Origin of the sequence: Bradyrhizobium sp. 172 (genome assembly GCF_023101065.1) — a bacterium.
GTDB classification, from domain to species: Bacteria; Pseudomonadota; Alphaproteobacteria; order Rhizobiales; family Xanthobacteraceae; genus Bradyrhizobium; species Bradyrhizobium canariense_D.
Genome location: NZ_CP064701.1, coordinates 2,949,034 through 3,004,331 on the forward strand (window position 1 = coordinate 2,949,034; position 55,298 = coordinate 3,004,331).

General features: G+C 64.1%; 55 protein-coding genes (2 of these 55 only partly in view). 26 read left to right on the top strand and 29 right to left on the bottom strand.

From position 1 onward, the window contains the following. A protein-coding gene (gene alaS / locus IVB07_RS13990) for an alanine--tRNA ligase (RefSeq protein ID WP_247297250.1) crosses the window boundary here: on the top strand, window positions 1-534 show its final stretch. Its footprint begins 2,160 nt before the window's first position; only the last 534 of its 2,694 coding nucleotides appear in the window; the start codon falls outside the window, past its left edge; it ends in the stop codon at window positions 532-534. 4 nt (window positions 535-538) lie between these two features. Next, complete coding sequence (locus tag IVB07_RS13995; protein WP_247361856.1) at window positions 539-1,765, top strand: cyclic nucleotide-gated ion channel; 1,227 nt, start codon at window positions 539-541, stop codon at window positions 1,763-1,765. A 4-nt stretch (window positions 1,766-1,769) separates the two neighbouring features. Here IVB07_RS13995 and IVB07_RS14000 read toward each other — a convergent pair whose 3' ends face one another. Further along, complete coding sequence (locus IVB07_RS14000; protein ID WP_247337317.1) at window positions 1,770-2,264, bottom strand: DUF3455 domain-containing protein; 495 nt, start codon at window positions 2,262-2,264, stop codon at window positions 1,770-1,772. 99 nt (window positions 2,265-2,363) lie between these two features. Further along, window positions 2,364-3,578, bottom strand: a complete 1,215-nt coding sequence (locus tag IVB07_RS14005) for an NADP-dependent isocitrate dehydrogenase (RefSeq protein ID WP_018456365.1) — start codon at window positions 3,576-3,578, stop codon at window positions 2,364-2,366. A gap of 357 nt (window positions 3,579-3,935) precedes the next feature. On the opposite strand from IVB07_RS14005, the gene IVB07_RS14010 reads away from it, so the two are divergent. After that, on the top strand, window positions 3,936-5,135 hold the full coding sequence (locus tag IVB07_RS14010; protein ID WP_247297255.1) for a TrmJ/YjtD family RNA methyltransferase: 1,200 nt from the start codon (window positions 3,936-3,938) through the stop codon (window positions 5,133-5,135). 60 nt (window positions 5,136-5,195) lie between these two features. On the opposite strand, the gene IVB07_RS14015 is transcribed toward IVB07_RS14010, so the two are convergent. The 5 genes from IVB07_RS14015 to mddA form a co-directional block, all read right to left on the bottom strand. Next, window positions 5,196-6,899: an amidohydrolase gene (locus IVB07_RS14015; RefSeq protein ID WP_247361859.1), complete on the bottom strand. Its 1,704-nt coding sequence runs from the start codon at window positions 6,897-6,899 to the stop codon at window positions 5,196-5,198. A 171-nt stretch (window positions 6,900-7,070) separates the two neighbouring features. Continuing rightward, window positions 7,071-7,820: a hypothetical protein gene (locus tag IVB07_RS14020; RefSeq protein WP_247297259.1), complete on the bottom strand. Its 750-nt coding sequence runs from the start codon at window positions 7,818-7,820 to the stop codon at window positions 7,071-7,073. Window positions 7,821-7,848: 28 nt separating this feature from the next. Next, on the bottom strand, window positions 7,849-8,826 hold the full coding sequence (locus IVB07_RS14025) for an NADPH:quinone oxidoreductase family protein (protein WP_247361862.1): 978 nt from the start codon (window positions 8,824-8,826) through the stop codon (window positions 7,849-7,851). Further along, a complete protein-coding gene (locus IVB07_RS14030; RefSeq protein ID WP_247361865.1) occupies window positions 8,823-9,473 on the bottom strand; it encodes a helix-turn-helix transcriptional regulator in 651 nt (216 codons plus the stop codon). Before IVB07_RS14030 ends, IVB07_RS14025 begins: the two co-directional genes overlap by 4 nt. Before the next feature lie 23 nt (window positions 9,474-9,496). Further along, window positions 9,497-10,297, bottom strand: coding sequence for a methanethiol S-methyltransferase (gene mddA / locus IVB07_RS14035; protein WP_247361866.1), 801 nt, complete (start codon window positions 10,295-10,297; stop codon window positions 9,497-9,499). Window positions 10,298-10,445: 148 nt separating this feature from the next. On the opposite strand from mddA, the gene IVB07_RS14040 reads away from it, so the two are divergent. Further along, window positions 10,446-11,990 (top strand): alpha/beta fold hydrolase, encoded by a 1,545-nt coding sequence (locus IVB07_RS14040; protein ID WP_247361869.1) that lies wholly within the window; start codon window positions 10,446-10,448, stop codon window positions 11,988-11,990. A 138-nt stretch (window positions 11,991-12,128) separates the two neighbouring features. Further along, entirely contained in the window at window positions 12,129-12,617 is a 489-nt protein-coding gene (gene cynS / locus IVB07_RS14045) for a cyanase (RefSeq protein WP_018455520.1), read from the top strand. Window positions 12,618-12,672: 55 nt separating this feature from the next. On the opposite strand, the gene IVB07_RS14050 is transcribed toward cynS, so the two are convergent. Beyond that, on the bottom strand, window positions 12,673-12,996 hold the full coding sequence (locus tag IVB07_RS14050; RefSeq protein ID WP_007602260.1) for a DUF1476 domain-containing protein: 324 nt from the start codon (window positions 12,994-12,996) through the stop codon (window positions 12,673-12,675). A gap of 308 nt (window positions 12,997-13,304) precedes the next feature. Here IVB07_RS14050 and purC point away from each other — a divergent pair, with 308 nt between their 5' ends. Next, window positions 13,305-14,072, top strand: coding sequence for a phosphoribosylaminoimidazolesuccinocarboxamide synthase (purC, locus tag IVB07_RS14055; RefSeq protein ID WP_008974302.1), 768 nt, complete (start codon window positions 13,305-13,307; stop codon window positions 14,070-14,072). 12 nt (window positions 14,073-14,084) lie between these two features. Beyond that, window positions 14,085-14,327, top strand: coding sequence for a phosphoribosylformylglycinamidine synthase subunit PurS (gene purS, locus IVB07_RS14060; protein ID WP_026232966.1), 243 nt, complete (start codon window positions 14,085-14,087; stop codon window positions 14,325-14,327). A gap of 10 nt (window positions 14,328-14,337) precedes the next feature. On the opposite strand, the gene IVB07_RS14065 is transcribed toward purS, so the two are convergent. Continuing rightward, entirely contained in the window at window positions 14,338-15,354 is a 1,017-nt protein-coding gene (locus IVB07_RS14065; RefSeq protein WP_018455523.1) for a magnesium and cobalt transport protein CorA, read from the bottom strand. A gap of 163 nt (window positions 15,355-15,517) precedes the next feature. On the opposite strand from IVB07_RS14065, the gene purQ reads away from it, so the two are divergent. Together purQ and IVB07_RS14075 are read left to right on the top strand one after the other, a co-directional pair. Then, a complete protein-coding gene (purQ, locus tag IVB07_RS14070; RefSeq protein ID WP_018455524.1) occupies window positions 15,518-16,219 on the top strand; it encodes a phosphoribosylformylglycinamidine synthase subunit PurQ in 702 nt (233 codons plus the stop codon). Continuing rightward, the gene (locus IVB07_RS14075; RefSeq protein WP_247361872.1) at window positions 16,216-17,190 is read left to right on the top strand and encodes a tripartite tricarboxylate transporter substrate binding protein BugD; all 975 of its coding nucleotides are present in this window, start codon (window positions 16,216-16,218) and stop codon (window positions 17,188-17,190) included. The genes purQ and IVB07_RS14075 overlap by 4 nt, the downstream gene beginning before the upstream one ends. 43 nt (window positions 17,191-17,233) lie before the next feature. Here the strand turns inward: IVB07_RS14075 and IVB07_RS14080 are convergent, their stop codons facing one another. Beyond that, entirely contained in the window at window positions 17,234-17,632 is a 399-nt protein-coding gene (locus IVB07_RS14080) for a RidA family protein (RefSeq protein ID WP_247361874.1), read from the bottom strand. A gap of 154 nt (window positions 17,633-17,786) precedes the next feature. On the opposite strand from IVB07_RS14080, the gene IVB07_RS14085 reads away from it, so the two are divergent. Further along, the gene (locus IVB07_RS14085; protein ID WP_085349363.1) at window positions 17,787-18,383 is read left to right on the top strand and encodes a TetR/AcrR family transcriptional regulator; all 597 of its coding nucleotides are present in this window, start codon (window positions 17,787-17,789) and stop codon (window positions 18,381-18,383) included. A 31-nt stretch (window positions 18,384-18,414) separates the two neighbouring features. Here the strand turns inward: IVB07_RS14085 and IVB07_RS14090 are convergent, their stop codons facing one another. Further along, complete coding sequence (locus IVB07_RS14090; RefSeq protein WP_247361877.1) at window positions 18,415-19,371, bottom strand: DMT family transporter; 957 nt, start codon at window positions 19,369-19,371, stop codon at window positions 18,415-18,417. Between the two features lie 75 nt (window positions 19,372-19,446). Next, on the bottom strand, window positions 19,447-19,926 hold the full coding sequence (locus IVB07_RS14095; protein ID WP_027518848.1) for a PaaI family thioesterase: 480 nt from the start codon (window positions 19,924-19,926) through the stop codon (window positions 19,447-19,449). 183 nt (window positions 19,927-20,109) lie between these two features. On the opposite strand from IVB07_RS14095, the gene purL reads away from it, so the two are divergent. Beyond that, a complete protein-coding gene (purL, locus tag IVB07_RS14100) occupies window positions 20,110-22,320 on the top strand; it encodes a phosphoribosylformylglycinamidine synthase subunit PurL (protein ID WP_247361880.1) in 2,211 nt (736 codons plus the stop codon). A gap of 101 nt (window positions 22,321-22,421) precedes the next feature. Here purL and IVB07_RS14105 read toward each other — a convergent pair whose 3' ends face one another. Continuing rightward, window positions 22,422-23,600: an acyltransferase gene (locus IVB07_RS14105; RefSeq protein ID WP_247364632.1), complete on the bottom strand. Its 1,179-nt coding sequence runs from the start codon at window positions 23,598-23,600 to the stop codon at window positions 22,422-22,424. A 190-nt stretch (window positions 23,601-23,790) separates the two neighbouring features. Between IVB07_RS14105 and IVB07_RS14110 the strand changes: the two genes are divergently transcribed. Further along, on the top strand, window positions 23,791-23,964 hold the full coding sequence (locus IVB07_RS14110; RefSeq protein WP_007602280.1) for a DUF1328 domain-containing protein: 174 nt from the start codon (window positions 23,791-23,793) through the stop codon (window positions 23,962-23,964). A 187-nt stretch (window positions 23,965-24,151) separates the two neighbouring features. Here IVB07_RS14110 and IVB07_RS14115 read toward each other — a convergent pair whose 3' ends face one another. After that, window positions 24,152-24,511 (bottom strand): DUF427 domain-containing protein, encoded by a 360-nt coding sequence (locus IVB07_RS14115; protein WP_018455532.1) that lies wholly within the window; start codon window positions 24,509-24,511, stop codon window positions 24,152-24,154. A gap of 210 nt (window positions 24,512-24,721) precedes the next feature. Here IVB07_RS14115 and IVB07_RS14120 point away from each other — a divergent pair, with 210 nt between their 5' ends. Both IVB07_RS14120 and IVB07_RS14125 read left to right on the top strand, forming a co-directional pair. Beyond that, window positions 24,722-24,958, top strand: a complete 237-nt coding sequence (locus IVB07_RS14120) for a BolA family transcriptional regulator (RefSeq protein WP_007602284.1) — start codon at window positions 24,722-24,724, stop codon at window positions 24,956-24,958. 24 nt (window positions 24,959-24,982) lie between these two features. Continuing rightward, window positions 24,983-26,176: a low temperature requirement protein A gene (locus IVB07_RS14125; RefSeq protein WP_026232969.1), complete on the top strand. Its 1,194-nt coding sequence runs from the start codon at window positions 24,983-24,985 to the stop codon at window positions 26,174-26,176. Between the two features lie 25 nt (window positions 26,177-26,201). Here IVB07_RS14125 and egtD read toward each other — a convergent pair whose 3' ends face one another. Next, window positions 26,202-27,173, bottom strand: coding sequence for an L-histidine N(alpha)-methyltransferase (gene egtD, locus IVB07_RS14130; RefSeq protein WP_085384329.1), 972 nt, complete (start codon window positions 27,171-27,173; stop codon window positions 26,202-26,204). A 52-nt stretch (window positions 27,174-27,225) separates the two neighbouring features. Beyond that, on the bottom strand, window positions 27,226-28,518 hold the full coding sequence (gene egtB / locus IVB07_RS14135; protein WP_162496424.1) for an ergothioneine biosynthesis protein EgtB: 1,293 nt from the start codon (window positions 28,516-28,518) through the stop codon (window positions 27,226-27,228). A gap of 240 nt (window positions 28,519-28,758) precedes the next feature. Between egtB and grxD the strand changes: the two genes are divergently transcribed. Genes grxD through IVB07_RS14155 form a run of 4 tightly spaced genes read left to right on the top strand, consistent with a single transcriptional unit; the run spans window position 28,759 to window position 32,237 of the window. After that, window positions 28,759-29,085, top strand: a complete 327-nt coding sequence (gene grxD / locus IVB07_RS14140; RefSeq protein WP_007602294.1) for a Grx4 family monothiol glutaredoxin — start codon at window positions 28,759-28,761, stop codon at window positions 29,083-29,085. Between the two features lie 3 nt (window positions 29,086-29,088). Next, complete coding sequence (locus IVB07_RS14145) at window positions 29,089-29,640, top strand: O-acetyl-ADP-ribose deacetylase (protein WP_018455537.1); 552 nt, start codon at window positions 29,089-29,091, stop codon at window positions 29,638-29,640. A 46-nt stretch (window positions 29,641-29,686) separates the two neighbouring features. Continuing rightward, window positions 29,687-30,973: a serine hydrolase domain-containing protein gene (locus IVB07_RS14150; RefSeq protein ID WP_247767725.1), complete on the top strand. Its 1,287-nt coding sequence runs from the start codon at window positions 29,687-29,689 to the stop codon at window positions 30,971-30,973. Window position 30,974: 1 nt separating this feature from the next. After that, window positions 30,975-32,237 carry a serine hydrolase domain-containing protein gene (locus IVB07_RS14155; RefSeq protein ID WP_018455539.1) on the top strand — a complete coding sequence of 421 codons (1,263 nt, stop codon included), beginning with the start codon at window positions 30,975-30,977 and terminating at the stop codon, window positions 32,235-32,237. Here IVB07_RS14155 and IVB07_RS14160 read toward each other — a convergent pair whose 3' ends face one another. The 6 genes from IVB07_RS14160 to murI all read right to left on the bottom strand — a co-directional run bounded on the left by IVB07_RS14160 (window position 32,238) and on the right by murI (window position 37,161). After that, window positions 32,238-33,305 carry a threonine aldolase family protein gene (locus IVB07_RS14160; RefSeq protein ID WP_247297275.1) on the bottom strand — a complete coding sequence of 356 codons (1,068 nt, stop codon included), beginning with the start codon at window positions 33,303-33,305 and terminating at the stop codon, window positions 32,238-32,240. Window positions 33,306-33,395: 90 nt separating this feature from the next. Next, window positions 33,396-34,013, bottom strand: coding sequence for a 30S ribosomal protein S4 (gene rpsD, locus IVB07_RS14165; RefSeq protein WP_007602315.1), 618 nt, complete (start codon window positions 34,011-34,013; stop codon window positions 33,396-33,398). Window positions 34,014-34,209: 196 nt separating this feature from the next. Then, on the bottom strand, window positions 34,210-34,977 hold the full coding sequence (locus IVB07_RS14170; protein WP_247767726.1) for an acyltransferase: 768 nt from the start codon (window positions 34,975-34,977) through the stop codon (window positions 34,210-34,212). A gap of 105 nt (window positions 34,978-35,082) precedes the next feature. After that, on the bottom strand, window positions 35,083-35,466 hold the full coding sequence (locus tag IVB07_RS14175) for a cupin domain-containing protein (RefSeq protein WP_027518835.1): 384 nt from the start codon (window positions 35,464-35,466) through the stop codon (window positions 35,083-35,085). 62 nt (window positions 35,467-35,528) lie between these two features. After that, a complete protein-coding gene (locus IVB07_RS14180) occupies window positions 35,529-36,302 on the bottom strand; it encodes an aldolase/citrate lyase family protein (protein WP_247297281.1) in 774 nt (257 codons plus the stop codon). 61 nt (window positions 36,303-36,363) lie between these two features. Continuing rightward, the gene (murI, locus tag IVB07_RS14185) at window positions 36,364-37,161 is read right to left on the bottom strand and encodes a glutamate racemase (RefSeq protein ID WP_247297282.1); all 798 of its coding nucleotides are present in this window, start codon (window positions 37,159-37,161) and stop codon (window positions 36,364-36,366) included. A 173-nt stretch (window positions 37,162-37,334) separates the two neighbouring features. Here murI and IVB07_RS14190 point away from each other — a divergent pair, with 173 nt between their 5' ends. Further along, window positions 37,335-37,886: a cytochrome b gene (locus tag IVB07_RS14190; RefSeq protein ID WP_247297283.1), complete on the top strand. Its 552-nt coding sequence runs from the start codon at window positions 37,335-37,337 to the stop codon at window positions 37,884-37,886. Between the two features lie 107 nt (window positions 37,887-37,993). After that, entirely contained in the window at window positions 37,994-38,635 is a 642-nt protein-coding gene (locus tag IVB07_RS14195; RefSeq protein WP_247297284.1) for a glutathione S-transferase family protein, read from the top strand. Window positions 38,636-38,651: 16 nt separating this feature from the next. Here IVB07_RS14195 and IVB07_RS14200 read toward each other — a convergent pair whose 3' ends face one another. Next, window positions 38,652-39,458, bottom strand: coding sequence for a cyclic nucleotide-binding domain-containing protein (locus tag IVB07_RS14200; protein ID WP_018455547.1), 807 nt, complete (start codon window positions 39,456-39,458; stop codon window positions 38,652-38,654). Window positions 39,459-39,736: 278 nt separating this feature from the next. Further along, window positions 39,737-40,828: a preprotein translocase subunit SecD gene (locus tag IVB07_RS14205; RefSeq protein ID WP_247297286.1), complete on the bottom strand. Its 1,092-nt coding sequence runs from the start codon at window positions 40,826-40,828 to the stop codon at window positions 39,737-39,739. 258 nt (window positions 40,829-41,086) lie between these two features. Between IVB07_RS14205 and IVB07_RS14210 the strand changes: the two genes are divergently transcribed. The 4 genes from IVB07_RS14210 (at window position 41,087) to IVB07_RS14225 (ending at window position 48,313) form a co-directional block, all read left to right on the top strand. Then, window positions 41,087-42,994, top strand: coding sequence for an acyl-CoA synthetase (locus tag IVB07_RS14210; RefSeq protein ID WP_247361890.1), 1,908 nt, complete (start codon window positions 41,087-41,089; stop codon window positions 42,992-42,994). 167 nt (window positions 42,995-43,161) lie between these two features. Further along, complete coding sequence (locus IVB07_RS14215; RefSeq protein WP_247361893.1) at window positions 43,162-45,015, top strand: caspase family protein; 1,854 nt, start codon at window positions 43,162-43,164, stop codon at window positions 45,013-45,015. 39 nt (window positions 45,016-45,054) lie between these two features. After that, window positions 45,055-46,863, top strand: a complete 1,809-nt coding sequence (locus tag IVB07_RS14220) for a caspase family protein (RefSeq protein WP_247361895.1) — start codon at window positions 45,055-45,057, stop codon at window positions 46,861-46,863. 124 nt (window positions 46,864-46,987) lie between these two features. Next, window positions 46,988-48,313, top strand: coding sequence for a hypothetical protein (locus tag IVB07_RS14225; RefSeq protein WP_247361897.1), 1,326 nt, complete (start codon window positions 46,988-46,990; stop codon window positions 48,311-48,313). 105 nt (window positions 48,314-48,418) lie between these two features. On the opposite strand, the gene IVB07_RS14230 is transcribed toward IVB07_RS14225, so the two are convergent. Both IVB07_RS14230 and purB read right to left on the bottom strand, forming a co-directional pair. Further along, window positions 48,419-49,591 carry a M20 aminoacylase family protein gene (locus IVB07_RS14230; RefSeq protein ID WP_247361900.1) on the bottom strand — a complete coding sequence of 391 codons (1,173 nt, stop codon included), beginning with the start codon at window positions 49,589-49,591 and terminating at the stop codon, window positions 48,419-48,421. Window positions 49,592-49,697: 106 nt separating this feature from the next. After that, the gene (purB, locus tag IVB07_RS14235) at window positions 49,698-51,005 is read right to left on the bottom strand and encodes an adenylosuccinate lyase (protein ID WP_247361903.1); all 1,308 of its coding nucleotides are present in this window, start codon (window positions 51,003-51,005) and stop codon (window positions 49,698-49,700) included. A 575-nt stretch (window positions 51,006-51,580) separates the two neighbouring features. Between purB and IVB07_RS14240 the strand changes: the two genes are divergently transcribed. Then, window positions 51,581-52,165: a TetR family transcriptional regulator gene (locus IVB07_RS14240; protein ID WP_027518823.1), complete on the top strand. Its 585-nt coding sequence runs from the start codon at window positions 51,581-51,583 to the stop codon at window positions 52,163-52,165. A gap of 57 nt (window positions 52,166-52,222) precedes the next feature. Here IVB07_RS14240 and IVB07_RS14245 read toward each other — a convergent pair whose 3' ends face one another. The 3 genes from IVB07_RS14245 to IVB07_RS14255 form a co-directional block, all read right to left on the bottom strand. Further along, on the bottom strand, window positions 52,223-52,525 hold the full coding sequence (locus IVB07_RS14245) for a hypothetical protein (RefSeq protein WP_247361907.1): 303 nt from the start codon (window positions 52,523-52,525) through the stop codon (window positions 52,223-52,225). Window positions 52,526-52,668: 143 nt separating this feature from the next. Beyond that, complete coding sequence (locus tag IVB07_RS14250) at window positions 52,669-53,319, bottom strand: response regulator transcription factor (protein WP_085396093.1); 651 nt, start codon at window positions 53,317-53,319, stop codon at window positions 52,669-52,671. 7 nt (window positions 53,320-53,326) lie between these two features. Continuing rightward, window positions 53,327-54,697, bottom strand: coding sequence for a histidine kinase (locus IVB07_RS14255; RefSeq protein WP_247361910.1), 1,371 nt, complete (start codon window positions 54,695-54,697; stop codon window positions 53,327-53,329). Window positions 54,698-54,876: 179 nt separating this feature from the next. Here IVB07_RS14255 and IVB07_RS14260 point away from each other — a divergent pair, with 179 nt between their 5' ends. Then, window positions 54,877-55,298, top strand: partial view of a MotA/TolQ/ExbB proton channel family protein gene (locus IVB07_RS14260; RefSeq protein WP_085351049.1) — the 5' portion only. Its footprint extends 349 nt past the window's final position; the window shows 422 of its 771 coding nt (coding positions 1-422); it begins with the start codon at window positions 54,877-54,879; its stop codon lies off the right edge, out of view.

Below are 55,298 nucleotides of genomic sequence, written 5' to 3' on the forward strand. Positions count from 1 at the left end.
GACACCATGGCGCTAGCGAAGACCGCGGCCCACGAGCTGCGCACCTCGATCGACGACGTCCCGGCGCGCATTGCCGCTCTGATGGAGGAGCGCAAGAAGCTCGAGCGCGAACTCTCCGACGCCCGCAAGAAGCTGGCGATGGGCGGCGGTGCAGCTTCGAGCAACGGCGCGGCCTCAGGTGTGCGCGAAGTCGGCGACGTCAAGCTGATGGCGCGCGCGGTCGAGGGCATCGAGATGAAGGATCTCAAGAGCCTTGCCGACGACGGCAAGAAGCAGATCGGCTCCGGCGTCGTCGCTATCGTCGGCGTCACCGAGGATGGCAAGGCCGGCGTCGTGGTCGGCGTCACCGCGGACCTCACTTCGCGTTTCAATGCGGTCAATCTGGTGAAGGTCGCCTCCGAAGCGCTCGGCGGCAAGGGCGGCGGCGGGCGGCCCGACATGGCGCAGGCCGGCGGCCCTGATGGCGAAAATGCTGCCGCGGCGCTCACGGCGATCGAAAAAGCCATGGCTGAACAAAAATCGGCCGGCGCGTAGGCAGGTGCGCCCCGTTCCGCGAGGAATTGGGCTTCGCGATCCCAATCTGAGGGATCGCCTCTACGAATTGCTGGAGCATGATCCGCTGGCCTACTCGGTCGGGTCGCGCTTCATCCAGCTGATCATCGGCGTCATCGTGCTCGATGTCGCCGCGATGATCCTTGCCTCGGTGCCGGAGCTGGACGCGCAATTCGGCGCGCTGTTTTCGGCGATCACCATCCTGTCCGTGATCGTGTTCGCGCTGGAATATGCGGCGCGGCTGTGGACCGTGGCGGGCCATACCCAGCGCGCAGCGTCCGCGCTGTCCGACCGGCTCAGCTATGTCTTCTCCGCACTCGGCATCCTCGATCTGCTCGCGTTCCTGCCGGCTGCGATCGTGCTGGCCACGGGCCGGCATGCGACGCTGGCAGCGCTCGGCGTGCTGCCGTTCTTCAAGCTGGTGCGCTACTCGCCGGCGATGCGGTCGCTGCTCGCGGCCGTGCACGCGGAGCGGCGGGCGCTGATCGGCTGCATCGTCATCCTGATCGGCGCGGTGCTGACGTTTGCCTCGCTGCTCTATGCCATCGAGCGCGACGTGCAGCCGGACAAGCTCGGAACCATTCCGCAGGCGATGTGGTGGGCGATCGTGACGCTTGGCACCGTCGGTTACGGCGACGTCGTGCCGGTGACGGCGCTCGGAAAGTTCATCTCCGTCTTCACCATCATCAGCGGCTTTGCCATGATCGCGCTGCCGGTCGCGATCATCTCGACGGCCTTTGCGGAAGAGGTGAAGCGGCGCGACTTCGTGGTCACCTGGGGCATGCTGGCGCGGGTGCCGCTGTTCTCGCATCTCAGCGCATCCGAGATCGCCGACATCATGCGGCTGCTGCGGGCGCGCACGATCGAGCAGGCCGAGATCCTGGTGCGGCGGGGCGATGCGGCTTCGTCGATGTATTTCATCACCGCCGGCGAGGTCGAGATCGCGCTGCCGAACCAGCAGGTGCGGCTCGCGGATGGCACATTCTTCGGCGAGATCGCGCTGCTGCATAAGACAAAACGCAGCGGCACGGTGACGGCGACACGCAAGAGCCGGCTGCTGGTGCTCGACGCCCAGGACTTTCACGCCTTGATCGAACGCATGCCGACGCTCGCCGCGCACGTCCACAAGACGGCAAAGGCGCGGCTGGAGGGCAGCGGCGACCTTGCAGTGGCGGAGCTGGCGCAGGTGGAGCGCGACGGCACCGACCGCTGAGGGCTCAGCCCTTCTTCAGGAAGACGTAGTCGGCCGAATAGGGCGCGCTCTTGAAGTCGCCGGCCTTGTCGCACGCGCCGTCGAGCTTGCCGCCATGGGTGTTGATGCGCTGAACCGTGGTAACGGGCGTGAGGACGCCGCTGCCGCGGTGGGCGGTCACTTCCAGCTTCAGCCAGGGAATGTCGGCGGCAGTGGTACCCGGCGCATTGCCGGCGGCCTTGGCGGCCACGGCGCTGCCGTCGGCATGCTCCCAGTTCGGTCCGGCATAGTGCCGGCCGATCGTCTTGCCCTCGGCGAGCAGGGTGGCGATCGGTTCACGAAAAGCCCAGGCGAGCTTGCCGTCGGTGCCGGCCTTGCATTCATAGACCTGCGCGCCCTCGGCGTGGACGCTGAGCACGATGCTCTCGCCGGGCGCGGCGATGGCGTCGGGAAGCGGGTCGGCGGCCACAGCCGGTCCAGCGAGCAGCAACAGGCAGGGGACGGCAAGCTTGATCGACATGGTCGCATCTCCGCGCAAAGGTCCAAATAAGCGAACGGGCCGCGTTTGCGACGCGGCCCGTGATGATGTCCGGCCCAGTCGGGCGAAATTGCGGACGGCTTACGCCGCCAGCGCCTTGCCGAGGTTCTCGGCGACCTTGTCGAGGAAGCCGGTTGTCGAGAGCCAGCGCTGGTCGGCGCCGACCAGGAGCGCGAGGTCCTTGGTCATGTAGCCTTCCTCGACAGTGTCGACGCAGACCTTCTCCAGGGTGTTGGCGAACTTGGCGAGCTCGGCATTGTTGTCGAGCTTGGCGCGGTGCGACAGGCCACGGGTCCAGGCGAAGATCGATGCGATCGAGTTGGTCGAGGTCTCCTTGCCCTTCTGATGCTCGCGGTAGTGGCGGGTCACCGTGCCGTGGGCGGCTTCGGCTTCTACCGTCTTGCCGTCGGGGGTGAGGAGAACCGAGGTCATCAGGCCGAGCGAGCCGTAGCCCTGCGCCACCGTGTCGGACTGCACGTCGCCGTCGTAGTTCTTGCAGGCCCAGACATAACCGCCGGACCATTTCAGCGCGGAGGCGACCATGTCGTCGATCAGGCGGTGCTCGTAGGTCAGGCCCTTGGCGTCGAATTCCTTCTTGAACTCGCGCTCGTAGATGTCCTGGAAGATGTCCTTGAACCGACCGTCATAGACCTTCATGATCGTGTTCTTGGTCGAGAGATAGACCGGGTAGTTACGCAGCAGGCCGTAATTCAACGATGCGCGGGCGAAGTCGATGATGGAATCGTCGAGATTGTACATCTGCATCGCGACGCCGGCGCCCGGGGTCTTGAACACTTCCTTCTCGATGACGGTGCCGTCCTCGCCGACGAACTTCATCGTCAGCGTACCCTTGCCCGGGAACTTGATGTCGGTGGCGCGATACTGGTCGCCATAGGCGTGGCGGCCGATGATGATCGGCTTGGTCCAGCCGGGAACCAGGCGCGGCACGTTCTTGCAGATGATCGGCTCGCGGAAGATCACGCCGCCGAGGATGTTGCGGATGGTGCCGTTCGGCGACTTCCACATCTGCTTGAGGTTGAACTCCTTCACCCGGGCTTCGTCCGGGGTGATCGTGGCGCACTTGACGCCGACGCCGACCTTCTTGATCGCCTCGGCGGCGTCGATCGTGACCTGATCGTTGGTGTGGTCGCGGTACTCCATTCCCAGGTCGAAATATTGCAGCTCGACATCCAGGAACGGGTTGATCAGCTTGTCCTTGATGTACTGCCAGATGATCCGGGTCATCTCGTCGCCATCGAGTTCGACGACGGGGTTGGACACCTTGATTTTTGCCATGATCGGGGAAGCCTCTTGGGAACGGCGCTTGTGGCGCGCCACGGGAATATCCGCCGCCTCTTAGCACCGGGACGCGGCCGGCGAAAGCCAAGGGATTATGCACTTTTAGCTCATCCAGCCTCCGCAGATGGGGGGCGGGAGCAGCCCTGCCGCGGGGACCGGGCTGAGGTTTCAGGCGAGATTCAAAAGTCGAATCCAACCCGTTATTTCCCTTGAGAATTTCGTCAGGACAGGCAAACGACAGGCGAACGGGCGCCGGCCCAAGACCGAGGTCAGACCAGGTCAGGACCGGCCTTGAATCAATTCATGAAGAGCGCCTGTCCAAGACCTTGAGAACCAGTGTGAAAGCGAAGCGAGATGTCCGGGACTGACAAGAGCAAAGCGGGCCTTTCTCTCGACGGTCCCATCGTGATCCTGGTCGAGCCGCAGCTGGGCGAAAACATCGGCATGGCCGCGCGCGCCATGGGCAATTTCGCGCTGAGCCGATTGCGCATCGTCAACCCTCGCGATGGCTGGCCCAACATCGCCGCCCAGCGCGCCGCCGCCGGGGCCGACTATATTCTGGACAAGGTCGAATTGTTTGACACGGTCGGTGAGGCCGTCGCCGACCTCGACCTGCTGTTCGCCACCACCGCGCGTCCCCACGACCAGGCCAAGCCGGTGGTGGGACCGGAAGCCGCAGCTAGCGAGATTTCCGGGCACGCCGCCGCCGGCGGCAAGGCCGGTATCCTGTTCGGCCGGGAGCGCTGGGGCCTGACCAATGAGGAGGTCGGGCTCGCCAACCGCATCATTACGTTCCCGGTCAATCCGGGCTTTGCCTCGCTCAACCTCGCCCAAGCGGTGCTGCTGGTCGGCTACGAATGGTTCAAGCGGGCGACCTCCGGCGAGCTGCCGCACGCCATGCCGGAGCGCTCCGAGCGCGCCTCGCAGCACCAGATGCAGGCCTTCTTCGACAATCTCATCCGCGAACTCGACCGGGTCGAATTTCTGCGCCCGGCCGAGAAGCGCGACACCATGCTGGTGAACCTGCGCAACATCTTCACCCGGATGGAGCCGACCAAACAGGACATGCACACCCTGCACGGCGTGGTGATGGCGATCGCGGAGGGACGGAAAGGACCGGCCAAGGGCGGCGTGCTCGACGGCGAGCAGGCAACGCGCCTGCGCGCGCTGTTGGCCGAGCACGGGCAGGGTGGCGGCGTGCCCGACAGCGGCTCCACCGTGCGCGGCCTCGCCCGTCTGCTCCGCCGCAACCCAACCGATGCCGAGCGGCTGCTTTGGCAGGCCCTTACACGCGACCGCCGCTTCGCAGGCCAGTTCAAGCGCCAGACTCCTGTGGGGCGGCATATCCCGGACTTCGTCTCGTTCCCGCACCGGATCGCGATCGAACTGGTGAACACGGGCGAGAACGAGACGATCGTCGCGGATCGCGCGTCGCGGCGGGCGTGGCTCGAGGCGCGCGATTATCGCGTGATCGAGATGCGGGCTGCGGACGTGGAGCGGGATCTCGAGGCGGAGCTGGTACGGTTGCAGGGGATGATCGAGCAGAGCGTGTAGATTTCGTCGGGAAGCAGAGCGAATGGTCGCTGTCGCTCACCTTGGCCGATCAGGGCCGGTTCAGCGCTGGAAGACCACCTTGCCGCCGACCAGGGTCAGGTCCACCTTGATGTCCTTGATCTGCTCCTCCGGCACGGCCGCGTAGTCAGCAGAGAGCACCACGATGTCCGCCAGCTTTCCGGGCTCAATGGTCCCTTTGCGCGCTTCATCGAACGTATAACGCGAAGCCGCGCTGCTGTAGAGCCGGAGGGCCTGCTCGCGCGTGATGGTTTCTGCCGAGCCGTAGACGTTTCCGTTGGGGTCCTTCCTGGTGACCATGATGTACATGTTGAGGAAGGGGTTGATCGGGTTGACCGGAAAATCCGTCCCGGCGCCGAGGCTGTTGAGCCCCATTTTTTCGATCAACGTCCTAGTCGGCACGGCGCGGTCGGCGGTTGCTTTCCCGAGAAATCGTTCGACGGTCGCTGCCTTATCCCACATGAAAACGTTCTGGAAATCTATGCGGACTCCCAGTCTTTGCGCACGCTCCATCTGTTCTGGCCGGATCAGGCTGGCGTGGATGAGGACGAAGCGACGGTCGCGGATCGATTTTTCTTTATCCGCTGCCTCGAAGGCATCGAGCACCTGGTCAATACCCAGATCGCCCACCACGTGGACACCGACACGCCAGTCATAACGGTTGCAGACGGAGATGAGTTGCTTCAGCCGCTCGGGAGTCTGCTGCGTGATGCCGTGATAGTTGTCGTGTGAATCGGGATACACGTCACGCATGAGCGCTGTCTTCAGCGTCATGCCGCCGTCGTAAAAGATCTTGATGCCCGCGAACTTGAGCCAATCGTCGCCGAAGCCTGATGAGGCCCCATTGCCTGACATGATCGCTTCCCATGCCGTCACATCGGCTGGGGGCTCCGGTCGAAACATCACGCCGGTGCGCAAAGTGGCTTTCCCGGCTGCGACAAGCTTCTGCAGCGTGCGGACATCGCGCGGCTCTGTTGCGCCTTCGATCACACTGGTGATGCCGAAGCTGTTCAGCACACCTTCGGCGATGGTGAATTGCCGCATTTCGTCGTCTTCTGTCCAGGGTGGTATGGCCTTCTCGACCCGATCGATCGCCGTCTCCACGAGCACGCCGGTCAATTCACCGGCTGCGTCGCGTTCAAACTTTCCACCACTCGGATCCGAGGTGGTCTTGTCGACACCGACCACTTGTAGAGCCATGGTGTTCGCCATCGAGAAATGCCCGACGGTGCGAAGATAGACCGGGTTGTTCGGAGCAACGCTATCGATCTCCTGCCTCGTGAGATAGCGCTTCTCGGCCAATTGCGAGGGCGGGTGCCACGCGCCACCTACAATCCACTCACCCGGCTTCTTCTTGGTGACGAACGATTTGATGGCCTCGAGCGCGTCCGCAACGGTCTTGGCTCGGCCCAGGGTTACGACATAGTCGCCCAGACCAGCGGCCTTGAAGTGAGCGTGTGTATCGATCAATCCGGGGATGACGGTCTTGCCAGACACATCGAGCACGCGGGTCCGGGCGCCTGCAAGCGCCTTGATCGAAGCACTGGTTCCGGTCGCGATGATCTTTCCATCCGCGACGGCGACTGCCTCCGTGACGGTCGATCGGTCGTCTAAGGTCAGAACCTTGCCATTAACGAGGACCAGGTCAGGCGCATTAAGCTCCGGCTGCTGTGCCTCGGCATTTGCGACGCCAGCGATGAACATGCCCGTAGCAAGGATTGCAAATGCCTTTAACTTGCGGACCATCGCGTACCCTCTTGGATCTTTTTTGCTTGGCGACAACTGCAAGAATATCTTTGATTAAACGTGGGTTCAACGCTTCTCGAGGCTTGGCAGCGTCGCACGGTGGCCAAAGTGGAGTGCTCCCGTGGTTAGCTGGAAAGCTGGCCCTCCTGGTACCGGGCACCCATGTCCCCTCTACGAAGGACGTCCGAGCTGCACTTCGCGCTGGACCGCAATCCATGTCGCTCGCGCCACCGCCAGCAATCTCCCGGCTTCATCGTGAAGCGCAGCTTCGGCCGCGCGTTTGCGGCCGTCGCGGCCGATGGGCCAGGCCGTGATGATGCAGCGTTCTCCCGGGCGCGGGCGGGCTTCGATCCGTGCTGACATTCGCCCCAGCAGCAGCGGTGCCTTGTCGAAGCCGCCGCTCTGTGGATCGCAATTGCAGGCAAAACCGGTGGGGCAGTCGAGCGCCGACCAGAGGAATTCCGGCGCGACGAGGCCGTCGTCGGCGGCGAGATTCTGATCCGGCGTCCAGCTCGCCGCGAGAACGGCGTTGTGACCACGGAGCGCGCCGGCAAAAATGCGCAAGCCGTCGCCTTTCGCCCTTGCCGGACCGCACACGAAACATGTCGGCAATGGATGCTCGTGCGGCTTGACCGGCGTCAGCAATTCGGCGGCGCAGGCGTCCTCGAAGCTGGCTGTCTCCAGTCGCGAAAGCTCCACGCTTGCCGGCTGCCCGGTCGCGACGATCTTGTTGCCGTCGCGAAGCTCCCATGTGCCGTCGTCGGTTGCGACCGCATCGAGCGGAGTGTCCAGCGGCGGCGGCGCGCGCAGCGTTATCTCCGCGGCGCCGGGAATGTGGCGGGCGAGCCGGCCGCAGACATAGCCGCCGTTGCCGGAGTTCGGAGGACCGCAAAAGCGTTTGTCGATGATGATCTGTGTCATCGGTTTTGTTCTCTCTTTCCGGCTCACCTTACCTGATCTTGAGGACAATTCGCCCCTGAACCGTTCGGTTGGCCACGGCGCGCATGGCTTCTCCGGCCTCCTCCAAACGAAGGACGCGATCGATGTGCGGACGGATTTTTCCCTCGGCCAGCAATTGCATCAGCGTGGCGTTCATACGCGCGGCATCAGCTGAGAATTTCTCCGCCCAGGCGCCGACGAAGACGCCGAGGATGGAATAGTTCTTGAGCAGCGGCAGGTTCATCGGGAGCTGGGGAATTTCGCCGCTGGTGAAGCCGATCGGCATCAGCCGTCCGCCCCATTTCATCGACCGCGCCATCTGCTCGAAAATCGCGCCGCCGATCGTGTCGAAGCCGATGTCGATGCCTTCTCCTGACGTGATCGACTTGATGCGGTCGCGCAGATCCTCGCTACTATAGTTGACGATTTCGCCAGCCCCATAATTGCGGACGAGGGCACCCTTGTCATCGGAGCCGATACCGGCGACGACGCGCAGGCCCAGGTGGCGGCCAAGGTCGACCGCGGCAAGGCCGACTCCGCCGGCGGCACCGGTGACGAACAGCGTTTCGCCGCGCTGCGCCCTGGCCCGCTCGACCAGCGCATAATAGGCCGTGCCGTAATTGTGCAGGACCGTCGCCGCTGCCTCGAACGCGACGCCTTCCGGCAGAAGCACGCACTTTGAGTCCTTCGCTATCATCCGTTCGGCGTAGCCGCCGGTCCAGGCGCTGCACGCCACGCGGTCACCAGGCGCGAATCCCGTGACCTTGTCGCCGACCGCGACGACGACACCGGATGCTTCCGTGCCGGGCACGAAGGGCGTCGGCGGCCGCATCTGATAGAGACCCGAGACCACCAACTGGTCCATGAAACTGACGGAGGCCGCATGGACGTCGATCAGGATCTCGTCGCCGGAGGGCTTCGGCTCGTCGATTTCACTAAGGCGCAAATCGGCGGGGCCAGTGAATGAGCTGCATAGAATTGCTCTCATCGTGTCGCTCCAACGGATTGTCTGCATTCGGCAGGTTTGCGTAACGGCGTCGCATATCCCGCGACAAGCTTGACGAAATCTGCCTGTCGCGCTGCACCGGTCTTTTCAAACAGGCGCCGGACATGCGTCTTGATCGTCGTATTGGCGACGCCGAGTGCCGCCGCCACTTCGGGAACGCCGCCGCGTTCGACGATCGCGAGCATCACACGCAACTCGGTCGGCGTCAGTTTGAATGCCTTGCCGATCACTTCGGAACGAGACGGTAGCATCAGCGCCGCCCTGCGGACGAACAGCGCGGCGACGGCGCTGTAGGCGACATCCCCACGTCGGCGCGCGCCGGAAGTTAACGGCAGAGCATGGGCGACGTGGCGCTTCCCATCCCGCCCGATCATCGGCAGCGCGATCCCGTCGGCGCCGAGGAACGCGTTTTCCTGCCCGGCGGCGGCGAAAAAATGCTGCAGGGTCCGGTTGACCGTCGGATCGCAAGCCGCGAGGTGCCCGCGGATTTCGTGCAGGATGTCGCGCGCTTCGATCATGTCCTGCCCGGCAGTATTGGCGTGAATGAGACGCGCCTCCGCGTCAACGAGACAAAGACCGACGTCAAGCCCATCCAGCGTATCGGCAAACGTGGCGGCCTCCGCCGACATCCGGGGAATAGCTGATATTGTATTCATTGCGACGCTCCAGCAGGCCGAGGCGGCTGGCGATCTTCCGTCCGACGACCGAAAAGACGCGGCAGCAGCATGGGAACGCGCCGGCGATAGTCATGGTAGGTCGCGCCGAACTCGGCGATCAGGTCGCGCTCCTCGAACTGAAGCGCGGCCAGGATGTAGGCGGTGTTTGCGAGCGCAAACAGAAGGTGGCCAACAGTCATCTCGGGCGTGGCCCAGAACGCGAGCAGAAGGCCGAGCATGATGGGATGGCGCACGATCTTGTAGAGCAGCGGCGTCCTGAACGATTGACCTGGTATCTCGCTCCCGCGGAACGCGACGAAGGCCTGGCGGAGGCCGAACAGATCGAAATGATCGATCATGTGGGTCGAGGCGAACGCGATGAGCCAGCCCAGCCAATGCACGCCGATCAGCAACCAGGCCACCGTTCCGCTCGCCTCCCAGATCGGCGTCGGGATCGGACGCCACTGCCAGAACAGCAGCAACAAGATCAGGCTGGAGAGCAGCACATAGGTGCTGCGCTGGCAGGCGAGGGGAAGGAATTTGGCCGACCATCGTTTGAAGGCCGGGCGCGCCATGACGCTGTGCTGGATCGCAAACAGGCTCATCAGCAGCAGGTTGACGACGATGGTGAAGCTCAGGTCCGTGGGGTTGCCGACATCGATCGACTTATCGATCGACATATCGATCGACTTGGGCACGACATAATTGCCGACGAAACCGAGCGCATAGAGAAATGAGACCGTGAAGATCACGTAGCTCACGATGGCGTAGAGCAGGATCAGGAGGCGCGAGATCATGTTTTTTCCTATTGTGCCTGATGCAGCCGTGCCGCATGGAGGAGCCTGAATTGCTCGCCCGCGAGCAGGCTCGATCTGCCCCGACTGCTATTGCTGGACCGTCCCCTGTGCGTCCCCCGGGGGCGCCGCAAGGGGAGGGAGGACTTTCATGACGGCTTTCTCGCTGGGGACATTCGGGTTCCCTGAGGTCCACGCCGACGGCCGCCCGATCAAGTTGGCCTTGCGCAAGGGCCTGGCGCTGCTGGTCTATCTCGCGGAGGCCAAGGGCGCTGTGGCCCGCGAAATCGTGGCGACGCTGCTGTGGCCTGAAACTGACCGCGAGACGGGCCTTGCGCGGTTGCGGCGGCTGCTTCACCGAATCGAGCTGACGCTCGGTCAGCAGGTGTTCGAGACCGACCGCACCAGTCTGCGATGGTCTCCGGCAGTCGCGCTGCAGGTCGATGCACATATTTTCGAGAGCGCCTGCGATCGCGGTGACTTTGACGAAGCCTGCCAGACTTATCGGGGAGATTTCCTCGCAGGCTTCTCGCCGGAGGGCTGTCTGGAATTCGACGACTGGGCGTTCTTCCGCCGCGAGGCGCTGCGGGGACGGCTGATGCACGCGCTGGAGCGTCTGGTGCAGGACAAGACCGCTGCCGGAGACTACTTCGCCGCGACCGCGCATGCGACCCGTCTGGCCGAGCTCGATCCTTTGAGCGAGGTCTATGGCCGGCATCTGATCCGCAGCCTGCTGCTGGCGGGCGACCGCAGCGCGGCAGAGCGGCACCATGCGGCACTGACGCGGCGGCTGCGTGACGAGCTTGGTGTTACGCCGGAAGCAGAGACCGCGGCGTTGATGAGTCCTGCGGCGGCACACTCCGTACCAGCGACGCGCTACGTCAAGGGCGCCGGTGTGCATCTGGCGTATCAGACCTATGGCAGCGGTCCGCTCGACATCCTGGTCATGCCCGGCTTCGTGTCGCATGTGGAGCGCGCCTGGGAGCACCCCGCGAGCCGGGCGTTTCTGGCCTCGCTGATGAAGCTTGGGCGGCTGATCGTGTTCGATCGCCGCGGCATCGGGTTGTCCGACCGGGTTGGATCTGCGCCGGGCATTGACGTCACCGCGGAGGATATCGGCACCGTGCTGCGCGCCGCGGATGCGCGCCGCGTCGTGCTGTTCGGCGCATCCGAGTGCGGGCCGGCCTGCATCAAATTCGCCGTTGACGAGCCGCGTCTTGTGGCCGGACTCATCCTGTTCGGTGCATTGGCCAAGGGCTGCTGGTCGCAGGACTATCCGCACGCGTTGCGCGCCAGCCAGTACGACGCCTGGAGCAAGCACCTCATCGCGCAATGGGGAGGTCCGGTGGGGATTGAGACCTTCGCACCCAGCCTTGCCGGCGATCCCCAGGCCCGCGCCTGGTGGGCGGGGCTATTGCGCGCGGCCTCCAGTCCCGGCGGCATCTCGGCCGTGCTCGAGGCGTTTCGCGACGCCGACGTGCGGCAGCTTTTGCCGCAAATTGCCATGCCGACACTGGTGTTGCATCGTCGGGACGACAAGGCCGTACGGATCGCGGCCGGCCGCGATGTGGCGAGCCGGATCAAAGGTGCGCAATTCGTCGAGCTCGACGGCAACGATCACTGGTTCTTCGCGGGCGATCAGAGGCCGGTGCTCGATGCGATCAGGGGATTTACGGAAGCATTTCCGAGGCGATGAGGCGAGGCACGTAAATCCGTAGCCTCGGTCATTGGCACGTTTCGTGCCTGCCAAAGTGGCACAAAAAAGCGTCGCGTCTATCCGCTGCCTCGAGGAAATGAGCCGGCGCGACATAGTCTTAGCCAAGGAGACCCTGACATGAAACGCGAAGACCTCACCGAGAAGCTGCTCGACATCAAGCGCGAGAAGGGCTGGAGCTGGAAATATATCTGCGAGAAGATCGGCGGCTATTCCGAGGTGCTGATAACAGGCGCGATCCTCGGCCAGATGAAACTGACGAAGCCGCAGGCGGCCAACGCCGGCGAACTGTTCGGCCTGTCGAAGGCGGAGACTGCCATGCTGAACGAGGTGCCGATGCGCGGCACCGGCACGCCGATGCCGCCGACCGACCCGCTGATCTACCGCTTCTACGAGATGGTGATGGTCAACGGCCCGGCCTGGAAGGCGCTGATCGAGGAGGAGTTCGGCGACGGCATCATGTCGGCGATCGACTTCGACATGGCGATCGAGCGCGTGGCGAATCCGAAGGGCGACCGCGTCAAGTTCACGATGAGCGGCAAATTCCTGCCGTACAAATATTACGGCGCCAGCGGCAACGTGCCGGAATATGGGTTCAAGGAGGGATAGCTGGTTGGCATTCCGGGGGCGCGTCGCAGACGTGGCCCCGGAATGATGCTTCGCCTTATTTCCCGGCCTTCACCTCGGCCGCCGCCACCGCGATCAGCTCGTTCATCTTGGCCCGAATCGCCTGTTCGGTGATGGCGACGTTCTTGGCGGCGAAGTCGGCCATGACCTTGCGCAGGACGTCGGCGTCACCGGCTTCCTCGAAATCGGCCGCGACCACCTCCTTGGCATAGGCCGTGGCGGCATCGCCGGTAATGCCGAGCTTTTCGGCCGCCCACAGACCGAGCAGCCGGTTGCGGCGGGCTTCCGCCTTGAATTTCTGCTCCTCGTCGAGGGCAAACTTCTTCTCGAAGCCTTCCTCGCGCTTGTCCAACGTGCTCATGCCTTTTCCAATTCCCTGCTGACTGGACCCGGCTGGCCCTCGTTGCGAGAGCCCCGGTGCATGCCTAGATAGGGGGCAGGAATCGGCAAAACAACGAGCCGTTAAGCCGCAGGCAAGGCGGTATAAGTTTGATGCCGGACGGCCGGATCGATTGTGCTGGGACAGCCAATCGGATAGGTTGCCTAAGGCTGGGTTCCCGTTCTGTTTCTAGGGGTCCGGGCCGTTCACGGCAGCTCCGCTGTGGGTCGTAGTCTCGTCAACCGGAGCACACCAAATACATGGATTTCAACAAAACACGGTACATCCCCATGAGCCGTCGGCGTCGCATTTATGAAGGCAAGGCAAAGGTTCTTTACGAAGGCCCGGAGCCCGGTACCCTGATCCAGCACTTCAAGGATGACGCCACCGCGTTCAATGCGAAAAAGCATCAGGTGATCGAGGGCAAGGGTGTCCTCAACAACCGGATCTCGGAGTACCTGTTTCAGCACCTCAACGACATCGGGGTGCCGACCCATTTCATCCGCCGCCTCAATATGCGCGAGCAATTGATCCGCGAAGTCGAGATCGTGCCGCTGGAAGTGGTGGTGCGGAACGTTGCCGCCGGCTCGCTGTCGCAGCGCCTCGGCATCGAGGAGGGCACGCAGCTGCCCCGCTCGATCATCGAGTTCTACTACAAGAACGACCAGCTCAACGATCCCATGGTGTCGGAAGAGCACATCACCGCTTTCGGGTGGGCGACACCGCAGGAAATCGACGACATCATGGCACTTGCCATCCGTGTCAACGACTTCCTCACCGGTCTCTTCCTCGGCATCGGCATCCGCCTCGTCGACTTCAAGATGGAGTGCGGCCGGCTGTTCGAGAACGAGATGATGCGGATCATCGTCGCCGACGAGATCTCGCCGGATAGCTGCCGCCTGTGGGACATCAAGTCGAACGAGAAGCTCGACAAGGACCGTTTCCGCAGGGACCTCGGTGGGCTGCTCGAGGCCTATACCGAAGTCGCCAAGCGTCTCGGCATTCTCATGGAGAACGAGCGTCCGGCGGGCTCCGGCCCGGTGCTGGTGAAGAGCTAAGAGGAATCTGACGTGAAGGCACGTGTTACCGTGACGTTGAAAACGGGCATCCTCGATCCGCAGGGCAAGGCGATCGAGGGTGCGTTGAAGTCGCTCGGCGTCGACGGCGTCGCCAGCGTCCGGCAGGGCAAGGTGTTCGACATCGAGCTCGCGGGCACGGACAAGGCGAAGGCGGAGGCGGCGTTGAAGGATGCCGCCGACAAGCTGCTGGCGAATACCGTGATCGAGAACTACCGGGTCGAGCTGATCGGGTGAACGGGATGGCTCACAGCCATCCGACCCGACGAAAACGCCAATACAGCGCGCCGCACGCCGTCAGCATCACGCCGAGCAGCGTGTAATAGCCGTACTCCCAGTCCAGCTCCGGCATGTGCTTGAAGTTCATGCCGTAGATGCCGGCAAGCGCGGTCGGGATCGCGATGATCGCGAGCCAGGAGGCAAGTTTCTTGGAGACCGCCGTCTCCTGGGCCTGGCCGACCAGCAGGCTCGCTTCGAAGGCGAAGGCCAGCACCTCGCGCATGGAATCGATCCGCTCCTGGATGTTGCGGACGTGGTCGGTGACGTCGCGGAACAGCGGCTGCATCGTCGCGCGCACCATCGCAAGCTCGTCGTGCTCCAGACGGCGGCAGACCTCCACCAGCGGCCCGATCGCGGTCCTGAGCCGCAAGAGGTCGCGGCGCAGCATATAGAGCCGCTCGATCTGCGCCTTGCTGATCGCCTTGGAGAGCACGTCGTCCTCGATGCTCTCGACCTCTTCGTGAATGCTCTCGAGCACGGGCGAGTAGTTGTCGACGATGAAATCGAGGATGGCGTAGAGGATGTAGTCCTCGCCGCGCGCGAGCGCGCGCGGGCAGCTTTCGCAACGTTCGCGCACCGGCGTGTAGGACGTCGACGCGCCGTGGCGCACCGAGACCAGATAGCCTTCGCCGACGAAGATGTGCGTCTCGCCGAAGGCGATCCGGCCCTCGATCAGTTGCGCGGTTCGCGCCACGATGAACAGGGCCTCGCCATATTGCTCGATCTTCGGTCTCTGATGGGCGTGGTTGGCGTCCTCGATGGCAAGCTCGTGCAGGTCGAACTGCTTCTGCACCGCGCTGAGCAGCGCCATGTCGGGCTCGTGCAGCCCGATCCAGACCACGTGGCCGGGCTTCGCCCGCCAGCTCGAGGCCTCGCTGATGGCAATATTGGCGACGCGCCGGCCGTCGACATAGGCACCGGCGGCGATCACGCCCTCGGTGGACACCGGCTCGGAGAGGGATGCGGGCAGCGAGGGGACATTCATGGCTTTAATCCCGGGCGAATCGATCGGCCGATGGCGGGCTATGGCCTGTGCACAACGCTCGCGGCCGAGGCTAGCACTGGTAAAATCCCCGTCAAATGGATATGTCTGCTCACGATTTGGCAGCCGTGCCAGCCCCATTCAATCTTCGTTCGGAACCTCTGCCATGAAAGCCGCCATCCTCGTCTTTCCCGGAATCAACCGCGAGCGCGACATGGCGCGTGCCTTGAGGCTGATCTCGGGCAGCGAGCCCGCGATGGTGTGGCATGCCGAGACGTCGCTGCCTGATGGCACCGACCTCGTGGTGGTGCCCGGCGGGTTCTCCTATGGCGATTATCTGCGCTGCGGCGCGATTGCGGCGCGGGCGCCGGTGATGGACGCGGTGCGCGACTATGCGGCCAAGGGCGGCCTCGTGCTCGGCGTCTGCAACGGTTTTCAGATCCTCTGCGAGTCCGGCCTCTTGCCTGGCGTCCTGATGCGCAATGCGCGGCTGAAATTCATCTGCCACGACGTGCATCTGCGCGTGGAGCGCTCCGACACGCCATTCACGCGCGGCTACAATGCCGGGCAGGTGATCCGCGTGCCCATCGCGCATGGCGAGGGCAATTATGCGGCGGACGCGGAGACCATCAAGCGGCTCGAAGGCGAGGGTCGCGTCCTTTACCGCTATTGCTCGGCTGACGGCGCGATCGACGATATCAGCAACATCAACGGCGCCGCGCAATCCATCGCCGGCATCGTCAACGACAAGGGCAACGTGCTCGGCATGATGCCGCATCCGGAAAACCACGTCGAAGACATCATGGGCTGCACCGACGGTCGCGGCCTGTTCGCCGGCCTCACCGCGCATCTCGAAAAAGCCGCGTGATTGCGTTCGTGCTGAAGCGGCTGCCGGCCGCTGTCGCCGTCGTTGCGTTCGCGACGGCCGCGTTCGCACAGGATTTCCCCAAGCGTCCCGTCACCATGATCGTGCCGTTCGCGGCCGGCGGCACGTCCGACGTGATCGCGCGCACGGTTGCCGAGCAGATGGGCATCGCGCTCGGCCAGACCATCGTGATCGAGAACGTCGCCGGCGCCGGCGGATCGACCGCACTGGCGCGCGCCTCCCGTGCCGAGCCTGACGGCTACACCATTGCGATCGGCAATGCCGGCACCAACGCCGCGACTTACACGATCTATCCAAAGCTGCCGTTCACGCCGGACTCCTTCGTGCCGATCGCCATGGTGGCGAAGACGTTCGGCATCATCGCCGTGCGCAAGGATTTTCCGGCAAAGGACCTGAAAGAGTTCATCGCCTACGCCAAGGCCAATCCGGGCAAGGTCAATCTCGGCCATGCCGGCGTCGGGTCCTCGAACTACCTGATCTGCAAGAGCTTCGTCACAGCCGCCGGGATCGACGCGACGCTGGTCGGCTATCGCGGCGCCGCCCCCGCGCTCACGGATGCGATCGGCGGCCAGATCGACGGCGTCTGCGATGCGGCAGCCTCGGTCTCGCAGTCGATCAACGAGAAGCTGGCGCGCGGGCTCGTGGTCGGCTCGACCGTGCGGCTCGCGACCCTGCCGGATCTGCCGACGTCGGCCGAAGCCGGCCTGCCCGAATTCGAGGCGCAGGGCTGGAACGGCCTGTTCGCGCCCAAGGGCACTCCGCCGGCGGTCATTGCCAAGTTGAATGCCGCCGCGCGTACGGCCGTGGAAACCGACGCGGTGAAGAAACGGTTCGCCGACCTCTCGACCGTGGCCCCCGATGCCGACGAGCACACGCCCGAGGTGCTGCAGAAGCTCGTGACGCGCGACGTCGAGAAGTATCGCAAGATGCTGGCGGACGACGCCAAGCAATAACGCGAGACTCCTGAGCGTTGGCATCATCGCCACCGAGAACGCTTTACCCCGCAGCAGGAATGCGGGCGACCACCTTGATCTCGAAGTCAAACCCGGCAAGCCAATTCACTCCGACTGCCGTCCAGTTCGGATAGGGTGCCTCCCCGATCTCCGCAGCGCGAATTGCCATCACCTTTTCGATTTGCGTGGCCGGATCGGTATGGAACGTGGTGACGTCCACCACATCGTCCAGCGTGCATCCGGCCGCTGCGAGAACGGCACGCAGATTGGCAAACGCGCGTCGGACCTGGTCCTCAAACACCGGTTCGGGCGAGCCGTCCTCGCGACTTCCAACCTGCCCGGAGACGAAGAGCAGGTCGCCGGACCGGATCGCGGCAGAATAGCGGTGCGCTTCATACAGAGCGTGGCGGCCGGCCGGGAAGATTGCGTCGCACTTGGGCATGTCTGGATCCTTGATTGATGGAATGGCGGTCGCAGCTGTGGTGGGCAGGGCCTGCCACTGGATTTCCGTGAGCTGTTCATATACGTAGCGTATGTGGAATATGGCTCACATACGGACCGTATGTCAATAGGGTCGGCAAATGGAGTTGGGAAGCATGGCGAAGGGGAAGCGCGCCGAGGCGATGGCGGAAAGTCGGGCCAAGCTCATCCGCGCGGCGCGCAGGGCGTTTGCCACCCAGGGCTATGCAGCTGCGTCGATGGACGAGCTGACTGCTTCAGTCGGACTGACGCGGGGCGCGCTGTATCACAACTTCGAAGACAAGAAGGGGCTGCTCTGGGCCGTCGTTGAGCAGATCGACAGCGAAATGGCGGAACGGCTCCGCACGGCCCGCGAGCAAGCGCCGAGCTTGTGGCAAGGACTGCTTGCAGAGGGGACCGCCTATATCGAGATGGCGCTCGATCCTGAAATTCAGCGCGTCATGCTTCTGGATGGACCGGCCGTGCTCGGTGATCCATCCAAGTGGCCCGGCGAGAATGCCTGTCTTGAGATTACCATGCGAACCATTCGGTCGCTGATCGAACAGGGGATTGTGAAGCCCGTCGATGTCGAAGCGGCGGGACGCTTGCTGAACGGGGCTGCGCTGAGCGCAGCGCTGTGGGTCGCCGCAGCCGACGATCCGCCAGGCGTCCTGACCAAGGCCGTTGACGCCTTCCAAGCGTTGGCGAGCGGATTGTTGCGCAAGCCGCATTGAGCGCCTCGTGCCGAACGGCGGAAGCAGCGGGTCACCGCAGCTTCAACCGCTCCGTCGGCACCGTCATCGCGGCGACGCCCGCCATGACCAGCACCAGTCCCAGCGCCAGGTTCGAGGGCACGCTCTCACCGAGCAGCAGCACGGAGAGGCCGACGCCGATCGGGATGCGCAAATAGCCTTGCGCGTTCGTCGTCAGGGTGCCGAGCCGTCCCAGGCAGATGTAGAACAGCATCAGCCCCAACGCGCTGGAGACTATGCCCATGACAATGGTGGCTGTGATCGCGGTCGGCGTCGGGTGCAGCGTCCAGGGCTGGTCGACGATCAGCGAAGGCGGCAGCAGCACGAGGCCGCCGAACAGCAGCGAGCCGGCTGCCACCACCATCGGATCGTATTCGGACAGCCGCAGGCCGAAGATCGTGGCGCAGGCGAACGAGATGGTGGCGAGCAGGATAGCGATCTCCGCCACGATCTCGCTGCCGAAGCCGCGCAGCGCATCCAGGCCCACGATGACGATGGTGCCGGCGAGGCCGAGGAGCGCGCCCAAGAGCTTCAACAGCGTTGCCGGCTCGTGACGCGTGATCAGGGAGGTGATCAGGAAGGCGAAGATCGGCGTGGTCGAGGCCAGCACCACCGTGTTCGACGCCGGCACATATTGCTGAGACCAGGTGATGATCAGGAACGGAAAGGTCGAGTTGATCAATTGCTGGGTCGCGAACAACTTCCACGCCTTGGCGTCGGTCGGGATCCTGACGCCGCGCATCCACAGGATCGCGAACAGGAAGGCGGCCGCGATCAGCGAGCGCGCCGAGATGAAGGTCACGGGCGGGATCGTATCCAGCGCGAGCTTCGCCAGCGGATAGGTTGAACTCCAGCAGCAGGCCAGCGCGAACAGCAGCGCATAGTCGCGCCAGTTGCGCGCGCCTGTGGCGGGCATGGACGGCAATTGCGAGACTGTGGCCCGCCCCGTCGGCGATGTGCTCTGCGGCACCTTGATGTTGCTCCCCGGCGCGACAGCGCTGGACACAAGTCTGGGCGAGGGGGCGCCAAAAGGGAAGGCGGCGAGCTATGCGTTTGGCTGCGGTGCCGGCTTCCGCTTCACCCGCTTGATTGTGCCGGAGAAGGTGAAGAGAGGCCGCCCGCCTGATGTCAGCTTGCCGCGCAGGAAGATCAGCGAGCCGCCGGCGCGGGAGACCTCGCCGACGCATTCGATCAGCTCGCCTTCGCGCGCCGCGTCGAGGAAGTCGCAGGCGAAATTGGTGGTCACCGCCGGCCCATCCAGTTCGTGGGTGGCGATCGCGAACAGGCAATAGTCGGCAAACGCCATGAAGCAGCCGCCATGGACGTTTCCGGAGCCGTTGAGGTGCTTTTTCTCGACCCGGAACGCCGAGCGGACGCTGCCGTCGTCCTCGATCTTGTGCCAGAACGGGCCGATATGGCTCTCAAAACTGTCACGAATCCAGGTTCGCCAGCCTTGGAATTCCCCATCGGTGGCGACGTGGAGGTCGGGGCGGCGAGGCGGGGGCGCTTTGGTCAATTCATGCAAGGAAATGGGCCTTCAATTGCGGGTCTTTTGTCCTTAAATCCGATCTGTCCGCGCTGTGCAATTCCTGTTCCCGCAGCCCCCAGCCGCAAAACGTGGGACAGCGGGAAAATGCGCCATAAAGGGCTTTTCCAAGCCGTCCGATGTTCCTAAGAACGGCCAACCGCCGTCGAAAGCCCAAATTCCATGAAGAACGAACCCAAGATCACCCCCGAGCTGATTGCCGCCCACGGGCTCAAGCCCGACGAGTATGAGCGCATTCTCAAGCTGATCGGGCGGGAGCCGACCTTCACCGAGCTCGGCATCTTCTCGGCGATGTGGAACGAGCACTGCTCGTACAAATCCTCGCGCCTCCATCTGAAGGGCTTGCCGACCAAGGCGCCCTGGGTGATCCAGGGCCCGGGCGAGAATGCCGGTGTGATCGACATCGGCGACGGCCAGGCCGTGGTCTTCAAGATGGAGAGCCACAACCACCCGAGCTACATCGAGCCTTACCAGGGCGCGACCACCGGTGTCGGTGGCATCTTGCGCGACGTTTTCACCATGGGCGCGCGGCCGATCGCCTGCCTCAACGCGCTGAGCTTTGGCGCACCGGAGCATGCCAGGACGCGGCATCTCGTCTCCGGTGTCGTCGCTGGCGTCGGCGGCTACGGCAACTCGTTCGGCGTGCCGACGGTCGGCGGCCAGGTCCGTTTCCACACCCGCTATGACGGCAACATTCTCGTCAACGCGATGGCGGTCGGCCTCGCCGATACCGACAAGATCTTCTATGCCGCCGCCTCCGGCGTGAACATGCCGATCGTCTATCTCGGCTCCAAGACCGGCCGCGACGGCATCCACGGCGCCTCGATGGCCTCGGCCGAGTTCGACGACAAGTCCGAAGAGAAGCGTCCGACCGTGCAGGTCGGCGATCCCTTTGCCGAAAAGCTGCTGTTAGAGGCTTGTCTCGAGATCATGGAGAAGGGCTGCGTCATCGCGATCCAGGACATGGGCGCGGCGGGCCTGACCTGTTCGGCGGTGGAGATGGGCGCCAAGGGCGACCTCGGCGTCGATCTCGATCTCGACGCGGTGCCGACGCGCGAGATCGGCATGAGCGCCTACGAGATGATGCTCTCGGAGAGCCAGGAGCGCATGCTCATGGTGCTCAAGCCCGAGAAGGAGAAAGAGGCCGAGGCGATCTTCAAGAAGTGGGGCCTCGATTTCGCCGTGGTCGGCTACACCACGCCGAGCAAGCGCTTCGTGGTCAAGCATGGCGGTGACGTCATGGCCGATTTGCCGATCAAGGAGCTCGGCGACGAGGCGCCGCTCTATGATCGCCCGCATGTCCCCTCCGCCGCGCTGCCGGTCGTGCATGCGCGCGAGGTGGCGGCGCCGATGGGTCTCGGTGCCGCGCTCAAAAAGCTGATCGGCACGCCCGATATGTGCAGCAAGCGCTGGGTCTGGGAGCAGTACGACCACGTCATTCTCGGCAACACCATGCAGCGTCCCGGCGGCGATGCCGCGGTGGTGCGCGTGCAGGACGGCCCGAAGGGCTTGGCGCTGACCGTCGACGTGACGCCGCGCTATTGCGAGGCCGATCCGTTTGAAGGCGGCAAGCAGGCGGTGGCGGAAGCCTGGCGCAACATCACCGCGGTTGGCGGCAAGCCGCTTGCGATCACCGACAATCTCAATTTCGGCAATCCTGAGCGGCCCGAGATCATGGGCCAGTTCGTCGGCTGCCTGAAGGGCATCTCGGAAGCCTGCCGTACGCTCGACTTCCCGGTCGTGTCCGGCAACGTCTCGCTCTACAACGAGACCAACGGCCGCGCGATCTTGCCGACGCCCTCGATCGGCGGCGTCGGCCTGCTCGATGATTTCACCAAGTCCGCGTCACTCGCCTTCAAGGCCGAAGGCGAGGCGATCCTCCTGATCGGCGAGACTCATGGCTGGCTCGGCCAGTCCGTTTACTTGCGCGACATCTGCGGTCGCGAGGAGGGCGCGCCGCCGCCGGTCGACCTCGCGGCTGAGAAGCGCAACGGCGACTGCGTGCGCGGCATGATCCATGCGGGCACCGCGACCGCCGTGCACGATCTGTCCGACGGGGGCCTGCTGATTGCGCTGGCCGAGATGGCGATGGCGGGCGGCATCGGCGCCAAACTGCTCGCGGCGCCGACCTCCTTGGTGCCTCAGGCCTATTGGTTCGGCGAGGACCAGGCGCGCTATCTCGTCACCGTGCCTGAAACCGAGGCCGGCCGCGTGCTCGCCAAGATGCGCGGCTGCGAGGTGCCCTGCGTGCGGATCGGCACCACCGGGGGCGACGCGATCGCGATCGCGGGCGAGGCGCCTGTAACGATCGAGGCGCTGCGGACCTCGTTCGAGCGCTGGCTGCCGGAATATATGGGGGGGAAGGCAGCCTGAGGGGCTGAACCGGTAGCCCGGTTGAGCGAAGCGATATCCGGGTCTTTGTCGTGAGGTTTCCCGGATATCGCTACGCTCATCCGGGCTACGGGTATCGCGCCTCACAACACGTGCGACGCTCCCGGAATCTTCCGTAAGGCCGCCGTCAGACCCCAGCTCAGGATCACCGTAAGCACGAAGCCGATCGTGGCTTTCACGATCGCCGGCAGGCTGTAGTCGAACAACGCGTACTGGATCCACAACGCGATCGGGTAGTGCACCAGGAAGATGCCGTAGGCATCCGCCTGCATGCGGTCGAGCAGGTTCGGGCCCGGCGACTTCTGGTGCAGGAAGAACGCGAGAATCGCGAGCAGGATCGAGCCTGAGAACAGCACGAAGAACGTACCGTAGATCGCCTGATACCAGTGCGGTTGTGGGTCGGGATTGCCGAGGATCTCGCGCTTGATGTAGATCATGCCCCACATCAGGCAGTAGGGGATCAGCGTGGCGATCACCCACAGCCAGCGCTGTTTCGGCAACTGCCCGCCGGCGCTGAGGATGCCGCGATCGAAGTTGGCCGCTCCAACGCTGACGCCGATAAAGAAATAGGCGAAGTAGAGCAGGATGCGGCTCGCCTGCACCGAGAACGGCCCGAGCTCGAACCATTTGCTGCCGCCGAAATAGAGCAGCGCCGGCACGTAGGCGATTGCCGTGACGACGACGAGCAGCAGCCAGAATACGGCCGGCTGGTCGAATCCGCGCAGCGACACCCGGTTGCCCGGGTCGACCAGACGCGCGGAGACCCGGTAGAGCAGGCTCGCGGTCAGGTCGAATGCCAGCAGCACCCACACGAACCAGATCGGGCCGCTCGGCCACGGGCCAACCGTGATCGTCTTCCACCAGAACGCCGTGAAGCTCAGCCCGGGATCGTGCCGCAGCGCGATCGCGTAATAGGCGAGCGGGATGACGGTGAACGCCGCGATCGCGAACGGCAGCCCGAGCCGCAACAGGCGGTCGCGGAGAAAAACTGACGGCGCCTTGCGCGCGATGCCCGGCCAGGTGAACAGTCCCGACAGGAAGAAGAACATTGCCATGAAGAAGCTGTCGGTGGCCAGCACGACCACGTCGAAACCGGCCCAGGACGCCGGATCGGTGTGCCCGAAATAGGTGTAGGGAATCACGGCGTGGTGCAGCAGCACCACCAGCGTCAGGAAGGTGCGGGCGCGATCGAGCGACAGATTGCGCGCCTTGGCCCTCGGCGCCGCGTGCGCCTCTGCCCCGATCGTCGCTGAATGTGACATCGTCATCGTGGCCGCCCCGGTCGCGCTTCGGTCCCGCCCGGACTTTGCCGCCGGGAACCGGATTCAGCAAGGGTCGTTTGGGACGCCCGCGGGTCCCTGAGACCGCCAGGAACCAGTTCCCTGCGACGAAGTTAGCGTTCGCCAAAAGGGCCTGAGGACCGCGGCAGGCGGTACAATTTCGGAGCTGGCGATGACGATCCTGAAATGGGCACTGATCTTCTTACTTGTCTCGATCGTAGCCGGCGTGCTCGGCTTCACCGGCATCTCGGCCGCCTCCGCCGACATCGCCCGCTTCCTGTTCTACGTGTTCGTCGCGATCTTCCTGGTGCTGCTGATCCTGGGGCTGACGATATTCAGGGCGTAGCGGGGCGCTGCCCACGCACACAGTCGTCATGCCCGGGCTTGCCGTCTTCGCTGAAGCTTCGCCGGCCCAACACCTATAGCCCGGCGAAGCCTCGGCGGAGCCGGGTCCCGGGCATCGACGTTGTTCTGTATCCGCGATTGCCCAAAAACGTGGATGGCCGGGACGAGCCCGGCCATGACGGAAGCAGCTACCCCAATTCCTCGATCTTCACCTTGTCCGGATAGAAGGCGAGATGGCCCGAAATCTCGGTCATCGCGGGAAAGGGGGCCTCATAGGTCCAGATCGCGTTGTCCAGTGTCTTGCCGTCCGCCTTGACGCTGTAATAGCTCGCATCCCCCTTGTAGGGGCAGTGGGTGACGCGGTCGGTGCGCTCTAGCAGCGCCATGTTGGCGTCCTGCCGCGGCACATATTGCACCGCCGGATATTTCGCCTCTTTCAGCGTCAGCGCTTTGGTGGTCTCGGCGATCACGATATCGCCGGCTGTGACGCGGACGCGCCGGGGATTTGGGGTGATGGTGATGGGGTGGTCGGGCCCTGGAAGCTTCATGATTTCACGCCTTTTTCGATCACTCTGCCGCGCGCGGCACTTTGTCGTGGCTTTATCCAGATCGGATCACCGATATAGTGCCGGAAGGCGTGACGTAGAAGGCCGTTCACGCTAAGTTTGGCCGCGCCGGAAGGTTGGCTTTGTAGAACCGGACCCCGGCAGCGATTCGACGACAAGACTGATTGCAGCCGAGACAGGAGCACGACCCGAATGCCAATGGACGCCCACGATATCGAGGCGATGATCAAGGCGGCGATCCCCGATGCCGAGGTGACCATCCGTGACCTCGCCGGGGACGGCGATCACTATGCCGCGACCGTGATCTCGGAGACCTTCCGCGGCAAGTCCCGCGTCCAGCAGCACCAGATCGTCTATCAGTCCCTCCGCGGCCAAATGGGCGGCGTGCTGCATGCGCTGGCGCTGCAAACCGGGGTGCCGGGCGCTTGATCTGATCGTGACGGGGGGATGACGATGGCTGCGGACAATCCGCGCGGCGCGATGTTTCGCGTCATCCTGCCAAACCAGCACAGCCGCGTCACCAATGCCGAGCTGTTCTTCGACCTGGTCTTCGTTTTCGCGATCACGCAGGTCTCGCACACACTGCTGCACCATTTCACGCCGCTCGGTGCCGTGCACGTCGCGGTGCTGTTTCTCGCGGTATGGTGGGTGTGGGTCTACACCGCCTGGGTCACCAACTGGCTCGATCCCGAGCTGACGCCGGTCCGGATCCTGCTCTTCCTGATGATGCTGGGCGGCCTCGTGCTGTCGACGACGATCCCGACCGCCTTCGAGGGGCGGGGCCTGTGGTTTGCGATCGCTTACGCAACGATGCAGGTCGGGCGCACCGCCTTCTGGATGTTTGCAACGCCGCGGCATCGAACTGCGGTCCGGCACAATGCGATCCGCATCCTGACGTGGCTCTCGGTCTCCGCGATCTTCTGGATCCTCGGCGGCCTCGCCCATGACGAGGCGCGGCTATGGTTCTGGATTGTGGCGCTGACGATCGAATATGTCTCGCCGGCGGTGCGCTTCTGGATCCCCAAGCTGGGCTTCTCGTCGGTCGAGGCCTGGGCCGTCGAAGGCGGCCACATGGCCGAGCGCTGCTCGCTGTTCGTCATCATCGCGCTTGGCGAGGCCGTTGTCGTCAACGGTGCGACGTTTGCCGAGCTTGACTGGACCGCTGACAACATTTCGGCCTTCGTCTCCGCGCTGGTCGGCAGCATCGCGATGTGGTGGGTCTATTTCCACAAGGGCGCCGAGGCCGGAGCCGAGCGCATCTCGAGATCCGCCGAATCCGGCCGCTTGGCGCGGCTCGCCTACACCTACCTGCATATGCCGATCGTCGCCGGCATCATCCTGACCGCGGTCTCCGACGAACTCGTGCTGAAGCATCCGGTGGGGCATTCAGATGTCAGGATCATCGTGAGCACGATCGGCGGGCCGCTGCTGTTCCTGGTCGGCACCATCCTGTTCAAGCACGCGATCCGCGGCTTCCTCCAGCTCTCGCACGGGATTGGCATCATCGCGCTCGCGGCACTGTGGTGGTTTGCCGCCGAACTGTCGCCGCTATGGCTGTCGGTCGCCGCGACGGTGATCATGATCGTTGTTGCGGTATGGGAGTCGGTTTCGCTGGGATCGACGCCGGAAGAAGCCGAGGAGCATTGAGCCGCCGCCATTGGCGCCGGAGCGCTTACTCCGCCACCTCCAGCGCGTGCACTGAGAACATCTTCGCCGCATCCGTCCAGCTCTCGCGCACCCGCCAACCCGCGCCTTGCGCCAGCGTCGCGAAGCGCTCGATGCTGTATTTGTAGCTGTTCTCGGTGTGGATGCTCTCGCCGGCGCGGAACGAAAAGCTGGTGCCGAGCAGGCGCACGGTCTGGCTCTTCTTGCTGATCAGGTGCATCTCGATGCGGTGCCGCTCGCGATTGTAGATCGCGCGATGGGTGAAGGCGGAAAGGTCGAAATTGCCGCCGAGCTCGCGGTTGATCCGCACCAGCACATTGAGATTGAAGCGAGCGGTGACGCCGGCGGCATCGTTATAGGCGTCGTGGAGCAGGCGCTCCTCCTTCTCGAGATCGGCGCCGATGATCATCTGCGCGCCGCGGCCCAGAATGGCGCGTGCGCTCTTCAGGAAGGCCTGCGCTTCATGCGGTTCGAAATTGCCGATGGTCGAGCCTGGGAAGAACCCGACCTTGGGCATGGTCGCCACCGCCTTGGGCAGCTCGAACGGCGTGGTGAAGTCGGCCGCCACCGGGTAGATGCCGAGTGACGGAAAATCCCGCTTCAGTCCGTTTGCCTGCGCCGTCAGGAAGTCGCCGGAGATGTCGACGGGCACATAGGCCGCGAACTTGCAGTGGTTGAGCAGCAGGCGGACCTTTGTGGTCGCGCCTGCGCCGAATTCGACGAGGGCCGCGTGCTCCGGAATGATTTTCGCGATCTCGCTGCCGCGCTCCTTCAGGATCGCTAGCTCCGTGCGCGTCGGGTAATATTCCGGCAGCCGCGTGATGGCCTCGAACAATTCAGATCCGGCCGCATCGTAGAAATATTTCGGCGACAGCTTTTTAGGCTGCTGCGACAGGTCCTCGATGGCCTCGCGGGCAAAGGCGGTGGTCTGTTCGTCGGGAAGATGGGCTTCGGCCAAGGCGCTAGCGTGCACATTCATGATACTCTCCTGAACGCGCTGTCCGGCGCGCATTTGTCGTCGGATGAGAATTTTACTCGTAGTCGGCGAGCCGCAGTCCCGTGAATTGCCAGCGGTGGTGCGGATAGAAGAAGTTGCGATAGGTGATACGGCTGTGCCCCTCCGGAGTTGCAAGCGAAGAGCCGCGCAGCACCAGCTGGTTGACCATGAACTTGCCGTTGTATTCGCCGAGCGCGCCTTCGATCGCGCGATAGCCGGGATAGGGCGAGTAGGACGATCGCGTCCACTGCCAGACGATGCCGAAGGCATCGTTGAGCTGGCCCGAGCGGGCCGCGACCTCCCATTCCATCTCGGTCGGCAGATGTTTTCCGGCCCAGCGCGCAAAGGCGTCAGCCTCGTAATAGCTGACGTGGCAGACGGGCGCGTCGGGATCGACCGGCTTGAGGCCGGCCAGCGTCATCACATGCCATTGGCCGTCGATCTCGCGCCAATGACCGGGGCAGTCCCAGCCCTCGTTGTTCACGGCCGCAAAACCGTCCATCAGCCACAGCGTTGCGGTCCGGTAGCCCCCGTCACGCATGAAGGCGAGCCATTCGCGATTGGTGACGAGATTGCGTGCGAGCTTGACCGGGCCGACGAGGGCGCGGTGCGCCGGCTTCTCGTTGTCGAAATGAAAACTATCATCGACGTGACCGACGGTGTGGATGCCTTCGTTCAGCGTCAGCCAATCCTCGCTGGCCGGCGTCGCGGCCGGGAAGCGCCAGTCCGGATCATAGGCCGGCGGGATCGGGTTCTGCGCGAAGGCGTGCAGGATGTCGGTGAACATCAATTCCTGATGTTGCTGCTCGTGATTGAGGCCGACCTCGACCAGCGGCGCGATCTCGCGAAGCTTGTCCTCGCCGGCGTCGCGGAAGAATTTCACGACGGCAGCGTCGACATGTTTTCGATAAGCGCCGACCTGATCGGCGCTCGGACGGGTGATGTCGCCGCGGTGATTGCGGGAATGGCGCGGACCGGCGCTGACGTAATAGGAATTGAACAGGAAGGCGAAGTCAGGGTGAAAGGGCCGGTAGCCCGCACAGTGCTCGCCGAGCACGAACTGCTCCCAGAACCACGTGGTGTGCGCCCTGTGCCATTTCGTCGGGCTCGCATCCGGCATGGACTGGATCTGCTGGTCCTCCGGCGACAGTGGCGCGGCCCGGCGCTCCGTCTCGTCGCGAACGGCGAGAAACGCGTCTTCCAGCCTCTGGGCAAGGCCGCCCAAATCGACCGACAGTGACGGAGCGGGGGCCGGAGCGGAGGCTTGTTTCGTCACGTTTTTCTCCAGACAGGACAAGAGAACGTTGTTGGTGTGGACGGGTTCCAAAACGCCGGGTTCGTCCTAGATAGGGGCTCCGTGACGGTATGAAAGTCCTCCCTGACGATGATATTCGTGGCATCATGCAATGGGCCGGTGCAGCCGAGAGCGGTCCACAAGAGGCAGCTCGCCGCCATTTTACTTTGGATGCACAACGGTTTGGGCTACATATATACCCAGGTATCGGGTTAGATCGGCGGAGCCAGCCCGAAGCAATTGGAGTGGGCTCCGCCCCATAAGGACACGGATATGAGCATCGAGGAATTCATCGCCAACGAAGTGAAGTCGAACGACGTGGTTCTGTTCATGAAGGGCACACCGCAATTTCCGCAGTGCGGGTTCTCCGGCCAGGTCGTCCAGATCCTCGACCACATCGGCGTCGGCTATAAGGGCCTCAACGTTCTCGAATCCGCCGAACTGCGCAACGGCATCAAGGACTATTCGAACTGGCCGACCATTCCGCAGCTCTATGTGAAGGGCGAGTTCGTCGGCGGCTGCGACATTGTCCGCGAGATGTTCCAAGCCGGTGAATTGCAGCAGCTCTTCTCCGAAAAGGGCGTCGCTGTCGCGGCCTGATACGTGACCCAGCTGACGCGCCGGATCGGCGGCGCGGAGCTCAAGGTCATCGTTGCTGACATCACCACGCTGAGCGTTGACGCCATCGTCAACGCGGCCAACACGTCGCTCCTGGGTGGGGGCGGCGTGGATGGCGCGATCCATCGGGCGGCCGGGCCCGAGCTTCTAGCCGCGTGCCGGAAGCTCGGAGGATGCCCGACCGGCGATGCCAAGATCACGAAGGGCTACCTTCTCCCTGCGCGTCATGTCATCCATGCAGTCGGTCCGGTCTGGCACGGCGGCACTCGCGGTGAGGCAGAGGCGCTGGGCTCCTGTTATCGCCGTGCGCTTGAGCTCTGCGGGGCCAATCAGCTGACCTCCGTGGCGTTCTCCGCGATTTCGACCGGGGTTTACGGCTTTCCAGCCGACCAGGCCGCGAAGATTGCGGTCCATGCGACCATTGAGGCCCTGCCGGCCGCGCCGTTGGTCGTCGACGTCATATTTTGCTGTTTCTCGGAAAAGAGCGCGGCTCTGCACGCGGACGCTTTGGCGCGGTACGGCGGCCCTTGTGCCTGATGACGTGGTCGGTACACTCCGCCGGGCCATGTTCCGGGGAGGGGATATGATTTCACAGTCTGGACTGCGCGCGCTTGTCTGCGCCGCGCTTGTATCGTTAGGTACGATGTCGTTCGCGCGGGCGAAGGGCACCTACGAGATTCCGGCCGGCGCGCATTTCAATCCGGACAAGCTCGCGAGGATCACCGAGTTCTTCAAGAATGAGGTCGCGACCGGCAAGATCGCAGGGGCAAACGTCCTCATCAAGCAACATGGCAAGCCCGTCTACCACGAAGTCTTCGGCGTGCAGGACGCCGTCAGCAAGGCGCCGATCACCGACAAGACGATCTTCCGCCTGTTCTCGATGAGCAAGGCGATCACTTCCGTCGTTGCAGTGAAGTTGATCGAGGAAGGTACGATCAAGCTCGACGATCCCGTCTCGAAATACATTCCCTCCTTCGCCAATGTGAAAGTCGGCGTCGAGAAGAAGGCCGAGGACGGCACCAAGTCGCTCGAGCTCGTGCCGCCCAACCGGCCGATGACGGTGCACGATTTGATGACGCACACCTCCGGCGTCACCTACGGCTTCTATGGCGACAGCCTGGTCCGCAAGGCCTATCGCGACGCCAACATCTATGCCGGCGATTTCGACCTCGCGGAGTTCGCCGAGCGCATCGCAAAACTGCCGCTGCACAACCAGCCGGGCGCGCTGTGGCAATACGGCCATTCCACCGACATCCTGGCGCGGGTCATGGAAGTCGCGGCCGGCAAGCCGCTCATCGAGATCGAACGGGAGAAGCTGCTCGACCCGCTCGGCATGGTCGACACCGGCTTCTTCGTCACCGATCCCGAGAAGCAGAAGCTGCTGGCGCAGCCGGTGCCGAACGACGGCGATTTCCGGGTCGGGCGGATCAACGATCCGACAGTCGTCAAGAAGATCCAGTTCGCCAGCGGCGGTATGGTCACGACCATGGCCGATTATGAGCGCTTTACGCAGATGCTGCTACAGGGCGGCAATCTCGACGGCAAGACGATTCTCAAGCCCGAGACGTTCAAGCTGATGGTGACTGACCAGATCGGCCTCAAGTCGGGCGTCGATCGCGATTATTTTTATTTCCCCGGTGACGGTTTTGGTTTCGGTCTCGGACTTGCGGTGCGCACCGACCCCGGCAACGCAAAACCGCCGCCGCCCGGCGATCTCGGCGAATTGAAATGGGATGGCGCCTCCGGCTGCTATTTCGTGGTCGACCCCAAGCAGGACATGTTCTTCGTGCTGCTGGAGCAGACCCCGACCGAGCGCCAGCGCGTGCAGCGAACATTGAAGCAGCTGGTTTATGAAGCGATGGAGAATTGACATGTTCGGGCGCCGCGCATTGATCGCGGCGCTCGTCCTTCTCGCCGGCGGCATCGTTGCGAAGGCAGGTTCCGAGAGACCTGCGGTCCACACGCTCGCGCCCGCGGGGCTGGCGAAGGTTTCCGACTACATCCGCAACGAGGTGGCCACCGGCAAGATCCCCGGAGCCATCCTGCTGCTTCAGCAGCACGGCAAGCCGGTCTATTATCAGAATTTCGGCGTCCGCGACGTCGCGACCGAGTTATCGATGAGCGCGGACACGATCTTCCGCCTCTATTCGATGTCAAAGCCGGTGACCTCAGTCATGGCGATGATGCTGGTTGAGGAGGGCAAGCTGTCGCTCGACGATCCCGTCTCGAAATACATTCCGGCCTTCGCCGGCATGAAGGTCGGCATCGAGAAGAAGGCCGAGGACGGCAAAGTCGCCCTGGTGCTGGAGCCGCTGGAGCGACCCATCACGATCAAGGATCTGCTGCGCCACACCTCGGGGCTGCCTTACGGCTATTACGGCGGCGGCATGGTGCGCGAGCTCTATGCGAACGCCAATCTCTTCAACAGCGATCTGACCAACGCCGAATTCGCCGCCAAGATCGCCACGCTGCCGCTTGTCGAGCAGCCCGGCACGGTGTGGGATTACGGCTATTCCACCGACGTGCTCGGCCGCGTCGTCGAAATCATTGCGGGAAAGACGCTGCTGCAGTTCGAGAAGGAGCGGCTGCTCGATCCGCTCGGCATGACCGAGACGGCTTTCTTCGTCGCCGATCCCGCCAAATTCCCGCGCATCGCCGAGCCGATGCCGGAGGACCGCAACATCAATCCGACGACGCAGGTCCGCGACATCAGGCGGCCTGCGACCTGGGAATCGGGCGGCGGCGGCATGGTCGGTACGATCGGCGACTACGCCCGCTTCGCCCAGATGCTGCTGAATGGCGGCACCTATGACGGCCGACGCTATCTCAAACCGGAGACCATTGCGCTGATGGCCTCGGATCATATCGGTCCGGAGACGAAGATCGCGCGCGACCAGAACTATTATCCGGGCGGGTCTTCCGGCTTCGGCCTCGGCCTCGCCGTGCGCATCTCGGTGCCTCCTGGAACAACGTGGCCGCTTGGCGAATATCGCTGGGACGGCGTCGGCGGCACGTTCTTCTTCATCGATCCCGAGGACGATCTGTTCGGGATCTTCATGGTGCAGACCCCGACGCAGCGCGGCCGGATTCAACTGGCGCTGAAGACGCTGATCTACCAGGCGATGGGGCGGTGATTACGCTCCGCGCACGATCTCGCGGATATATCCGATCGTCTCCTCGACCTGGCTCGCATTGACGTCGAGATGCGTGCAGGCGCGGATGCGGCCGTCCATCATCGCAAGCGTCACGCCGCGCTGGCGCAGCGCCGCGACCATCTTGTCGCCGGGAACGCCGGTACCATCGGGCTTGAAGAACACCAGGTTGGTTTCGGGCTCCTGCACCTCGATGCCTGCGATCTGCGACAGTCCGCGGGCGAGCGCGCGCGCGTTGGCGTGATCGTCGGCGAGCCGATCGACATGATGGTCGAGCGCGTAGATGCAAGCCGCCGCGCAGATTCCGGCCTGTCGCATCGAGCCGCCGAGGCGCTGCTTCCACTGCCAGACCGCATCGATGAAGGCGCGCGAGCCCGCGAGCACGCCTCCGATCGGCGCGCCCAAGCCCTTCGAAAAGTCGATCCAGGCCGAATCCCACCCCGCGGTCATGTCGCGCGGAGAGATGCCGCTCGCAACTGTGGCATTGAGCAGGCGCGCGCCGTCCATGTGGGTGACGAGGCCATGTTGTTTCGCGATCGCGACGATCTCGTCGAGCGCGGCCTTCTTCCAGACCGTACCGCCGCCGATATTGGCGGTCTGCTCGACGCTGACCACCGTCTGCGGCGGCTGGTAGCGGGTACGCGGATGCAGCGCTCTGCGAAAGGTCTCCGGCGTGAACTGGCCGTCGGGTCCCTTCAGCTGCGTGACCTGAAAGCCGCCGATCGCGGCATGCGCGCCGCCTTCGCGCGCGATGATGTGGGCGCTCTCATGGGCGAGGATCTCGTCGCCGGGGCGGCAATGCACCAGCGTCGCGGTGACGTTGCACATCGTGCCTGACGGCATGTACACCGCGGCTTCCTTGCCGAGCAGCTCGGCCACGCGCTCGCACAGGGCGTTCACGGTCGGATCGTCGCCGACCTGCTCGTCGCCGACCTCCGCCCGCGCCATCGCCTCGCGCATCGCAGGTGTCGGCTTTGTCTGCGTGTCCGAGAGCAGATTGATGCGCACCGGCGGCGCCTTGGGATCGATCGGGGGAGGGGTATAGAGCATGCGACGCCTCCTGAAGGTAAACGGCCACTGAAGTGTGGCTCTTTAAGCAAAAAAGGCCCCGGCGAACCGGGGCCTTTCGATATTCAGATCTTAGCGCGAATAGAATTCGACGACCAGATGCGGCTCCATCTGCACCGGGAACGGCACGTCGGAGAGGTGCGGGATGCGAATGTATTTCGCGGTCATCTTGCCATGGTCGACTTCGAGATAGTCGGGGGTGTCACGCTCGGAGAGCTGGCTGGCTTCGAGGACGTGGGCAAGCTGCTTGGATGATTCCTTGACCTCGATCACATCGCCGAGCTTGACCAGATAGCTCGAGATGTTGACCTTGCGGCCGTTCACCTTGACGTGGCCGTGGTTGATGAACTGGCGCGCGGCGAAGATCGTCGAGACGAACTTGGCGCGGTACACAACCGCGTCGAGACGGCGCTCGAGCAAGCCGATCAGGTTCTCGCCGGTGTCACCCTTGAGGCGGCTGGCCTCGACATAGATGCTGTGGAACTGACGCTCGGAGATGTTGGCGTAATAGCCCTTCAGCTTCTGCTTGGCGCGGAGCTGCACGCCGAAGTCGGAGAGCTTGCCCTTGCGGCGTTGGCCGTGCTGGCCGGGGCCGTATTCGCGGCGGTTCACGGGGCTCTTCGGGCGGCCCCAGATGTTCTGGCCCATACGGCGATCGAGCTTGTACTTCGCCTCACTGCGCTTAGTCATCGCGTCCTCTTCAGGTACTTGGTTTGAGGAAACGCGCCCTCCTGTGTGACGGGCTAGCCCGGCACTGACAGGTCCGATCCCAAAGCTTAAGGGACAGGACCACGGGTCGCGAAACGCTTCGCGGGCCGAAATCGGCCCGCGAGCAAGCGGCTTTTAGGGGGATTTGGGGCTCGCTGTCAATGCGAATGGCCCGGAATCACGTTCCGACTGCCCGGATCGACTTCGACCCGGCCGCACGCAATTCGGCAGCGATTTCAGTGTTCAGGACCTGTTCCAGCCGGGTCAGGACGCGGGCGATCGGGGCGGCGTCGGTGACCCGATGATCCCAGCGGATCACGACATGGATGGTCTGGTCAGGCCCGACCACCCCATAGCTGACGATGAAGGGGCCGGGCGTGATCGGGTGAAGCTCGCCACCGCCATAGGCGGCCACCGAGCTCACTGCGAAGCTGCCGAACCAGTTGCCGCGCTGCCGGCCGAAATTCAGCCCGATCGCCCAAGACAGCCGCCGCAACGGCAGCGGCAGGCGGGTCGCCCGCATGATCTTGCAAAACATGGGAATTTCGTCGATCGGGGCGGTCTTTGCGTGCCGGATCTCGGCGTCGACCGCAGTCAGCGTCATGGCCTCGGGAGCCGCGATTCGCTGCGGGATCACGCATTCCTCGCCGCCCTCGACCCGGGCAATGGCCACCGACGCTACGCTCTTCGGCAGCTCGTAAAGCGACGGCCAGGGCCATTTGGCATAGACGGTACGCAGGACCGGCTCGTCCCTGGCGACGAGGGCAAAAGCCTTGACGAACATGGCCGCCCAGCCGGCTGGCGCCATCGCGCCCGCGCGGGCCTCCAGCAGGGGGCCAATATCGAGCGAACGGGACAGGGACACGAAGGGCACGCCCATCGAGGCGTGCATGAGGTCGATAATCAGGCGACGCGGCAGCGAAATGGTCTTGGGCGTCCCGCGCATCGCTCTTTGGTTTCCCCTGATTAAAGTTTGTGCAGCGAGCGGGGTTCCCGCTCGCCGCCTGCTCTAGCACGAACCAACCCGCATGGGGCCGGTCGGTTCGCCGCATCAGGGCGCCGGCGAGGCCAGCGGCTTAGTCTTGTCGACGACGTAAACTCCAAGCACTTTCATAGCCTTATCGCCGTGGGCTTTGGCGTCATGCACGACGCCCGCCGGGATCTGGTAGGAATCGCCGGCTTTCAGCGTCTTTTCCGGCTGCCCGTCGATGAGGAGATTGAGTTCACCTTCGAGCACGTAGCCGGTCTCGATGCCCGGATGGGTATGGCGTCCGGCCGCGCCGCCCGCCGGGACCTCCGCGATGGCCGTGATGGTGTTGTAGCCATCCGGAAACTCGACCTTCTGGAGCGGGGTGCGCTTGATGCCGGGCTGCTGGGCGAAGGCCGCAACAGCGAGGCCGGTGAAGGCGAGAGCGAGCAAAGTCTTTTTGAGCATGGTTTTTCCTCCCTGGAACGGCTGAGCCTAGCAGCGCCGCGGTTCCCGGCAAGACTCAATGGCTAGCGCTTGATCCCCTCGAACGCTGCTATGATGCCGCGCTGGAATAGCGACCAGTCGAAGCCGAGCGCGATCGCGCGGTAGCCGCGGTCGACCAGGGCGTTGGCCTGGTCCGCGGTACGGGCCACACCGCCGATCGGCACACCGCTTCTGAGGATGCCGGCCTCGGCCCGCGCCACCAGCTCCAGCAATTCCGGATCGTCCATCTGGCCGCGCTTGTTGATGGAGGTGGCGAGATCGCCGGGGCCGATCACAGCTACATCGATGCCGGGCGTGGCCATGATCTCGTCGATGCGGTTGACGGCGTCGACGTGCTCGATCGTGATCATGCAGATCATCTCGTCGTCGGCGCTGGCCATGTAGTCCGGCATCGACTGGCCCCAGCGGAATGGCGCATGGAACGGACCCCAGAGCCGATCGCCGCGTGGAGGATAGCGCACGCTGCGCACTGCTTTCTCGGCCTCCGCGCTATTGGTGATCATCGGGAAATTGATGCCGAAGGCGCCGATGTCCATCGGTGCCTTCGCAAGCCATGGCTCGTTCGCCGCGATGCGCACCAGCGGCGTGCATGGGGTGCCGGTGGTGGCCGCGATCATCGCATGTGCTTCGGTCAGTCCAATCGGCCCGTGCTCGAGATCGACGATGATCCAGTCGAGAGAGCGCGCCATGATCTGCACGGTCTGCACGCTCGGGATCGTCGCGATCGCGCCGAAGGCAGGACGACCCTCGCGCCAGAGCTGGCGAAGACGGTTGAGCGGCGTGGTCGGGACGGACATGGGAAGAACCTGTAGGAAACGACGACGGCGGACCCTAGCAGCGGGGCGTCGAGGCGCAAGATCAGGCTGGAATGCGGCCGCCGAAGAACGGCGTCAGCATGGCCGAAAGGCCATGCACGCGGTTCGAGGTGAAGATCATTTCGGCGCCGGATTGCGCGATGCCACCGGTGTGCGGGCCGAGCAGATCCGAGACGCGGCGGGCGATCGCGGGCGCCGGATCAATCCAGTCGACCGGCCAGGGGGCGAGCTTTTTCAGCCGGTCGAGCAGCAGCGGGTAATGCGTGCAGGCGAGCACCACGGTGTCGGTGCGTGCGCCTGCGTCCCCGGCATCGCCCACGAAACACGGGGCGAGCTCGGCGAGGATGGCGTCGTCGCTGACGGGAGAGCCGCTGAGCTCGGATTCAGCCAGCGCGGCCAACTCGGGCGAGCCGACCAGTGTCACCTCGCAACCCTGCGCGAAATCGCGGATCAGCGCCTTGGTGTATTCGCGCTTCACCGTGCCCCTGGTGCCGAGCACCGACACGCGCCGGCTCCTCGACTGCGCGCAGGCCGGCTTGATCGCCGGCACCGTGCCGACGAAGGGCAGGGAATAAGCGGCGCGCAGATGCGATAGGACCAGCGTGGACGCCGTGTTGCAGGCGATCACGACGAGGTCAGGATCGTGCATGCCGATCAATTCCCCCATCAGCGGCACCACGCGGGCGATGATCTCGTCCTCGCTGTGGTGGCCATACGGGAAGAAGGCGTCGTCCGCGACGTAGACGTAATGCGCGTCGGACCGCGCAGCCACGACCTCACGCAGGACCGTGAGGCCGCCAAGGCCGGAATCGAACACCAGAATCGTCGGGGAATTGGTCACGTGAACACTCTAGCCCGCCATGGTTACCATTCGGTTTTTGGGGCGGTTTTGCGGCAGGGGCACTTAGGGCTATTTTGGAACGATTCAATTTCGCGACGGCCACATGTTCCCGGTATCAGCTGCCGTACTGCGGTGCGGACAGGGACAGGCCCGCAAAACTCCGGAGCACCGACATGATCAGAAATACCAGTTACGGCTGGGGCAGCATTTCCCGATGGCTGCACTGGAGTCTGGCGCTGACCATCATCGGCATGATCGGCTTCGGGTGGTGGATGAACCATATCCCGGCGCGTCCCGACCGCTTCTTCTACCGCTCGATCCACGCCGATATCGGATATGTGATCCTGCTGCTCACGGTGCTTCGCCTGGTCTGGCGTCTCGTCGACCCGGCGCCCGCCATGCCGGCCGGGACCTCGCGCTGGCAGAAGGTCGCGGCCCATGTCAGCCACGGCGCGCTCTACCTCGCCGTCATCGTCGTCACCCTGCTCGGCTGGGCGCATTCCGGTGCGCACGCCCCTGATTATTCGGACTTCTTCGGCCTGTTTCACGTGCCGCAATTCACGGCTCCCGACCGCGCGGCGGCTGGCGTCTATGAAGACCGCCACATCCTCTTTGCCTATGTGCTGCTCGCCTTGATCGCGATTCACGTGATCGCCGCCCTGTGGCACCATTTCATCCGCCGCGACCGCATCGTGGCGCGGATGGTGACGGACGAGGCGGGGTAGGGCGGACATGGGAGGAAGCATCGCGCCCGCGATTGCTTCGCGGCGCTCGCAATGACGGAGTAAGGTGTGGGGTCACGAACTATCCAATTGCGATCGCAGGAGGCCTCATGCTCACCGTCCATCATCTCGGCAAGTCGCAGTCCGAGCGTATCGTCTGGCTGTGCGAGGAGCTGGGGATTCCCTACGAGTTGAAGCGCTATGCGCGCGATCCCGTCACCATGCTGGCTCCGGCCGAGTACAAGGCGCTGCATCCGGCTGGCACGGCGCCGGTGATCACCGACGGCGAGTTGGTGCTCGCGGAATCCGGCGCCGTCGTCGACTACATCGTTGCAAAATATGGCAACGGCCGACTCGTGCTCGGTCCCACTGATCCCGCCTTCGCGCAGTTTCTGTATTGGGTTCATTTCGCCAATGGCAGCCTGCAACCCGGTATGGGACGGATGATGATCCTGAACCGGCTCGATCTCGCCAAGGACAATCCGACCCTGCTCGCGATGAAGGGGCGTCTCGATCAGGCCTACGATCTTCTCGACGCAAGGCTTCGCGAGGCCGAATATCTTGCGGGCAGCGCCTTCACGACCGCCGACATCATGACAGTTTTCTCGCTGACCACGATGCGCTACTTCCAGCCCTATGACCTCCAGCGCTCTCCGAACGTGGTCAAATATCTCGGCCGCATCAGTGCGCGGGCGGGCTATCGGCGTGCGATGGAGAAGGGCGACCCGGGCATGGCGCTGCTCTTGGACTGAGCGGCGAGGCGATCGCTCACGCGATCCTGTTCGTGGTGGCGGCCCTCTCTGTTGCCAGCTGCTTCTGCAGGCGCTCGATGTTTTGCAGCAGCCGCTGGCTGGTCAGCACCAGGAAGTAATAGCCGAACTGCGGGTCCTGGAAGTAGATCTCGAGCAGCCGGTCGTAGGTGATCGTCAGCACCTGGCCGTCCTCGATGCATTCGACCGTTCCGGTGCGCCGGTTGTCCGGCGTGAGGAAGCCGAGTTCGCCCATGAGCGTTCCGGGCAGGATCTCGATGTTGATCTCCTTGACCAGGAACTTGCCGGTGACGGTGAGGAACATCTCGTTAGCCGGATCGCGCAGCTTGAACAGCGTATCGCCGCGACGATATTTGCGTTCGGTCATGAACGGCTTGAGCCATTCGATCGACATGTCGCCTTCGGCTGCATGGCGCGCCTTCTTGACGAGCTTGAGCATCTGCCGCAGGCGCAAGGCGTTGATCGGTAGCAGCAGGAGATAGAGCAGGAAGGTCGACACGTTGGCGGAGAGCGCGCCGAAGACGGCGAAGAACGCGCAGCCGACCATGTTGGCGACGCGCAGCGGCACCATCGTTCGCATCAGGAGGGTGGCGACGAAGAAGCCGGCGCCGACCGCGGCGAACATATTGGCCAACGTGATGTTCTGGACGAAGATCTCCAGCATCCGATTGAAGATCGAGTCATAGGTGACGTTGTTTGGATCGAGGCCCATCTGGACCAGGATCTTCGCGATCCTGAGGTTATCCGTCGCCGCCTCGAGAATGCGGTCGAGGATCGACGAAATGTCTGTGCTGCCGGACGGCATGGTACTATCCCCGCGTAAGGCCTTCAGTCCCGGTCGGTATTCTCGACACCTATAGCCGAAATCGAACGACGACCGCTTGAATGAAGTTTTGGGCCGCCGTGCCGCAAGAGGCAAATTTTAGCCTGATCGGGCGTTTCGGCAATTGCCTGTTTGGCGGTGCATATGGCCGTGGCGCGCCCGCGATTCGGGGGCCAGTGGGTACGAGCCTCGGCGTGGTCGACCTCGGCGGCCGACCGGGCGAGGGGGACCAGGCGTGGGCGTGGGGCGATCCCCCCGCCTTAGGGCTTGGCGGGCGGCACGACCTCCTGCTCGACCAAGCCGAGGTGCCCCGGCAGTGAACCAGCGCGCAGCAGCATGGCGACGCTGTTTGCTTCCTCCAGGGTGAAATTGCCGGAGATCTGGCCCGAGCCGCCGGTGATGGGCTCGCGGATGATGGGGGCGGAGATCACCTTGCCGTCGAGCACGATGGCGAAGGGCTTTGCGATATTCTCTTCGGTGATGTGGGCAAAGCGCCGCGTGCCGCGGCCGTTGAAGCGGAACGAGGCGATCGGCTCTTTCGTGGCGCTCGCAAACCCCGGGCCCGCATAGCTGATGTCGTCGCCGTCGAGCACGCTGTCCTTGGCGACCAGATAAAGGCTCTTGTCCTTGAAGCCGGGCAGGACTTCCGTGCCTGCCGGTGGCGTGCCGGATTGCGCCTGCTCCGGCGGCACCGAGAGGTCGATCAGGCGGAAGCCGACCTTGACCCTGCGGGCGAAGACCGCGGTGACGCGCTCGGGCTCCATCACACCGGGCAGGAAGATGCGGATGCGGTCGGTCCCATCGGGCTGGACGCTGGCCAGCTGGACGCCGGCCTCCTTCAGACGCTGCTCGATCATGGCGATGGCATCTTCGACGAGTTCGTGCAACCGCGCGGCGGATGCCGCATTGGTCGGCACGAGCCTGACCAGTCCGTCGCCGTCGGTCACGGCGAGTGCATGCGACGGCAATCCTTCCGCGGCCGACGCGAGCTTGCGCGCGAGTTGCTCGCGGCCCTTGACGTCGGCAATCTTCAACTCAACGCCGCCGTCGCGGATCGCAAGACCGGAGAAGGCGATCTTGCCCTCGCGCAGGTTCTTGTAGACGTCGTCGCGCAAATCCGTGACTACGCTCTCGCGCAGGCCATCGGTGTCCACCTTGTAGACGATGCGTGACCCGCCGAGCTTCTCCATCTTGTCGCCGATGAAGGCCGAGATCTTGGCGCGCATCTTGTCGAGCTGGCCGTCCTCGGCGAGTGCCGCGCGGGGGAGGGCGATCACCGATGTCATGATCCCCGCTGTCACGGCGAGCGCGATGAACAGCCGGGTAGCGCAATCCCGCGGGGGCGTAGTCATGATCACCTCAGTCTTGCGCCAGGGCGCTGGCGAGGACGCCGGCATGTGAGTCCTATGCCAGTTCTTGGTCCCCGGATCGGGCGCGCAGGTTCAAAAGCCTCTCACCACAGCCCGATTACGGCGGCCGTTAGGTCATGGACGAACGCCAAATCATCCATCATTCTGCCCGTGCTCGGCCGGCCATCGGTCGAGGCCCCGCCAACCCAAAAGTCAAAAGACAGGGCGCGGGGAAATGCATCTGAGGGAGGACGGAATTCCATGGCGGGCATCCATGCGCTCGATCGGCTCATCGGCAGCGACTATCCCGACCTGGCGACGGACGCAGAGGTTCGAGCCTTCGAGCAGGTCCCTTACGCCGATCGCGTCGCGGCCGAGAGCACTTACGACGCCGTCAGGCTGGGTGCGGTCCGCAACCCCGACGGGCCGGCGATCCAGTTCCTGCAAAATGCCGATCCCGCCGACACGCCGGTCGTGGTCACGTACCGCGACTTCATCGCGCGCGTCACGCAAGCGGCCAACATGTTTCACGCACTCGGCGTGGAGAAGGGCGACGTCGTCAGCTTCATGCTGCCGCTGGTGCCGGACGCCTTTGTAACGCTGTTCGGCGCGGAGGCCGCCGGCATCGCCAATCCCGTCAATCCGCTCCTGGAGCCGCACCAGATCGCTGAGATCCTCGAGGCCGCGAATACGAAGATCCTGGTGGCGCTCGGGCCGATGCCGGGCACCGACATCTGGCAGAAAGTCGAGCAGATCAGGCCGCAACTCAAGCAGCTCAAGGCGATCGTGCAGGTGTTCGGTGCTGGCGATCCGGCGAGAGGAATCTTTGCCTTCAACGACCTCATCAAGCCGCAGCCTTCGGACCGCCTTATCAGCGGACGCAAGATTCTCGGCAGCAACATCGCCGCCTATTTCCACACCGGCGGCACCACCGGCACGCCAAAGCTGGTGCGGCACACGCATGCCAACCAAGTCTATCAGGCCTGGGCGCTCAATCTGCTGCTGAAGTCGAAGCCGGGCGCCAACATGCTGTTCGGCATGCCGCTGTTTCACGTCGGGGGCTCCTTGACGCAGGTGCTGACGACGCTGTCGGCTGGCGGTTCGCTGGTCGTGCTGTCGCCGAGCGGATGGCGCAACCCGAATGCGGTGAAGAACATCTGGCAACTGGTCGAGCGCTTCAAGCCGGAGGCGCTGTCGAGCGTGCCGACGGTACTCGCCGCGACGCTCGCGGTACCGCCTGGCAATGCAGACATCTCCAGCCTGAAATATGCAGCCGGTGGCGGCTCCGCGATCCCGGTCGCGGTGGGGTCTGCGATCCAGGACAAGCTCAAGCTGCCGGTCGTCGAGGTCTACGGCATGACCGAGACCTCGAGCGTGCACACGCTGGCCTATCGGTCGCGGCCGATCCGGCTCGGTTCGGTCGGCCTTCCCATGCCTTACGCGCGGGTCCGCATCGTCCAGCTCGATGCCGAGGGCAAGCTGATCCGCGACTGCGCGCCGGACGAGATTGGCGTCGTCATCATGGCTGGCCCAGGCGTGTTCGGCGGCTATCTCAACGACGAGCACAACAAGGGTGCCTTCGTCGACGAGGTCTGGGTCAATTCCGGCGATCTTGGCCGGCTCGATGCCGACGGCTATCTCTGGATCACCGGCCGCGCCAAGGATCTCGTGATCCGCGGGGGCCACAACATCGATCCGGCGCCGATCGAGGAGATCATGTTCCGGCATGCCGCCGTCGGCTTTGCCGCCGTGGTCGGCCAACCCGACGCCTATGCCGGCGAGCTGCCGGTCGGTTACGTGCAGCTGAAGCCGGGCGCGACCGTCGAGCCGGGCGAGTTGGAGACATGGGTGCGCGAGCGTACGCCGGAGCGCGCAGCTGTCCCGGTGCAGGTCATCCCGATCGATCCGATGCCGGTGACGGGCGTCGGCAAGGTGTTCAAGCCGCAGCTGCGCTGGGACGCAGCCCAGCGCGTGTTCACGAAGGTGCTGACACCGCTCACTGAGCGCGGCATCGACTGCAAGGTCAGGGTCGGTGCTCACGGCAGCCACGGTTCGATCGCGACTGTGACGCTGGCGGGCCTGCCGGCGGATCAGCGCGAGGCGGTTGCGAGCGAGGTGCACGCACTGCTTGCACCGTTCGTGATGCGCCATGAGGTGGTGCAAATGTAGCGGACCCAACAGACGGCTTCGACCGTCGGCCCGAAAGCGGGGCGACGCTTCGCCGCATTATCCATAACGCCGGTAGAGCCTCTTATGTGACAAATATCACATAGGAAGAGTTGGTAATTGAGCGATGGTCCGAATAGTCTCGTGGAATTGCATCCGGGGGGACGCAAGTGATTCCGTTTCGGATATTTGTTTTGTTGATTTTGGCCATTGGCCTCGCCTGCGGACCAGCCCATGCGGACCGGCGGGTGGCGCTTGTCATCGGCAATTCCGCCTACAAGAGCGCGCCCAAGCTCGGCAATCCCGTCAACGATGCCACTCTGGTCGGCGGCATGTTCAAGAAGGCGGGCTTTGATTCCGTCGATGTCAGGCTGGATCTCAGCGCCAGCGAGATGCGGCGCATGTTGCGCGAGTTCGCCGGCAGGACCCGCGATGCCGATATGGCGGTGATCTATTACGCCGGCCACGGCATCGAGCTGGAAGGCACCAACTATCTCATTCCGATCGACGCGACGCTGGAGACGGATGGCGACGTGCTCGACGAGACCATCCCGGTGGAGCGCGCGCTGTTCGCGGTAGAGCCGGCCAAACAGCTGCGCCTGATCATCCTGGATGCCTGCCGCGACAATCCGTTTTCCAAGACCATGAAGCGAACGCTGGCTTCGCGCGCGATCGGACGCGGACTCGCCAAGGTCGAGCCGACCAGCCCCAACACCATGATCGCCTTCGCGGCAAAGGCCGGTTCGACTGCGTCCGACGGCGATTCGAGGAACAGCCCGTTCGCCACCGCGCTGGTCGAGCACTTGCCCAAGCCGGGCCTAGATTTGCGCAAGGCGTTCGGATTCGTGCGCGACGACGTGCTGAGGAGCACCGGGAACAAGCAGGAGCCCTTCGTGTATGGCTCGCTGGGCGGCGATGACGTGCCGTTGGTTTCTGCCAAGCCGGCTGCAACCGGTCCGCAGGCAAATCCGCAGGATTCGATTCGCAGGGATTACGAGCTCGCGCTGCAGCTTGCCACGCGCGACGGTTGGGAAGCCTTCCTGGCGCAATATCCCGAAGGCTTCTATGCCAATCTGGCCAAGGGCCAGATGAACAAGATCGCTGCTGAAGAGACGCGCGCGTCGGCCGAGCAAAAAGCGAACGCGGCCGAGCAGCAGAAGGCAAGGCTCATTGCCGAACGCGCCCAGAAGGCCGAGCAGGACAAGGCGGCCGCGGCTGCCAAGGCCGCCGAAGAGGCCCGGGTCGCGGCGGAGAAGCAGAAGCAGATCGAGCAGGCAAGGGCGGACGCGGCCGAGCACCAGCGCAAACTGGCTGAGGCTGCCGCGGCAAAAGCACAAGCCGAGAAGCAGGCAGCGGAGAAGGCCAGGGCCGAGCTTGCCGCCAAGCAGGCCGCCGAGAAGGCGGAGCAGGCGGTAAAACCGGCGGCCGATCGGCAGATGCCTGAGGTCGAGCAGAAAGTTGCAGCCCTTGCGCCGGCGCCGGCATCCACATTGTCGGTGGCTGATCTGACGAAATCACTCCAGAGCGAACTGCGCCGCGTCGGCTGCCTGTCCGTCACTGCGGACGGCGACTGGAATTCAGCTTCGCAGCGCTCGCTGGCGCTGTTCAACAAATACGCCGGTACTCAGTTCGATGCCAAGCTCGCCAGCGCCGACGCGCTCGATGCCCTGAAAGCCAAGCCGGGACGCGTCTGCCCGCTCATTTGCAATTTCGGCTCCAAGGCCGACGGCGATCAATGCGTGAAGATTACCTGCCGCGCCGGCTATCGCGTCGGTGATGACAACGAGTGCGAAAAGACTCAGGAGAAGAAGCCGGTCGCCACGCGTGAGGATTCGCGGAGGCGGGATACGGACCGGAAGGCAAGCGAATCTTCGCCGTCCAGGCCTGAGGCGAGTGGACAGATTATTTGCAGCTCGACGGGATGTCGCCCGGTGCAAAAGGGATGTCGGCTTGTCAGCGGGACGATCCCCGGCAGGGTTAGTTCGAATACAGCCACAGGCGGCAACTTCGAGGTCTGCAATTAGGGTGTCACAGGCAATCGCCCGTAAAAGGCTCGGCGTTTCATGATCGTCTTGCGATCTCTTTCACTGTTGATTTTCGGTCTTTGGCTGGGGTGCGGATCGGCCCAGGCCGACAAGCGCGTTGCGCTCGTCATTGGCAATTCCGCTTACAAGAACGCACCGCGGCTTGCGAACCCGGTGAATGACGCCGGGCTCGTGGGCAGCATGTTCAGGAACGCGGGTTTCGATACGGTCGAGATCCGGCTGGACCTCAATGCCAGCGAAATGCGGCGATCGCTACGCGAGTTCGCGGCCAGGACGCGCGATGCCGACATGGCGGTGATCTACTATGCAGGCCATGGCATCGAGCTGGACGGCAGCAACTATCTCGTTCCGACCGATGCGATGCTGGAAACTGACGGTGACGTCCTCGACGAGACGGTCGCGCTGGATCGCGCGCTGTACGCGGTCGAACCGGCCAAACAACTTCGTCTCGTCATCCTCGATGCGTGCCGCGACAACCCATTCGCCAAGACGATGAAGCGCACCCTGGCCTCGCGCGCGATTGGTGGCGGACTTGCCAAGGTCGAGCCGACCAGTCCGAACACGATGATCGCCTTTGCGGCCAAGGCGGGATCGACGGCGTCGGATGGCGACTCCCGCAACAGCCCGTTCGCGGTCGCGCTGACCGATCATCTCCCGAAGCCCGGGCTCGACTTGCGCAAGGCATTCGGGTTTGTCCGTGACGACGTCTTGAAGAAGACCGGCAACAAGCAGGAGCCGTATGTCTATGGCTCCCTGGGCGGCAGCGACGTGCCGCTGGTGCCGCTGAGGCCAGTCGCCGCAGCAGGTCCGCAGGCGAACCCGCAGGACAGTGTGCGCAAGGACTACGAGCTGGCGCTTCAGGCCGGCCTGCGCGAAGCCTGGGAAGCATTCCTCCAGACCTATCCGGACGGCTTTTACGCCAACCTCGCTCGTGTGCAGTTGAAGAAGATTGCCGCCGAGGAGGATCGCACGGTGGCGACCGAGAAGGCGCGTCTGGCCGAACAGGAGAAGGCGAGGCTCGCGACCGAACGAGCCCAGAAGGCCGAGCAGGAGAAAGCCGCCGCAGCTGCCAAAGCCGCGGAAGAGGCGAGGATCGCGGCCGAGAAAGCCAAGCAGATCGAGCAGGCCAAGGCGGAGGCGGCCGAACGAGATCGCAAGGCGGCGGAAGCTGCCGCGGCCAAGTCGCTCGCGGAGAAGCGGGCGCTCGAGAAAGCGGCGACGGAGGCCGCAACGAAGCAGGCGGCGGACAAGCAGGCGGCTGATGCCGAAAGCAGGAAGGTCGCCGCGCTGTCGCCGCCGCCAAGCTCCCCGCCGCCCGGCGATCTCGCGAAATCCGTTCAGAGCGAGCTGCGCCGCGTCGGCTGTCTTTCGGCCGCCGCTGACGGCGATTGGAACGCCGCATCGCAACGCTCGCTGACGCTGTTCAACAAATATGCCGGCACCCAACTCGACGCGAAGGTTGCAAGCGTCGACGCGCTCGATGCGCTGAAGGCGAAGCCAGGACGCGTCTGTCCGCTCGTATGCAATTTCGGCTTCAAGGCCGACGGCGATCAATGCGCGAAGATCACCTGCCGCGCCGGCTATCACGTCGGCGATGACAATGAATGCGAGAAGGTGCCGGAGAAGAAGCCGGTGGTCACGCGCGAGGATTCGAAGAGGCGCGACCAGGACCGCAAGGAGGCGGAGTCCGCGGCTCCGAAGTCGCAGTCCTCCGGGCAGATGATCTGCAACAACGCCGGATGCAGACCGGTCGCAAAGGGCTGTCACCTCGGGCCGGTGCCCAATGCGAACGCCAGCGCCAAGATCACCGGCGAGGTCTGCAACTGAGGGCCAGGCAGCGGTGATGTCCGGCCGGACCAGACACGTCTGCGGTTGAGGTGAGGGCAGGCGACACGAGGCTTGCGTGCCCCGCCGCAAGCGAGCATCATTCCCAAAAAAATGGGGAAAACCGATGCTTGAGCTCTCGCGCCGCAGTCACCTTCAGCAATTGTCGGCCGTGCTCGGATCCGCCGCGCTGCCTGGGTGGTCGAGATGCGCTAGGGCTTCGGAGGCAGACATTCCCCCCGAGGGCATCGGCAAGGGCATCAAGCACATCTCCTACAGCGACATCGGCGGACGGCCCGACAGCGTGCAGGTGATGTTCAACCGGCAGCATGTCTATGTCGGACATATGTTCAGCGACGGCGTGACGGTCCTGGACGCATCCGATCCGCGTGCGCTGAAGCCGGTCAATTTCTTCACCGCGGGACAATACACTCGCACCCACCATTTACAGGTGGCGGAAGACCTGCTGCTGCTTGCAAACGGCGCCAACATCGTCGCGATGCAGTCCTACGACAATATGCGCGGCTATTTCGAGAACACGCTGGTCGACAGCATCACCAAGGCCAAGAAATTCCGCTGTGGGCTGTCGATCCACGACATATCGAAACCGAACGAGATGCGCGAAATCGCATTCCTCGAAATGCCCGGCTTCGGCATCAATCGGCTGTGGTGGCCGGGCGGCCGCTATGCCTATGTATCGGCGCATCTCGACGGGTTCACCGACCACATCCTTTGCGTGGTCGATCTCAAGACCACCACCAAGCCGGAGATCGTCGCGAAATGGTGGCTGCCGGGCATGAACCGTGCGGCCGGCGAGCCGGCAACGCCGAAGGGCAAGCGCTTTGCGCTCCATCACATGATCACGGCGGGTGATCGCGGCTATGCTGCGTGGCGCGATGGCGGCTTCACCATTCACGACATCAGCGATCCCGTGAATCCAAAGCTGCTGTCCCACATCAACTGGTCGCCGCCCTTCGCCGGCGGGACGCATACGCCGCTGCCGCTGCCCAAGCGACAGCTCGCAATCGTCGCCGACGAAGCGAACGCGGACAATTGCGCCAAGGGGCTGTTCCATACATTCGTTCTCGACGTGCGCGCGCCGGCAAATCCGGTGCCGATCGCGACCCTGCCGACCCCGCGCGACCGCGATTTCTGCACGAACGGCACCTTCGGTCCGCATAATCTGCACGAGAACCGCCCGGGCTCGTTCCAGAGCGAGGAGACGATCTTCGCAACCTACAACAATGCCGGCGTCAGGGTGTTCGACGTCAGGGACGCCTTCGCACCGAAGGAGATCGCGTATTGGGTGCCGCCGACACCGAAAAAGCTCATCGATCCGCGCCCGAACGTCGCGCTCGCGGCCAAAACCTGCGACGCCTATGTCCGGCCTGACGGGCTGATGTTCGTCTCCGACTGGAACGCCGGCATGCACGTGCTGCAATATCAGGGATGAGCGGTGTTGTAGGGTGGGCAAAGGCGCGAAGCGCCGTGCCCACCATTTGCAGCGGAGAAGTTTGTGGTGGGCACCCTTTCGCTTTGCCCACCCGGCGGACCTGCACTAACCCGCCGGCATCCGCGTCTCCACCAACCGCGCCCAGAACGATGCGCCGTGGCCCAAAATGTTGTCGTTGAAGACGTAGGCCGGGTGGTGGCACTCATTGCCGTCGCCCATGCCGACCAGGATCATCGCGCCGGGGCGTGCTTCCAGCATGAAGGAAAAATCTTCGGCGCCCATCATCGGAATGAACTTGTCGTTGACGCGCTCGGCGCCGACGATGTCGCGGGCGACGTCGGCGGCAAGACCGGCCTCGCGCGCATGGTTCATCGTCACCGGATACATGCGCGTGTATTTGGTCTCCGCCGAGCCGCCATAGGCGCGCGCGATGCTCTCAGCGACTTCGCCGATGCGGCGCTCGACGAGATCGCGCACTTCAGGGTCGAGCGTGCGCACGGTGCCGCCGAGCTCGGCGATCTCCGGGATGATGTTGAAGGCCGTACCGGAGTGGAATTGCGTGATCGAGATTACGGCGGACTTCAGCGGATCGACGTTGCGCGCGACGATCGACTGCAGCGCATTGACGATCTGCGAACCGATCAGCACGCTGTCGATCGACTTGTGCGGACCCGCGCCGGCGTGGCCGCCCTTGCCGTGGACCGTGATCTGGATGTTGTCGGAGGAGGCGAGCATCGCGCCGGGCGTGGTCGCGAAATGTCCTTCGGGCAGGCCCGGCATGTTGTGCATGCCGTAGACCTCCTGGATGTTCCAGCGCGTCATCAGCCCATCCTCGACCATCGCCTTGCCGCCGCCGCCGCCTTCCTCGGCGGGCTGGAAGACCACCACGGCCGTGCCGTCGAAGTTGCGCGTCTCGGTCAGGTATTTTGCCGCGCCCAGCAGCATCGCGGTATGGCCGTCATGGCCGCAGGCGTGCATCTTGCCCGGGACCTTCGATGCATAAGGCACGCCCGAGGTCTCCATGATCGGCAGCGCGTCCATGTCGGCGCGCAGGCCAATGGTCTTGCCCGAGGCGGACTTGCGGCCGCGGATCACGCCGATGACGCCGGTGCGGCCGATGCCCGTCACCACCTCGTCGCAGCCGAACTCGCGCAAGCGGTCGGCGACGATGCCGGCGGTGCGGTGGACGTCGTATTGCAGCTCCGGATTCTCGTGGAAGTCATGGCGCCAAGCGGCCATTTCGTCGGAGAGGGCGGCAACGCGATTGACGATGGGCATGGAGGCTCCGTCTCTGTTGTTGTTGCCGGATGAGCGAAGAGACATCCGGGATCTTTGTGAGAGAAGTCACGGGTATCGCTGCGCTCACCCGGGCTACGAATGACGCTCAGCTTTCACCGAACACGCGCTTGAAGATCGTGTCGACGTGCTTGAAGTGATAGCCGAGGTCGAACTGCTCCTCGATCTCGGCGTCAGTGAGATACTTCTTCACGTCAGCGTCCTTCTTCAGGAGCTGGAGGAAGTCGCCTTCGCCGCGCCAGACCGGCATGGCGTTGCGCTGCACGAGCTTGTAGGCGTCCTCGCGGCTTGCGCCCTTCTGCGTCAGCGCCAGCAGAACGCGCTGCGAATGCACGAGGCCGCCGAGGCGGTCGAGGTTCTTCTGCATGTTGGCGGGGTACACCAGCAGCTTGTCGATCAGGCCGGCGAGGCGCACCAGCGCGAAGTCGAGCGTCACGGTCGCGTCGGGGCCCATCATGCGCTCGGCGGAGGAATGCGAGATGTCGCGCTCGTGCCAGAGCACGACGTTCTCCAGCGCCGGCGTCACATAGGCGCGCACCATGCGCGACAGCCCGGTGAGGTTTTCCGAGAGCACCGGATTGCGCTTGTGCGGCATCGCGGACGAACCCTTCTGCCCTTCGGAGAAGAACTCCTCGGCTTCCAGCACTTCGGTGCGCTGCATGTGGCGGATCTCCACCGCGAAACGCTCGACCGAGGAAGCGATCACACCGAGCGTCGAGAAATACATCGCGTGGCGGTCGCGGGGGATGACCTGCGTCGAGATCGGCTCGGGGACGAGGCCCATGGCTTTCGCAACATGCTGTTCGACGCGCGGATCGATCTGGGCAAACGTGCCGACCGCGCCGGAGATGGCGCAGGTGGCGACTTCCTTGCGCGCCGCGATCAGGCGCTCCTTGGCGCGCGAGAATTCCGCATAGGCGTAGGCGAGCTTGAGGCCGAAGGTCACGGGTTCGGCGTGGATGCCGTGGCTGCGGCCGATGGTCGGCGTCATCTTGTGCTCGAGGGCGCGCTTCTTCAGCGCCGCCAGCACCTTGTCGAGGTCGGCGAGCAGCAGGTCAGCGGCGCGGGTGAGCTGGACGTTGAGGCAGGTGTCGAGCACGTCGGAGGAGGTCATGCCCTGATGCACGAAGCGCGCTTCGTGGCCGACGATCTCGGCGAGGTGGGTGAGGAAGGCGATTACGTCGTGCTTGGTCTCGCGCTCGATCTCGTCGATGCGGGCGACGTCGAAAGTGGCGTCCTTGGCCTTGGCCCAGACCGTTTTGGCGGCCTCCTTGGGAATCGTGCCGAGCTCGGCAAGGGCGTCCGCCGCATGCGCCTCGATCTCGAACCAGATCTTGAACCGGGTCTGCGGCTCCCAGATCGAGGCCATTTCCGGGCGGGTATAGCGGGGGATCATTGGACTGCTCCAGGAAGGTGGGCGGGCGACCCAGAAGGGGCGACCTGCCAAAATGCTTTTTACGCCGTGACTTAGCAGAGCGGGGAGAGCGAAACAAACGGCACCGGCAACGTAGCGGGGGATGATTGGGCTGGGTGGGGGGCATCGGCCGGCCGCGGCGCGCGATGAGCGGCACGTGCCCCGGGGCCGCAGATATTAACTGTCACTCACGGATCATTGACTGACAGATATTGAAATCTGTCAGCGAGACGTGTATATCCGTTCTCGGACGTTCCGATTGGGCGTCTGGCGGCATCCCGGGAGCCTGACGTCCCAAGCAGATGGGGGATTGAGGGTCGCAATTGAACAACGGGGACCGCCAATTGATTGGAGACTTACGACAATGACGACCGAAATCATCAATTTGACCGGGACGATTGGGCACTGGCTCAATTTACTGGTGGCGCGCCAGATCGCGGCGCAGGCTGCAAAACTGCCTCATTAAGGCGAGAGCTTTCCGAAACGACCGGCACGGGCGCTTCGGAAGCAGCTCTGTCGCCGGGTAACTGAGCCCTCAACGGGAACATGGTGCTGGCATGAACGAAGCCGTTATCTTGACGCCGGAGCGGATCCTCGAAGTCACCGAGGACGTGCTGCGGCGTTACGGACTGGCCAAAGCCACCGTGGTCGACGTTGCCCGTGCGCTCGATGTGAGCCATGGCAGCGTCTATCGCCATTTCCCGAGCAAGGCTTCGCTGCGCGAGGCCGTCGCAAAACGCTGGCTGGACCGCATTGACGCGCCCTTACGCCAGCTCGCCGAAGAGCAGGGCCCGGCTCCGGCGCGGCTCGACCGCTGGCTGCGCACCCTGTTCGCCGCCAAGCGTTCGCGTGTGCTCGACGACCCCGAGATGTTCGACACTTATCTGACCCTGGCGCGCGAAGCCTGCGCGGCCGTCAAATGTCACAAGGACACCATGATCGACCAGATCGCGGCAATCCTGTCCGACGGTGTGACGCAGGGCGTGTTCGCCGTCGATGACGTCAAGACCACCGCGCGTGCGATCTTCGATGCCACAGTCCGCTTTCACCATCCGGCCCATGCCGACGAGTGGAAGGATGCCGATCTCTCGGCGCGTGTCGATGCGACGCTGGCGCTGGTATTGCGCGGGCTGAAGGCGTAGGCCGAATACTCCACGCGCTGTTCCAAAGCCGTTCGATCGCCCGCATGGGCGGCGCTTTTATCCCTCGACCTTGTGGGCGAGGGCACCATCGCGGAGCGAACGCGGATGGTGGGACTTTTTCCGCGCACGAAGAGCGGTATCCGCCAATGGCACGACCGGCGGGCTTTCCGGATACGCATTGACTTCAATTTCGACGAGGTCCTTCGCCCGCTTTCGAAGCCTGTAGAATGCAAGCTCCTGTTCGAGCATGGGGCAGTGGAATCGAATGGTTGCTGTGTCTGGCAAGCGGCAGAGTTCATCGATGAGCTCGCCGACAGTGATGAGCGCGGGATAGGTAGCTTCGCGGATAGCCTTACTCATGGCGGAACTCCTTCACTGCGGTACTAACTGGAGTTCGATGGCCTCCGTTCCAATCCGCATCGCAAGGCGGTCGAAATATACCTGGGAGACGCCCGCATGCGGAGGATGGCTCCGTGCGCCTGCCTTCAGGGAGGGGCAAACATCTAGATCTTCGTCAGTCCACAATTGGCTGCCAGCCGCACCAGCTGCGCATCCGTGCGCGCGCCGGTCTTGGTCTTGATCAGATAGTGATAGTTCTGCACCGTCTTGACGCTGAGATTGAGATGCGCAGCGATCTGTTCGGTCGTGGCACCGCCGGCGAACTGGCGCAGGATCTCGATCTCGCGTTCTCCCAATTGATCCAGCGCCGAGCCCGCCGACAGACTGTCCTCGGCCAAGATGTGCGCGATGTCGTCGCTCATGGCGCGCTCGCCGCGGGCAACGCTGCGGATCGCGGACACGACTGCGGACGGCTCGCTACTCTTGGTGACGAAGCCGCTGGCGCCGGCACTGAAGGCTGCCTTCACCAGAACGGCTTCGTTGTGCATGGTAAAGACGAGGATGCGCGCCCGCGGACTGCGCGCGCGGATGTTGCGGATGGCTTCCAGTCCGCTCGCGCCGGGCATCGAGATATCAAGCACGACGACATCAGGATCGCGCGCCTTGAAGGCGCTGTAGGCATCCGCAGCGTTGTCGGCTTCCGCCACGACATGCAGATCACCCTGGCTTTCCAGCACGCGCCGATAGCCTTGCCGCACGATCGGATGGTCGTCGACCAGCAGCACGGAAATGCCCGTTGCCGTAATCTCGTTCATGCCGGCCTCATGCGGCGAGCGGGATGGTGGCGGCGACGCTGAGTCCGCCTCGGGCGGGCAGGATCGAGAATGATCCACCGGCCGCTGCGACGCGCTCGCAGATGCCGGTGAGGCCGAAGCCGGCCGACTGCTTGACGCGTGCCGCGTCGCCGCCGCCATCGTCGTCGACACGGATCAGCAATGCATCGTCGTCGCCCGCGCGCCGTTCCACGCTGAGCGAAATCTCGCGTGCCGCGCCGTGGCGCAACGCGTTGGTTAGGCATTCCTGCGCGACGCGATAGGCCGTGATAGCGGCCGGGCCGCTGATGTCGGTGAGGTCGCCCTTGAGATCGAGCTGGATCGTCGGCCGCGCCGAGCTCTGCGAGCGCCAGCTATCCACCAAATTCACGAGGCTCGCCTCCAGCCCAAGCTCGGCGGGCAGAGGATTGCGCAGGCGCTTCAGCGCGTCGCGCAGCGAGGCCATCAGATGATGCGTGGCCTGCGAGATCATCCGCGCGTCCTGCACGATGTCGTCGCGCTTATCTGCCTTCGTGCTCGCCGTTTCGATGGTGTTGGCGAAGGCGAGGATGGCCGAGAGATTTTGTCCGAACTCGTCGTGCAGCTCGCGGGCGAGCGCGCGGCGTTCGTCGTCGCGGATCTCGATCAGGCGCCGCGTCAGCGCCGCGCGCTGTTCGGTCGCCTCCTCCAGCCGGCCGCCGAGCTCGCCGACGGCGCTGCCGATCATCGCCAGCTCCATCGAGCGGAAGCGCGGCAGTTTCGTGCGATAATGGCCGCGGGCCATGCGCTGCAAGGCCGTGACGATCGTGCGCGCCGGCGCCAGCGCATGCGCGATCGCGAGCGAGGCCAGCAGCGCGATCGCCGCCGCCATCAAAAGCGCGACGTCGATCACGTTGAGGATGTACTCCCAGGCGAGCGAAATGGCGGCCGTTTCATCCGGCGTCGCGACCACCGTTCCGGCGGTCGCCGCGCGGGGACTGACGGGCCGTATCACTTCGGCATGGCTGCCGAGGAAGGTCGGCACGATCGACGCGAACCAGCGCGGCGGCGTCTTGCCCAGCCCCTCGCTCTGGCCGCAGAGCGGCTTTTCGAATGCGATGGCCGGTTGGAATTCGACGCAGACGCCGGGCGAGATCAGCTTCATCGTCTCCAGCGTGCGCCACTCCGGAACCGGCAGAAGCTGCTCGCGTGTTCTGCTGCTACGCAACAGGAATTCGTGCCAATACAGGGCCTGAAGCGCCTGGGCGACCCGCTGCGCCGAGGCCGCAGTTGCCCGGTCGACGCTGCGATAGGCGTCGAACGTGGCCCAGATCGTCGCCGCCCCAAGGCAGAGCGCGACGATGAGAAACAGACGGGCGACAAGCTGAAGCACAAGGCGCATGCGATCACCCCAAAGTTTGCTAAGGTCAGCCTAACAACGCCGCCGCGCCTTGCCAATTGCGAGGCACGGCAAGATGGTAGCTCGGGCAAATTTCCCATGCTGGATTGGGCATGGCTCTTTGGACCGGGCGCGGCGGCTTTGATCTAATGGGCGGAATTCACGGCCAGGAGCGGTGCAGCATGAGTTCGATGACGATTGGGCCGATCGCGGGGCCTGCTGCCGACCCATCCGAGCGCAGTGCGCTCCTGTTCTGGATGATCTTCACCGGGCTTTCGATCTTCGCCGTCGTGCTGCTGTGGCGGTTCGGCCTGATCCGCTTGATGCTGACCTCAGATCGGACCTACATTTCCAGCGTGATCGCGCTGCTCTATGTCCTCACCTGCGGTCACTGCTTCCTGCGCACGCGGGCCATTGCCCGCGAGGGCGCGGCGGCGAGGCGCTGCCGCGCGGTGCTTGCGGCCCCCGAGGGCGGCAGGGCGCTCGACGTCGGCGCTGCCGCGCTGCCGCGCGGGCTGGTGCGGGACCACATTGAGAGCCTCGTGACCAAGGCCGCGGCGCAGGACTACCGCCCCGTCGACCAGACGCTATTGCTGCGAACGCT

What these genes read in the sequence shown, in the direction of transcription:
- IVB07_RS14085 (WP_085349363.1), top strand. Translation starts at nt 17,787, where the DNA reads ATGGCGAAGGGGAAGCGCGCCGAGGCGATGGCGGAAAGTCGGGCCAAG.
- IVB07_RS14195 (WP_247297284.1), top strand. Translation starts at nt 37,994, where the DNA reads ATGCTCACCGTCCATCATCTCGGCAAGTCGCAGTCCGAGCGTATCGTC.
- IVB07_RS14230 (WP_247361900.1), bottom strand. Translation starts at nt 49,591, where the DNA reads ATGCCCATCGTCAATCGCGTTGCCGCCCTCTCCGACGAAATGGCCGCT.
- IVB07_RS14175 (WP_027518835.1), bottom strand. Translation starts at nt 35,466, where the DNA reads ATGCTCAAAAAGACTTTGCTCGCTCTCGCCTTCACCGGCCTCGCTGTT.
- IVB07_RS14155 (WP_018455539.1), top strand. Translation starts at nt 30,975, where the DNA reads ATGTTCGGGCGCCGCGCATTGATCGCGGCGCTCGTCCTTCTCGCCGGC.
- IVB07_RS14125 (WP_026232969.1), top strand. Translation starts at nt 24,983, where the DNA reads ATGGCTGCGGACAATCCGCGCGGCGCGATGTTTCGCGTCATCCTGCCA.
- grxD (WP_007602294.1), top strand. Translation starts at nt 28,759, where the DNA reads ATGAGCATCGAGGAATTCATCGCCAACGAAGTGAAGTCGAACGACGTG.
- purC (WP_008974302.1), top strand. Translation starts at nt 13,305, where the DNA reads ATGAGCCGTCGGCGTCGCATTTATGAAGGCAAGGCAAAGGTTCTTTAC.
- IVB07_RS14005 (WP_018456365.1), bottom strand. Translation starts at nt 3,578, where the DNA reads ATGGCAAAAATCAAGGTGTCCAACCCCGTCGTCGAACTCGATGGCGAC.
- IVB07_RS14210 (WP_247361890.1), top strand. Translation starts at nt 41,087, where the DNA reads ATGGCGGGCATCCATGCGCTCGATCGGCTCATCGGCAGCGACTATCCC.
- IVB07_RS14030 (WP_247361865.1), bottom strand. Translation starts at nt 9,473, where the DNA reads ATGTCGGCGGAGGCCGCCACGTTTGCCGATACGCTGGATGGGCTTGAC.
- IVB07_RS14180 (WP_247297281.1), bottom strand. Translation starts at nt 36,302, where the DNA reads ATGTCCGTCCCGACCACGCCGCTCAACCGTCTTCGCCAGCTCTGGCGC.
- IVB07_RS14025 (WP_247361862.1), bottom strand. Translation starts at nt 8,826, where the DNA reads ATGAGAGCAATTCTATGCAGCTCATTCACTGGCCCCGCCGATTTGCGC.
- IVB07_RS14225 (WP_247361897.1), top strand. Translation starts at nt 46,988, where the DNA reads ATGCTTGAGCTCTCGCGCCGCAGTCACCTTCAGCAATTGTCGGCCGTG.
- IVB07_RS14020 (WP_247297259.1), bottom strand. Translation starts at nt 7,820, where the DNA reads ATGACACAGATCATCATCGACAAACGCTTTTGCGGTCCTCCGAACTCC.
- purL (WP_247361880.1), top strand. Translation starts at nt 20,110, where the DNA reads ATGAAGAACGAACCCAAGATCACCCCCGAGCTGATTGCCGCCCACGGG.
- IVB07_RS14120 (WP_007602284.1), top strand. Translation starts at nt 24,722, where the DNA reads ATGCCAATGGACGCCCACGATATCGAGGCGATGATCAAGGCGGCGATC.
- cynS (WP_018455520.1), top strand. Translation starts at nt 12,129, where the DNA reads ATGAAACGCGAAGACCTCACCGAGAAGCTGCTCGACATCAAGCGCGAG.
- IVB07_RS14115 (WP_018455532.1), bottom strand. Translation starts at nt 24,511, where the DNA reads ATGAAGCTTCCAGGGCCCGACCACCCCATCACCATCACCCCAAATCCC.
- IVB07_RS14255 (WP_247361910.1), bottom strand. Translation starts at nt 54,697, where the DNA reads ATGCGCCTTGTGCTTCAGCTTGTCGCCCGTCTGTTTCTCATCGTCGCG.
- IVB07_RS14105 (WP_247364632.1), bottom strand. Translation starts at nt 23,600, where the DNA reads ATGTCACATTCAGCGACGATCGGGGCAGAGGCGCACGCGGCGCCGAGG.
- IVB07_RS14015 (WP_247361859.1), bottom strand. Translation starts at nt 6,899, where the DNA reads ATGGTCCGCAAGTTAAAGGCATTTGCAATCCTTGCTACGGGCATGTTC.
- IVB07_RS14220 (WP_247361895.1), top strand. Translation starts at nt 45,055, where the DNA reads ATGATCGTCTTGCGATCTCTTTCACTGTTGATTTTCGGTCTTTGGCTG.
- purB (WP_247361903.1), bottom strand. Translation starts at nt 51,005, where the DNA reads ATGATCCCCCGCTATACCCGCCCGGAAATGGCCTCGATCTGGGAGCCG.
- IVB07_RS14240 (WP_027518823.1), top strand. Translation starts at nt 51,581, where the DNA reads ATGAACGAAGCCGTTATCTTGACGCCGGAGCGGATCCTCGAAGTCACC.
- mddA (WP_247361866.1), bottom strand. Translation starts at nt 10,297, where the DNA reads ATGATCTCGCGCCTCCTGATCCTGCTCTACGCCATCGTGAGCTACGTG.
- IVB07_RS14205 (WP_247297286.1), bottom strand. Translation starts at nt 40,828, where the DNA reads ATGACTACGCCCCCGCGGGATTGCGCTACCCGGCTGTTCATCGCGCTC.
- IVB07_RS14160 (WP_247297275.1), bottom strand. Translation starts at nt 33,305, where the DNA reads ATGCTCTATACCCCTCCCCCGATCGATCCCAAGGCGCCGCCGGTGCGC.
- IVB07_RS14150 (WP_247767725.1), top strand. Translation starts at nt 29,687, where the DNA reads ATGATTTCACAGTCTGGACTGCGCGCGCTTGTCTGCGCCGCGCTTGTA.
- IVB07_RS14250 (WP_085396093.1), bottom strand. Translation starts at nt 53,319, where the DNA reads ATGAACGAGATTACGGCAACGGGCATTTCCGTGCTGCTGGTCGACGAC.
- rpsD (WP_007602315.1), bottom strand. Translation starts at nt 34,013, where the DNA reads ATGACTAAGCGCAGTGAGGCGAAGTACAAGCTCGATCGCCGTATGGGC.
- IVB07_RS14190 (WP_247297283.1), top strand. Translation starts at nt 37,335, where the DNA reads ATGATCAGAAATACCAGTTACGGCTGGGGCAGCATTTCCCGATGGCTG.
- IVB07_RS14080 (WP_247361874.1), bottom strand. Translation starts at nt 17,632, where the DNA reads ATGCCCAAGTGCGACGCAATCTTCCCGGCCGGCCGCCACGCTCTGTAT.
- IVB07_RS14110 (WP_007602280.1), top strand. Translation starts at nt 23,791, where the DNA reads ATGACGATCCTGAAATGGGCACTGATCTTCTTACTTGTCTCGATCGTA.
- purQ (WP_018455524.1), top strand. Translation starts at nt 15,518, where the DNA reads ATGAAAGCCGCCATCCTCGTCTTTCCCGGAATCAACCGCGAGCGCGAC.
- IVB07_RS14000 (WP_247337317.1), bottom strand. Translation starts at nt 2,264, where the DNA reads ATGTCGATCAAGCTTGCCGTCCCCTGCCTGTTGCTGCTCGCTGGACCG.
- IVB07_RS14050 (WP_007602260.1), bottom strand. Translation starts at nt 12,996, where the DNA reads ATGAGCACGTTGGACAAGCGCGAGGAAGGCTTCGAGAAGAAGTTTGCC.
- IVB07_RS14010 (WP_247297255.1), top strand. Translation starts at nt 3,936, where the DNA reads ATGTCCGGGACTGACAAGAGCAAAGCGGGCCTTTCTCTCGACGGTCCC.
- IVB07_RS14040 (WP_247361869.1), top strand. Translation starts at nt 10,446, where the DNA reads ATGACGGCTTTCTCGCTGGGGACATTCGGGTTCCCTGAGGTCCACGCC.
- IVB07_RS14170 (WP_247767726.1), bottom strand. Translation starts at nt 34,977, where the DNA reads ATGCGCGGGACGCCCAAGACCATTTCGCTGCCGCGTCGCCTGATTATC.
- IVB07_RS14200 (WP_018455547.1), bottom strand. Translation starts at nt 39,458, where the DNA reads ATGCCGTCCGGCAGCACAGACATTTCGTCGATCCTCGACCGCATTCTC.
- egtD (WP_085384329.1), bottom strand. Translation starts at nt 27,173, where the DNA reads ATGAATGTGCACGCTAGCGCCTTGGCCGAAGCCCATCTTCCCGACGAA.
- IVB07_RS14245 (WP_247361907.1), bottom strand. Translation starts at nt 52,525, where the DNA reads ATGAGTAAGGCTATCCGCGAAGCTACCTATCCCGCGCTCATCACTGTC.
- IVB07_RS14065 (WP_018455523.1), bottom strand. Translation starts at nt 15,354, where the DNA reads ATGAATGTCCCCTCGCTGCCCGCATCCCTCTCCGAGCCGGTGTCCACC.